Origin of the sequence: Actinoplanes sandaracinus (assembly GCF_030009775.1) — a bacterium.
GTDB lineage: Bacteria > Actinomycetota > Actinomycetes > Mycobacteriales > Micromonosporaceae > Actinoplanes > Actinoplanes sandaracinus.
In genome coordinates this window covers 113,599-155,532 of record NZ_JASCTH010000028.1, presented here as the reverse complement: position 1 = coordinate 155,532, position 41,934 = coordinate 113,599, and the positions used below count along the sequence as shown (strand labels likewise).

General features: G+C 69.8%; 50 protein-coding genes and 1 pseudogene (1 of these 51 only partly in view). 7 read left to right on the top strand and 44 right to left on the bottom strand.

The window, feature by feature from the left end:
- Nucleotides 1-1,108 (top strand): flagellar hook-length control protein FliK (locus QLQ12_RS35630; RefSeq protein WP_282765204.1); only part of this gene is annotated, 1,108 nt, incomplete at its 5' end.
- A gap of 67 nt (nucleotides 1,109-1,175) precedes the next feature.
- Here QLQ12_RS35630 and QLQ12_RS35625 read toward each other — a convergent pair.
- The 25 genes from QLQ12_RS35625 to QLQ12_RS35505 form a co-directional block, all read right to left on the bottom strand.
- Nucleotides 1,176-1,424 carry a hypothetical protein gene (locus QLQ12_RS35625; RefSeq protein ID WP_282765203.1) on the bottom strand — a complete coding sequence of 83 codons (249 nt, stop codon included), beginning with the start codon at nucleotides 1,422-1,424 and terminating at the stop codon, nucleotides 1,176-1,178.
- Nucleotides 1,425-1,438: 14 nt separating this feature from the next.
- Nucleotides 1,439-2,986 (bottom strand): hypothetical protein, encoded by a 1,548-nt coding sequence (locus QLQ12_RS35620; RefSeq protein ID WP_282765202.1) that lies wholly within the window; start codon nucleotides 2,984-2,986, stop codon nucleotides 1,439-1,441.
- Nucleotides 2,964-5,018 carry a flagellar biosynthesis protein FlhA gene (locus QLQ12_RS35615; protein ID WP_282765201.1) on the bottom strand — a complete coding sequence of 685 codons (2,055 nt, stop codon included), beginning with the start codon at nucleotides 5,016-5,018 and terminating at the stop codon, nucleotides 2,964-2,966. The genes QLQ12_RS35620 and QLQ12_RS35615 overlap by 23 nt, the downstream gene beginning before the upstream one ends.
- Nucleotides 5,019-5,188: 170 nt before the next feature.
- Complete coding sequence (locus QLQ12_RS35610) at nucleotides 5,189-6,280, bottom strand: EscU/YscU/HrcU family type III secretion system export apparatus switch protein (RefSeq protein ID WP_282765200.1); 1,092 nt, start codon at nucleotides 6,278-6,280, stop codon at nucleotides 5,189-5,191.
- A gap of 47 nt (nucleotides 6,281-6,327) precedes the next feature.
- Entirely contained in the window at nucleotides 6,328-7,092 is a 765-nt protein-coding gene (gene fliR, locus QLQ12_RS35605; protein WP_282765199.1) for a flagellar biosynthetic protein FliR, read from the bottom strand.
- Nucleotides 7,093-7,096: 4 nt separating this feature from the next.
- Nucleotides 7,097-7,957, bottom strand: coding sequence for a flagellar type III secretion system pore protein FliP (fliP, locus tag QLQ12_RS35600; protein WP_282765198.1), 861 nt, complete (start codon nucleotides 7,955-7,957; stop codon nucleotides 7,097-7,099).
- Between the two features lie 4 nt (nucleotides 7,958-7,961).
- Entirely contained in the window at nucleotides 7,962-8,390 is a 429-nt protein-coding gene (locus tag QLQ12_RS35595) for a flagellar biosynthetic protein FliO (RefSeq protein ID WP_282765197.1), read from the bottom strand.
- 5 nt (nucleotides 8,391-8,395) lie between these two features.
- Nucleotides 8,396-9,151, bottom strand: a complete 756-nt coding sequence (fliN, locus tag QLQ12_RS35590) for a flagellar motor switch protein FliN (protein ID WP_282765196.1) — start codon at nucleotides 9,149-9,151, stop codon at nucleotides 8,396-8,398.
- On the bottom strand, nucleotides 9,148-10,098 hold the full coding sequence (locus tag QLQ12_RS35585; protein WP_282765195.1) for a flagellar motor switch protein FliM: 951 nt from the start codon (nucleotides 10,096-10,098) through the stop codon (nucleotides 9,148-9,150). The genes fliN and QLQ12_RS35585 overlap by 4 nt, the downstream gene beginning before the upstream one ends.
- Before the next feature lie 110 nt (nucleotides 10,099-10,208).
- A complete protein-coding gene (locus QLQ12_RS35580) occupies nucleotides 10,209-10,670 on the bottom strand; it encodes a flagellar basal body-associated FliL family protein (protein WP_282765194.1) in 462 nt (153 codons plus the stop codon).
- A gap of 19 nt (nucleotides 10,671-10,689) precedes the next feature.
- Nucleotides 10,690-11,694: an OmpA/MotB family protein gene (locus QLQ12_RS35575; RefSeq protein ID WP_282765193.1), complete on the bottom strand. Its 1,005-nt coding sequence runs from the start codon at nucleotides 11,692-11,694 to the stop codon at nucleotides 10,690-10,692.
- A gap of 5 nt (nucleotides 11,695-11,699) precedes the next feature.
- Complete coding sequence (locus tag QLQ12_RS35570) at nucleotides 11,700-12,491, bottom strand: flagellar motor protein (RefSeq protein WP_282765192.1); 792 nt, start codon at nucleotides 12,489-12,491, stop codon at nucleotides 11,700-11,702.
- A complete protein-coding gene (locus QLQ12_RS35565) occupies nucleotides 12,491-12,772 on the bottom strand; it encodes a flagellar FlbD family protein (protein WP_282765191.1) in 282 nt (93 codons plus the stop codon). Before QLQ12_RS35565 ends, QLQ12_RS35570 begins: the two co-directional genes overlap by 1 nt.
- A gap of 196 nt (nucleotides 12,773-12,968) precedes the next feature.
- Nucleotides 12,969-14,276 (bottom strand): flagellar hook protein FlgE, encoded by a 1,308-nt coding sequence (locus QLQ12_RS35560; RefSeq protein WP_282765190.1) that lies wholly within the window; start codon nucleotides 14,274-14,276, stop codon nucleotides 12,969-12,971.
- 33 nt (nucleotides 14,277-14,309) lie between these two features.
- Nucleotides 14,310-14,729, bottom strand: coding sequence for a flagellar hook assembly protein FlgD (locus tag QLQ12_RS35555; protein WP_282765189.1), 420 nt, complete (start codon nucleotides 14,727-14,729; stop codon nucleotides 14,310-14,312).
- A gap of 156 nt (nucleotides 14,730-14,885) precedes the next feature.
- Nucleotides 14,886-15,374, bottom strand: a complete 489-nt coding sequence (locus QLQ12_RS35550; RefSeq protein ID WP_282765188.1) for a hypothetical protein — start codon at nucleotides 15,372-15,374, stop codon at nucleotides 14,886-14,888.
- 7 nt (nucleotides 15,375-15,381) lie between these two features.
- On the bottom strand, nucleotides 15,382-15,744 hold the full coding sequence (locus QLQ12_RS35545; RefSeq protein WP_282765187.1) for a response regulator: 363 nt from the start codon (nucleotides 15,742-15,744) through the stop codon (nucleotides 15,382-15,384).
- Nucleotides 15,741-16,226, bottom strand: coding sequence for a chemotaxis protein CheX (locus QLQ12_RS35540; protein WP_282765186.1), 486 nt, complete (start codon nucleotides 16,224-16,226; stop codon nucleotides 15,741-15,743). Before QLQ12_RS35540 ends, QLQ12_RS35545 begins: the two co-directional genes overlap by 4 nt.
- Complete coding sequence (locus tag QLQ12_RS35535) at nucleotides 16,223-16,609, bottom strand: response regulator (RefSeq protein ID WP_173476755.1); 387 nt, start codon at nucleotides 16,607-16,609, stop codon at nucleotides 16,223-16,225. Before QLQ12_RS35535 ends, QLQ12_RS35540 begins: the two co-directional genes overlap by 4 nt.
- A 5-nt stretch (nucleotides 16,610-16,614) precedes the next feature.
- Complete coding sequence (locus QLQ12_RS35530; RefSeq protein WP_282765185.1) at nucleotides 16,615-17,460, bottom strand: CheR family methyltransferase; 846 nt, start codon at nucleotides 17,458-17,460, stop codon at nucleotides 16,615-16,617.
- Nucleotides 17,457-18,623 (bottom strand): protein-glutamate methylesterase/protein-glutamine glutaminase, encoded by a 1,167-nt coding sequence (locus QLQ12_RS35525; protein WP_282765184.1) that lies wholly within the window; start codon nucleotides 18,621-18,623, stop codon nucleotides 17,457-17,459. Before QLQ12_RS35525 ends, QLQ12_RS35530 begins: the two co-directional genes overlap by 4 nt.
- Nucleotides 18,624-18,636: 13 nt before the next feature.
- Nucleotides 18,637-19,509, bottom strand: a complete 873-nt coding sequence (locus tag QLQ12_RS35520; protein ID WP_282765183.1) for a hypothetical protein — start codon at nucleotides 19,507-19,509, stop codon at nucleotides 18,637-18,639.
- A complete protein-coding gene (locus tag QLQ12_RS35515; RefSeq protein WP_282765182.1) occupies nucleotides 19,509-19,946 on the bottom strand; it encodes a chemotaxis protein CheW in 438 nt (145 codons plus the stop codon). Before QLQ12_RS35515 ends, QLQ12_RS35520 begins: the two co-directional genes overlap by 1 nt.
- A gap of 1 nt (nucleotide 19,947) precedes the next feature.
- Nucleotides 19,948-22,311: a chemotaxis protein CheA gene (locus tag QLQ12_RS35510; protein ID WP_282765181.1), complete on the bottom strand. Its 2,364-nt coding sequence runs from the start codon at nucleotides 22,309-22,311 to the stop codon at nucleotides 19,948-19,950.
- 87 nt (nucleotides 22,312-22,398) lie between these two features.
- Nucleotides 22,399-23,097, bottom strand: a complete 699-nt coding sequence (locus tag QLQ12_RS35505) for a response regulator transcription factor (protein ID WP_282765180.1) — start codon at nucleotides 23,095-23,097, stop codon at nucleotides 22,399-22,401.
- 406 nt (nucleotides 23,098-23,503) lie between these two features.
- Between QLQ12_RS35505 and QLQ12_RS35500 the strand changes: the two genes are divergently transcribed.
- Complete coding sequence (locus QLQ12_RS35500) at nucleotides 23,504-24,166, top strand: CAP domain-containing protein (protein WP_282765179.1); 663 nt, start codon at nucleotides 23,504-23,506, stop codon at nucleotides 24,164-24,166.
- A 4-nt stretch (nucleotides 24,167-24,170) separates the two neighbouring features.
- Here QLQ12_RS35500 and QLQ12_RS35495 read toward each other — a convergent pair whose 3' ends face one another.
- Complete coding sequence (locus QLQ12_RS35495; RefSeq protein WP_407651666.1) at nucleotides 24,171-25,220, bottom strand: UDP-N-acetylmuramate dehydrogenase; 1,050 nt, start codon at nucleotides 25,218-25,220, stop codon at nucleotides 24,171-24,173.
- Between the two features lie 59 nt (nucleotides 25,221-25,279).
- Here QLQ12_RS35495 and QLQ12_RS35490 point away from each other — a divergent pair, with 59 nt between their 5' ends.
- The 3 genes from QLQ12_RS35490 (at nucleotide 25,280) to QLQ12_RS35480 (ending at nucleotide 28,539) form a co-directional block, all read left to right on the top strand.
- Entirely contained in the window at nucleotides 25,280-26,041 is a 762-nt protein-coding gene (locus tag QLQ12_RS35490) for a maleylpyruvate isomerase family mycothiol-dependent enzyme (RefSeq protein WP_282765177.1), read from the top strand.
- A gap of 88 nt (nucleotides 26,042-26,129) precedes the next feature.
- The gene (locus tag QLQ12_RS35485) at nucleotides 26,130-27,515 is read left to right on the top strand and encodes a GH1 family beta-glucosidase (RefSeq protein ID WP_282765176.1); all 1,386 of its coding nucleotides are present in this window, start codon (nucleotides 26,130-26,132) and stop codon (nucleotides 27,513-27,515) included.
- A gap of 10 nt (nucleotides 27,516-27,525) precedes the next feature.
- Nucleotides 27,526-28,539: a LacI family DNA-binding transcriptional regulator gene (locus tag QLQ12_RS35480; protein ID WP_282765175.1), complete on the top strand. Its 1,014-nt coding sequence runs from the start codon at nucleotides 27,526-27,528 to the stop codon at nucleotides 28,537-28,539.
- 595 nt (nucleotides 28,540-29,134) lie between these two features.
- On the opposite strand, the gene QLQ12_RS35475 is transcribed toward QLQ12_RS35480, so the two are convergent.
- The 11 genes and pseudogenes from QLQ12_RS35475 to QLQ12_RS35425 all read right to left on the bottom strand — a co-directional run bounded on the left by QLQ12_RS35475 (nucleotide 29,135) and on the right by QLQ12_RS35425 (nucleotide 36,993).
- Nucleotides 29,135-29,647, bottom strand: coding sequence for an O-acetyl-ADP-ribose deacetylase (locus QLQ12_RS35475; protein WP_282765174.1), 513 nt, complete (start codon nucleotides 29,645-29,647; stop codon nucleotides 29,135-29,137).
- Between the two features lie 158 nt (nucleotides 29,648-29,805).
- Entirely contained in the window at nucleotides 29,806-30,624 is an 819-nt protein-coding gene (locus tag QLQ12_RS35470; protein WP_407651665.1) for an EI24 domain-containing protein, read from the bottom strand.
- Nucleotides 30,625-30,775: 151 nt separating this feature from the next.
- Nucleotides 30,776-31,231 carry a hypothetical protein gene (locus QLQ12_RS35465; RefSeq protein WP_282765173.1) on the bottom strand — a complete coding sequence of 152 codons (456 nt, stop codon included), beginning with the start codon at nucleotides 31,229-31,231 and terminating at the stop codon, nucleotides 30,776-30,778.
- A 107-nt stretch (nucleotides 31,232-31,338) separates the two neighbouring features.
- Nucleotides 31,339-32,226, bottom strand: coding sequence for an alpha/beta fold hydrolase (locus tag QLQ12_RS35460; RefSeq protein WP_282765172.1), 888 nt, complete (start codon nucleotides 32,224-32,226; stop codon nucleotides 31,339-31,341).
- 28 nt (nucleotides 32,227-32,254) lie between these two features.
- Nucleotides 32,255-32,572, bottom strand: a complete 318-nt coding sequence (locus tag QLQ12_RS35455) for a DUF2516 family protein (RefSeq protein WP_282765171.1) — start codon at nucleotides 32,570-32,572, stop codon at nucleotides 32,255-32,257.
- Between the two features lie 68 nt (nucleotides 32,573-32,640).
- The gene (locus QLQ12_RS35450) at nucleotides 32,641-33,123 is read right to left on the bottom strand and encodes a hypothetical protein (protein WP_282765170.1); all 483 of its coding nucleotides are present in this window, start codon (nucleotides 33,121-33,123) and stop codon (nucleotides 32,641-32,643) included.
- A 68-nt stretch (nucleotides 33,124-33,191) separates the two neighbouring features.
- Nucleotides 33,192-33,536 (bottom strand): annotated as a pseudogene (locus QLQ12_RS35445) (helix-turn-helix domain-containing protein); the annotation flags it as partial.
- Between the two features lie 68 nt (nucleotides 33,537-33,604).
- On the bottom strand, nucleotides 33,605-34,525 hold the full coding sequence (locus QLQ12_RS35440) for an asparaginase (RefSeq protein ID WP_282765169.1): 921 nt from the start codon (nucleotides 34,523-34,525) through the stop codon (nucleotides 33,605-33,607).
- Nucleotides 34,522-35,355: a BKACE family enzyme gene (locus QLQ12_RS35435; RefSeq protein WP_407651664.1), complete on the bottom strand. Its 834-nt coding sequence runs from the start codon at nucleotides 35,353-35,355 to the stop codon at nucleotides 34,522-34,524. Before QLQ12_RS35435 ends, QLQ12_RS35440 begins: the two co-directional genes overlap by 4 nt.
- 27 nt (nucleotides 35,356-35,382) lie before the next feature.
- The gene (gene ygfZ, locus QLQ12_RS35430) at nucleotides 35,383-36,423 is read right to left on the bottom strand and encodes a CAF17-like 4Fe-4S cluster assembly/insertion protein YgfZ (protein WP_282765167.1); all 1,041 of its coding nucleotides are present in this window, start codon (nucleotides 36,421-36,423) and stop codon (nucleotides 35,383-35,385) included.
- Nucleotides 36,424-36,558: 135 nt separating this feature from the next.
- Nucleotides 36,559-36,993, bottom strand: a complete 435-nt coding sequence (locus tag QLQ12_RS35425; protein WP_282765165.1) for a Fur family transcriptional regulator — start codon at nucleotides 36,991-36,993, stop codon at nucleotides 36,559-36,561.
- 20 nt (nucleotides 36,994-37,013) lie between these two features.
- On the opposite strand from QLQ12_RS35425, the gene QLQ12_RS35420 reads away from it, so the two are divergent.
- The gene (locus QLQ12_RS35420) at nucleotides 37,014-37,760 is read left to right on the top strand and encodes an aminotransferase class IV (RefSeq protein ID WP_282765164.1); all 747 of its coding nucleotides are present in this window, start codon (nucleotides 37,014-37,016) and stop codon (nucleotides 37,758-37,760) included.
- A 10-nt stretch (nucleotides 37,761-37,770) separates the two neighbouring features.
- On the opposite strand, the gene QLQ12_RS35415 is transcribed toward QLQ12_RS35420, so the two are convergent.
- Both QLQ12_RS35415 and mtfM read right to left on the bottom strand, forming a co-directional pair.
- Complete coding sequence (locus tag QLQ12_RS35415) at nucleotides 37,771-38,370, bottom strand: FABP family protein (RefSeq protein WP_282765163.1); 600 nt, start codon at nucleotides 38,368-38,370, stop codon at nucleotides 37,771-37,773.
- Nucleotides 38,367-38,471, bottom strand: a complete 105-nt coding sequence (mtfM, locus tag QLQ12_RS35410; protein WP_282765162.1) for a small membrane protein MtfM — start codon at nucleotides 38,469-38,471, stop codon at nucleotides 38,367-38,369. The genes QLQ12_RS35415 and mtfM overlap by 4 nt, the downstream gene beginning before the upstream one ends.
- 14 nt (nucleotides 38,472-38,485) lie before the next feature.
- Between mtfM and QLQ12_RS35405 the strand changes: the two genes are divergently transcribed.
- Nucleotides 38,486-38,860 carry a DsrE family protein gene (locus tag QLQ12_RS35405; RefSeq protein ID WP_282765161.1) on the top strand — a complete coding sequence of 125 codons (375 nt, stop codon included), beginning with the start codon at nucleotides 38,486-38,488 and terminating at the stop codon, nucleotides 38,858-38,860.
- Nucleotides 38,861-38,879: 19 nt separating this feature from the next.
- On the opposite strand, the gene QLQ12_RS35400 is transcribed toward QLQ12_RS35405, so the two are convergent.
- The 5 genes from QLQ12_RS35400 to QLQ12_RS35380 form a co-directional block, all read right to left on the bottom strand.
- Nucleotides 38,880-39,635: a hypothetical protein gene (locus QLQ12_RS35400; RefSeq protein WP_282765160.1), complete on the bottom strand. Its 756-nt coding sequence runs from the start codon at nucleotides 39,633-39,635 to the stop codon at nucleotides 38,880-38,882.
- Between the two features lie 120 nt (nucleotides 39,636-39,755).
- Entirely contained in the window at nucleotides 39,756-40,058 is a 303-nt protein-coding gene (locus tag QLQ12_RS35395) for a type II toxin-antitoxin system PemK/MazF family toxin (RefSeq protein WP_282765159.1), read from the bottom strand.
- Nucleotides 40,055-40,324: a hypothetical protein gene (locus QLQ12_RS35390; protein ID WP_282765158.1), complete on the bottom strand. Its 270-nt coding sequence runs from the start codon at nucleotides 40,322-40,324 to the stop codon at nucleotides 40,055-40,057. The genes QLQ12_RS35395 and QLQ12_RS35390 overlap by 4 nt, the downstream gene beginning before the upstream one ends.
- A gap of 91 nt (nucleotides 40,325-40,415) precedes the next feature.
- Nucleotides 40,416-40,868 (bottom strand): NUDIX hydrolase, encoded by a 453-nt coding sequence (locus tag QLQ12_RS35385; protein ID WP_282765157.1) that lies wholly within the window; start codon nucleotides 40,866-40,868, stop codon nucleotides 40,416-40,418.
- Between the two features lie 17 nt (nucleotides 40,869-40,885).
- Nucleotides 40,886-41,934: the 3' portion of an ATP-dependent DNA helicase gene (locus QLQ12_RS35380; protein ID WP_282765210.1), read on the bottom strand. The gene runs 862 nt beyond the window's last position; 1,049 of the gene's 1,911 nt are visible here — the last part of the coding sequence; the start codon falls outside the window, past its right edge; its stop codon occupies nucleotides 40,886-40,888.

Here is a 41,934-nt window from a genome sequence, read left to right as displayed (position 1 = left end):
GGCCCCGCAGACCGGCACGGTGCCGGCGGTCCAGCCCGGCAGCGGTGCACCTGCTCAGCCCACGGTCGGCGCCGGGGCGCCGACCGCCACCGGCCAGGCCGCGCAGCCCGGCGCTCCGGCCGCCACCGGCGCTGCGGCCCAGCTCACCACCCCGGGCCAGCCCACCGCGGGCCAGCCCACCGCGGGCCCCACCGCCACAGCTCCGCAGGCCGCAGCCGCCGCTACGCCCGCAGCGGCGCCGCCCACCGGCCCGGAGGCCGCCGCCGTCCTCCGGCCGGAGAGCCTGCGCGCCGCGGAGGCCACCGGGCAGCCCGCCGCACCGGTGGCTCAGGAAGCGACCGCGGCGTCCACCACGACCGCCGTGGACCCCACCGCCGGCGCTGCCCCGGCGGCTGACGTGGCCCCGCCCACCACACCGGACCAGGGGTCCACCGGACAGGGCTCGGCGGGCCAGGGCTCCGCGGGTCAGGGCGGCCAGGCCGGGCAGGGTGACGGCGCCGGTCAGGCCGCACCGGAGACCGCGGCCGGTTTCCCCACGGGTCTGCCCCCGGCCGCGGGAGCCGAGACGGCCGGCGCACCGGCGCCCGCCGCCGGGCTCCCGGGCATGACCGGGCCACAGGCCGCCGCGCCCGCCGCGCCGATCGCCGAGGCGCCGGCGGCCGCCCCACCGGCTCCGTCCACCCCGGCTCCGCCGGCGGCACAGCTCGCCACCCGGATCGTCCCGCTCAAGCTGGACGCGGACGGGGTGCACCGGCTGACCGTGCATCTGCATCCGGTCGACCTCGGCCCGGTGCAGGTGGTGGCGGAGATCCGCAACGGCGACATCACGGTGCAGCTCTCCGGCGCGACCGAGGCCGGCGCCGAGGCGCTGCGGTCGTCACTCGACGAGTTGCGCCAGGAACTGGAGAACGCCGGCTTCAACAACTGCTCGCTCGACCTGCGGCAGGGCAACGCCCAGCAGCAGGCCCGGCAGCAGCAGTTCGCCGACGCGCTGGGCCGCCGATCCGACGGCGGCTCCCGGAACGGCCCGGACGTCGGTGACGAGCCGGCCCCGGTCACCACCCGCCGGGTCGATCCCGGCGCCGGCCGGATCGACGTTCAGGCCTGACGGAACGACCGTCGCCGGCCCTCTCTTTGCGCGGCCCCGCGACGGTGACAGGGCTGGCATCGGCCGGTCAGGACGACCGTCCCGATCCCGACGAGTTGTCGTACGGCTCAGGCGTCACCAGGGTCGCCGGCTCCTCGCCCGCCTTCTGGTATCCGGCGAGGACGAACCGGAGCCCGGCCAGGAGCAGGGCGGCGATCGGCACGGCGATGAGGAACCGGATCAGCACCTGGATCAGCTCGACCTCGTCGAGGAGCAGGCGGTACCACGCCGGCGCGCTGATCAGCAGCGCGAACAGCAGAACCGACGGCTTGATCATCGGCTGGGCACCGGTCAGCGGCGGCCGGAACGGGTGACCCGGCGTGGCATGACCGCCAGCGGCATCACCTCGGCCGCGATCCGCGCGCAGAGCATCGCGGCCCACGCGTGCGGGGTGGCCGGCTTGCCGTCCAGCGAGAAGATCGGCACGTCCAGGCCGAGCACCGACGCCGGGTCCGCGGTCAGTTCCACGCTGTGCACCACGAGCGCCTCGACGTCGCCGAGATTGCGCAGGTGCCGGGCGGTGTCCGCGGTCTTGCGGGTGGCGTCGACGACGGCCCACAGGGCGGTGGCGCCGAGCGCGTCGCACATGTCGTTGACCCAGAACGGATCGGTCCCGCCGACCGGGGCGTCGATCACCACCACCCACGGGTGCTCGGAGCTCTGCAGCTTCTCCGCCCGTGACTCGGCCGAGCCGCGGCTGGAGATGAGCCGGGACGAGTGCAGCCCGGTGCCCGCGGTGGAGGGCGCGGCCAGCAGCAGGTGGGTCTGGTCGACGTGCAACTGTTCCAGGATCTGCTTGGCGACCGGGACGGCGGTGTGCACCTCGCCGGCCAGCACCAGGATCTCCCCGGCGCTGTCCGGGATGCCGGGGGCGGCCGGGCGGGCGGCGAGCACGCTGAGCACCCCCGCGTACGTGTCCCCACCGGTGATCTTGCGGGCCATCTCCTCGGGCATCCCGACCAGCATCAGGTTCCGCTGCACCGGATCCAGTTCGCCGGGGGCCGGTGGAGCCGCGGCGGGAGCCGGAGCCGCGACGGCGGACTCGTCGAGCCCGAACACCTCGGCCGCGGACCGTATCGGCGCCGGGGAGGGGGCCGGGGCGAACGCGGCGCGCGGCGGCGCGGGCGTGGGTTCGCCGGTCCGGAACGGCGCCGGGGAGACCGGCCGGGACGCGGTGGTGGCCGCCCGGATCGGCGTCATGGTCTCCCGGGGTTCCGTCGACTCCCGTTCCCGTGCGGCGGCCGGCCGGTCGGGGAAGCTCGGCACGGTGGGCAGTGCCGCGGGCAGCGGCCGCTGGCCGGCGTTGACCGCCGAGCCGGTGGCGGCCGCCGGGCGGAACGGGCGCACCGTGGGTGGCTCGTCCCGGTCGTCGGGTGGCCGGTTCTCCGGTGGCCTGTTCTCCGGTGGCCGGGAGCGGGCCGGCCGGCCGTGGCTCCCTTCGCCCAGGTGGCCGGCGACGTCCAGTCCCGCCATCAGTTCGGCGAAGGCGGCTCCGGTGTCGCCGATGCCCGCGCTCCGGCTGTCCTGCCGCGCGTGCCGCTCGATGGCCGGCGGCCGGTCGGCGGTCACCCGGTCCTGGGCTTCGGCCTGTTCGAGCAGGCGGTCGAAGTTCTGTGCGCTGTTACCGGCAACGGTCTGTTGCGCCATGTCATCACTGTCCTCGGTAGAATCCGGTACCTCGACGGAGACCTCGTAGTGCTGCTTCGCGAAGAAGCCCCCGATGCCACCACTTCGTACCTTGTCGGCGGAAATGATCCGGACGCTCGAGCCGTACTCGTCACGAACCTGATCCAGCAACGGCTCGATGGCCGGCCCCTCAAGCAGCACCCGCGTAGGCACCGTTCACCACCCCTATCGTCTCGATCTGTGCGGTGGAACCAGAGATTTCGCTGTACGACAGCACCTGAACCCGGCGAGAGCCGGCTCGCAGCAGTCGCATCAGTGGCAGCCGCAGCTGTGGTGAGCAGGCCAGGACCGGGTTCAGGCCCTGCTGCTCGCCGGCTTCGGCAATCCGGCTGGTCTCGCTGACGATCGCCTCGGCACGCATGCCGTCGATCGCCATGAAGGCGCCGGTGTCGCTCGGCCGCAGTGATTCGAGCAGTCCCTGCTCGAGCATCGGGTCAAGCGTGATCACGGTGAGCCGGCCGGCGGTCGCGTACTGGGCGGCGATGGCCGGGCCGAGGGCACTGCGCGCCGCCTCGACCAGGCTGTCGTTGTCGACCGAGACCTTGGCCCGCAGCGATAGCGACTCGAAGATCCGGACCAGGTCGCGGATCGGCACGCCCTCGTCGAGCAGAGCCTGCAGCACCTTCTGGATCTGGCCGAGGCTCAGCAGCGCCGGCGTCAGTTCCTCCACCACCACCGGGTGGGTGCGCTTGACCATCTCGCTGAGGGCGCGGACGTCCTCGCGGCCGAGGAGGCGGCTCGCGTTGGTCCGGACGATCTCGGCCAGGTGCGTGATGATCACCGAGGCCCGGTCGACGACCGTGGCGCCGGAGATCTCGGCCTGGTAGTGCAACTCGGCGGGGACCCACTTGCCGGCCAGCCCGAAGACCGGCTCGACCCCGGCCCGGCCGGGAAGCGCCTGTAGACCCTCGCCGATGGCGAGCACGGTGCCCGGCGGCGCCTGGCCGGCGCCGGCATCGACCCCGGAGATCCGGATCGCGTACGACGAGAGCGGCAGGTCGAGGTCGTCCCGGGTGCGGACCGGCGGCATGATCACACCGAGTTCCATGGCCATCTTGCGGCGCAGAGCGCGGACCCGGTCGAGCAGATCGCCGCTGCCCGGGTCGACGAGGTCGACCAGGTCGGGCGCGAGCGCCAGCTCCAGCGGGTCGATCCGCATCTCGCCGAGCAGTTGTTCCGGCGAGTCCGGCGCCGGCATGTCGACCGCTTCGGCCGCGGCGGCCGCGCCCTTGTCGACGACCTCGGGCACCGGTTCCTTCACCCGTTGCGCGATGAAGAGGACCGCGCCGCCGACGATCAGGAAGGGCAGCTTGGGCAGGCCGGGGATGATGCAGAGGGCGATGGCGGCGCCGCCGCCGATGCGCAGCGCGAGCTTGTTCTGGCTCAACTGGGTGGTGACGGTCTGCCCCATGTCACCGGAGGTGGCCGAGCGGGTGACGATCAGACCGGTGGCGACCGACAGCAGCAGCGCGGGGATCTGCGAGACGAGGCCGTCGCCGATGCTCAGCATGCTGTAGTGGTTCATCGCGTCGGCCGGGGCCATGCCGGCCTGCGCGACGCCGATCGCGAAGCCGCCGACCAGGTTGATGATGGTGATGATGATGGCGGCGATCGCGTCGCCCTTGACGAACTTGGAGCCACCGTCCATGGCGCCGTAGAAGTCGGCCTCGGCGGCCACCTCGGCGCGACGGACCTTCGCCTGGGCGTCGTCGATGAGGCCGGCGTTGAGGTCGGCGTCGATCGCCATCTGCTTGCCGGGCATGGCGTCGAGGGTGAACCGGGCGCCCACTTCGGCGACCCGCTCGGCGCCCTTGGTGACCACGATCATCTGGACGATCACCAGGATCGAGAAGATCACCAGACCGATGACCAGGTTGCCACCGACGACGAAGCTGCCGAACGCGTGGATCACCTTGCCGGCGTCACCGTCACGCAGCACCAGACGGGTCGCGCTGATGTTCAGGGCGAGCCGGAACAGGGTCATCACCAGCAGCAGAGCCGGAAAGACCGCGAAGTCGAGCGGCTTCTGCACGAACATGGAGATCAACAGAACGAGCAGAGCGGCGGTGATGTTGATGGCGATGAACAGGTCGAGGAGGAAGGTCGGCAAGGGGACGACCATCATGAGGATGATGCCGACGACCCCGATGGGTACGGCGAATTTGCCGATGCTCTGCTTCTTCACGGCACCTTCCGAGCGTGGGCAGTCCGATGGCCATCCGAGCCCCGCCGTCGCCTTCCTGGCGTTGTTCTGTTCGGCGATCCTTCGCCGTCACTGAGGCCGCTGTGGCACCGCCACGCACCGATCTTCCCTGCTCTTGCACCGCGATGTGAGGAAATCTCCGGATTTGGTGGTTACGTCATGGCTGGGGTCGGGTTCGGGTTGCGGTGCAAACCGGCCGCCGCACCGCGTGCCTTCAGGCTCATCACGAACGCCAGCACCTTCGCCACCGCGGCGAAGAAGTTCGCCGGGATCTCCTGTCCCACCTCGCAGTCCTTGTTCAGCGCCCGAGCCAGCGGCACGTCCTGAACCATCGGGATCCGGTTCTCGGTGGCGAGATCACGGATCTTCGCGGCCATCGCGCCCTGGCCCTTCGCCACCACCCGCGGCGCGCCCTTCTCCGGCTCGTACCGCAGCGCGACAGCGATGTGCACCGGGTTGACCACCACCACGTCCGCGGTCGGCACGTCGGCCATCTGCCGGTTCCGGGCCATGGCCATCTGCTTGGCCCGGATGTGGGCCTTGACGTGCGGGTCGCCCTCGGTGTTCTTGTACTCCTGCTTGACCTCCTCCTTGCTCATCCGCAGCTGCTTCTGGGTGCGGCGGCGAACCACGAAGTAGTCGGCCGCGGCCATCACGATGCCGGCCGCCGCGGCGGCCCGGATCAGCTGGATCGCGGCGTCGCTGATGGTCCCGAGCAGGGTGACGAGCGGCAGCTGACCGGCGGTCATCAGAACCGGGACGATGTCCTGCATGGTCAGGTAGAGGACCGCGCCCAGCACGGTCGTCTTGATCAGGGCCTTGGCGCCCTCCCAGAGCGCCTGCCCGCCGAACATGCGCTTGAGGCCGGAGAACGGGTTGAGCCGCTTGAACTTGGGGATGAAGAGCTTGGTGGCCACCCGGATGCCACCCTGCGCCCCGGCCGCGACGATGCCGACGGCCATCATGGTCAGCGCGAGCGGCAGCACCGCCCAGGCCGCGCTGAACAGCGCCTCCCGGAAGATGGCCAGCGCCTTGCCAGGGTCCGGATCGACGATCGTCTCGGGGATCTTCTCCATCAGAGTCTGCGCGTGCTCCATGGCCTGCTGCAGGGTCCGTGGCAGCATGACGCTCGCGGCGAGCATGCCGACCCAGGCGCCGATGTCCTGGCTCCGCCCGATCTGGCCCTCTTCCTTGGCCTTCTTGAGCTTTTGTTGAGTCGGTTCCTCAGTCTTCTCGCCGGACATGCCTCACCTCCTCGCGGTCGGCTCCTACCAGGCCCGTTCGGCCCGGGTCAGCCGCCGCTGAGCCGGACCACCACGGTGACCGCCTTGTCGACCAGCGTGTCCAGCACCGACGGCAGCAGCGCGATCGCGGTCCCGGAGAGAGCCACCAGCAGGAAGATCTTGATAGGGAAACCCAGCTGGAACGCGTTCAGCGCGGGCGCCACCCGGTTCAGCAGGCCCAGCGCCACGTCGGCGAGGAACAGCACACCGATCAGCGGCCCGGCGATCTGGACCGCCGACATGAACATCTCGCCGACACCCCTGAGCAGAAGGCGGCTGAACGTCTCCGCCGAGAACGTGGCGTCCAGCGGCAGGGTCCGGAAGCTCTGCAGGAAGCCGCGCAGGATCAACTGATGCCCGTCACTGGCGAAGAGCAGGGTGAGCGCCACCAGGTTGTAGAACCGGCCGAAGATCGAGCTGCTGCTCTGCGAGAACGGGTCGTACGTCGACGCCAGGGTGAAGCCGCTGAACAGGTCGAGCAGGTCGCCCGCCGCCTGCAGGGCGGCGAAGAGCAGCGCGGTGAGGAAGCCGAGCCCGGCGCCGACGAACACCTGGAGAGCGACGCTGAAGATCAGGTCCTTGGTCTCCAGGGACGGGACGGTCTTGGTCAGGTACGGCGCCATCGGCAGCGTCAGGCCGACCGAGAGCAGCGCCTTCACCTGCGCCGGGATGAACCGGGAGTTGAACGGAGGGCAGAGCATCATCCACGCGCCGGTGCGCACCGCTCCCAGCATGATTGCCAGGAACTCCGCGATGGCGATGTCGTGATTCATCGTCTCAGTACGAGCCGACCAGCGCCGTGATGATCAGGCCCCACCCGTTGACCAGCACGAACAGCAGCAGTTTGAACGGCAGGGCGATGGTCACCGGCGGCAGCATCATCATGCCCAGCGACATCAGCGACGCCGACACCACGAGGTCGATGATCAGGAACGGGATGAAGATGACGAACCCGATGATGAACGCGGCCCGCAGCTCGGAGAGGACGAACGCCGGGATCAGCGTGGTCAGCGGGACCTCGTCGATGTTGGCCGGCTTCTCCTGACCCGCCACCTTGGTCAGCAGGGCGACCTCGTCGGGACGGGTCACGCCGGACATGAACTCCCGCAGCGGCTGGACGCCGTCCTTGAACGCCTGCGTCTGGTTCTTGTCGCCCTTCAGATAGGGCTGTACGCCCTGGTCGTTGATGGACGAGAGGGTCGGGCCCATGATGAACATGCTCAGGAACAGCGCCAGGCCGGCGAGCACCTGGTTGGGTGGCATGCTGGTCAGTCCCAGCGCGTTGCGGGTGATGCCGAGGACCATGAAGACCTTGGTGAAACACGTGCAGAGCAGCAGCAGCGCCGGCGCCACCGACAGCATCGTCAGGCCCAGGAGGATCACGAGTGAGGAGGCCGGGCGGCTGCCGTCGGGGTTCGTACCGTTGATCTGGATGTCGATGCTCGGCGGTGAGGGCGGCGCCGGCGCCGCCGCGGCGACCGTCGGCAGCAGCACCAAAGCCAGCCCGGTCACCGCGGGCGCGAGCAGCAACAACAGCGGCAGGTTGCGCCACAGCGCCGTCCCGGCCATCCCCCTGCGGCCCGCACCGGCGAGATCGCTCGTCGGTCGAACTCCGTGCTGTTCGGTGCGGTGGGTCATGGCACTACCGCCTCGTCGTTCGCTCTCGCAGGAAGTCGATCGTCGAGACCCAGGTACGCGGCGAGAGCAACGACCCGTCCAGACGGCCTCCGAGGCTCAGCGGATGCCGGTCCGGAAGCTTCGCGTGCAGTCCGGAGGCGTCCGCCTCGACCTCGAGGTGGTCGCGGTGCTCCTCCGGCTCCGTCTCGAAGGCGTCGATGTCGGCCTCCCCGAGGAGGCTGACCTGCTGTTCGGTGATCCCGAGCACCAGCGCCCGATCCGCCACCCGGACGACGGCCACCGCTGAGCCGCGGCTCAACTGCTGGCGGGTGAGAACCGCCAGCGGCCCGACCCGGCGGGCGGCGTAGGGCCGGCGCACCATCCTGGCGAGCCCCCACATCAACAGCAGGACGATCAGGAGGGCCAAGAAGACGCGGAAGGTGAGCGGGATCAAGACCGTTACTCCACGCCCGGGGAGACGATCTCGGTGATCCGGATACCGAAGTTCTCGTCCACCACGACGACCTCGCCGCGAGCGATCAGCCGGCCGTTGACCAGCAGGTCGGCGGGGCTGCCCGCGGCCCGGTCCAGCTCGACGATGGCGCCGGGGGTGAGCGATAGCAACTCGCGCACGCTCATCCTGGTCCGTCCGAGCTCGGCGGAGACCTCCATCTCGACGTCGTGCAGCATGTCCAGGCCGCCCCGGCCACCGCCGGCCGCGCGGGCCGGCGTCGACCGCTGGGAGACGTTCAGCGCGCCCTGGTCATCGCCCGGCCACTGGCTCAGGGCGAGGCCGACCACGGCCCGCACCGCCACCTCGTCGCGCAGCGGAACCGCGACGGCGCCCTCCTTCGTGGCGAGCGCGCTGAGCGCGACCTCGGGTTCCATCAGCTGGCCGGGGTCGAGCACCACGGGGCCGAAGACCCGGGCGGCGGCCTCCAGCGCCGGACGGACCGCGGCGGTGAGATCCAGCTCGCCGAGCGGGCTCTCCCGGAGGGCGTCCGCCAGATCCTGGCCGACCACCACGACGACCTCACCGGAGGCGGCACCGGTGAACCTCGCCGTGATCGCCTGACCCTCGATCACCGTCCCGGCGTCCGGTACGACCGGGTCGGCTGCCACCAGGGCACGGCTGGTGGGCAGGACGGCCAGCGCGGCCTCGGCGGCGTTCCGGGCGAGCGCGAGCTGAGGCGCGGTCATGGTGGGCGCTGTCATGGGCGGCCAGACTCCTTGGACGAGCTCTCGTTGGGCGACGGCACGACGAGACATGCGAGCCGGGCGCCCTGATTACCGGGCACTGCATGAGCGAAAACGATGTCGTTGACGGTCACCTCGAGCGGCCGGCTGGTCTGATGTCCCAGCGGGACGACGTCACCGGGGCGCAGATCCACGATGTCATCGGTACGCATCCGAATGGGCTGGAATCGCACTGCTACGTCGATCGGAGCGGCGGAAAGTCCGGCGGTCAGGTTCCGCAGGGAGGTGTCCCGCGCCTGCCTCTCGGCCGCGCTCAGCACGATCGCCTCGGTCCGTGACAGCACCGGCAGGATGGTGTTGAACGGCAGGCAGATGGTGGAGACGCACTCCTCGGCGCCGATCTTGGTTTCGAGCGAGGCCACCACCACCGCGTCACCGGGCGCGTGGGCGCGCAGGAACTGGGCGTTGTACTCGATCTCCTTGAGCTTCGGCGTGAGGTCCACCATGCTCTCGAAGCCGTAGCGCAGCTCGCCCAGCATCCGCTCGATCAGGCCGCGCAGCAGCGGCATCTCCACCTCGGTCAGCGGCCGTTCCGGCTGGGTGCCGCCGGGGCCACCGAGCATGTGGTCGATCGCGGTCATCACCGCGGACTGCGCGATCTCCAGCAGGACCGAGCCGGGCAGCGGGTCGAGGGTGACCACCGCGATGATCGTCGGGTTGGCCAGCGCCGCCACGTACTCGTCGTAGTTGAGCTGCTCGATGGAGATCAGTGAGACGTTGCTGACCACCCGGAGCCGGGTGGTCAGCAGGGTCCCGCAGCTGCGCGCGTAGGTCTCGAAGGCGATCTGCAGCGTGCGGACGTGTTCGCGGGAGAGTTTGATGGGGCGACGGAAGTCGTACGGCGCCGGGCCCCCGCCTTGGCCTCGACGTGACATCCTGCCGGGGGATCGCTGAGCGGTGGTCACGTCGTCCTCATCGGCTCGGTTACCGAACCGCTGAGCCCTGGAGCCGTTTTCATCCAGTTCTCGTGCCGATGGGCGGGTCTCCCGTGAGGAGACCCGCCCGGCGCCGTGCCTTACTGGGTGACGAACGAGGTGTAGTAGATGTCCATGACCATCTTCTTGTCGTCCTTGGTGTAAGCCTCGATCAGCTTGGCCACCAGCTGTTCCTTGATCTTCGTGCGGCCCTCCTCGGTGGAGAGTTCGGCGATCGAGCGGCCGGTGTACTCGTCGATCGCCAGCTCGTACGCCTCGCTCAGGTCGACCGCTTCCTCACCGGAGTCCTCGGTCTGCTGGAGGGCGAAGCCGAGCTTCAGGTAGTGGCCTTCGGCCAGGTTCACCGTGAGGGCGTTCTCGGCCGCGGTGATGATGCCCTTGACCGGCGCCTCCTCGGCCGCCGAGGCCGTGTCGCCGCGGAGCATGAAGAACGCTCCGGCCCCGCCGCCGCCCAGCACCACCAGCGAGAGGGCGATGATGATCATCAGCATCTTGTTCGACTTCTTCGGCGCCTCGGCAGCCGTGTCCTTCTCATCAGCCATCAGAAAATCCCCCTCAGTATCAGTTGTGTGTGGTGGTGGTGGTGGTGGGTGTCGCGGTCGCGGCCTTGATCTCGGCCTCGTGCTGGGCCGTGGTCTGGCCGGTGTGCAGCTTGCTGTCCGCGCCGGCCGCCGAAGGCAGCAGCGCCGCCTGCTCAGCGGTGAGCTGGGTCAGGACGACCACGTCCACCCGGCGGTTCTGGGTGATCGAGCGCGGGTCCTTCGGGTCGATCAGCGGCTTGGTGTCGGAGAACCCGACCGCACTGAGCCGCTTCTTCGGGATGCCCTGGTCGGTGAAGTACCGGACCGTGGTCGAGGCCCGGGCCGCGGACAGTTCCCAGCCGCTCGGGTAGTACGTCGTCTTCGCCTTGAGCTGGTTGGTGTGACCGTCGACCTCGATGCTGTTCGGCAGTGCCGCCAGCGTCGGGGAGATCGCGCTCAGGATCTTCTCGCCGCCCTGCTGCAGCTCCGCCCGGTTGCCGGCGAAGACCACCTCGTTGGTCACGATGGTGACCACCAGGCCGCGCTGGTCGATCGTGAACCGGGCGCTGTCGAGCAGCTTCTGCGCCGCCAGCGCGTCGGCGATCTTCCGCTCGATGGCCTTCAGGTCCTCGGCCTCCTTGGCCGCCTTCTCCGCGTTGGCCGAAGCCTTCTTGCGGTCCTCGGCCTGGATCGCCCGCTCGACCGCTTCCTTCTGCTTCTGGTTGAGGCCCTCGGTGCCCGAGCTGCCGTCGCCGGGGTTGGAGCCCGGGTCGATCTGCACCACCTGAGCGTTGTTGGACGCACCGTCCAGTGGCGCCGTCTGCCCCTGGAAGACGGCGGTCGGAGCGCCGAACCCGGCCGAGAGACCGGCGGCCAACTGGGCGAACTTCTTCTGGTTCACGTCACTCATCGAGAAGAGCACGACGAAGAGAACGAACAGCAGGGTCAGCATGTCGGCGTACGACACGAGCCAGCGCTCGTGATTGACGTGCTCCTCGTGCTCCTCGTGCTTCTGTTTACGCTTGCCGCCCCCGCCAGAACTCATCTAGATCAAGCCGCCTTCTTGTTCGTCGCGGCCGATTCGGCCTTCTTCAACTCGTCCGGCGGAAGCAGGCTGCGGAGCTTCTGGGCGACCAGACGCGGGTTCGAGCCCGCCTGGATGGCCAGGACACCGTCGATGACCAGCTCCATCTCCTCGGCCTCGATGGCGCTGAGCCGGCCGAGCCGGGCCGCCATCGGCAGGAAGATGATGTTCGCGCTGAGCACGCCCCAGAGGGTCGCGACGAACGCGGCGGCGATCGAGTGGCCGAGCGTCTCGGGCTGGTCCAGGTTCTCGAGGACGTGAACCAGGCCCATGACCGTGCCGATGATGCCGATCGTCGGGGCGTAGCCACCCATGTTCTCGAAGAACTTCATGCCGGCCTTGTCGGCCTTCTTCTTGGCGGCGACCTCGGCGTGCAGGATGTCGTGCAGCTCGTCCGGGTCGGTGCCGTCGATGGCGAGCTGCAGGCCCCGCTTGAGGAAGGGGTGCTCGACCGTCTTGACCGCGTCCTCAAGAGCCAGCAGACCCTCGCGGCGGGCCCGCTCGGCCAGCTTCACCACGCTGTCGAGGAGCTGGGCCGGCGGGGTGACCTTGCTGGTGAAGGCCTTCTTGAGCTGGGTGACGAAGCCGCCGGAGTCCTTCATGACACCGCCGGCCATCGCGGCGCAGAAGGCGCCGCCGAACACCAGGAGCATCGAGGGAAGCAGGATGATGGAGGCGGGTGAGCCGCCCTCCAGGATCTGGACGGTGAAGACGATTACCAGGCCGGCGAGAACACCGATGATGCTAGCGAGGTCCATCAGTGTTCCTTCCGGTGCAGCGGGAGCACCTTGGCGTCGAGTTCGTCATCGGAAGAGGACGAGGAGTGGGCTGCGGGCTCCGACTCCAGGCGGCTGGCCTGAGCGATCAGAGAGGCGCGGTAGTGGCGCACCGAGTCGATGAACTCGGGCACGGACTCGGCGATGATGTATTTGGTGCCGTCCACCAGGGTGACGACCGTGTCGGGCGTGCAGTCGACGCGCTCGACCAGGTCCGGGTTCAGAGCGAACACGGCGCCATTGATGCGGGTTACGAGGATCACGACATCCGTCCTTGGTACGTCTTTTGGCTGGTGAAGGCCCTCCCTGGCCCGTCACTTGATACTTCGGCCGACTGCCGGTTGCCGATGAGATCCAGACGGTCGCTATCCGGGTGCGAAGCGAACTTTGTCAGGCGCTCACAGAAACGGCCGGGACGGGCACAAGGCCCATCCCGGCCGTTCACGCTCGGGAACTGGATCAGCGCTTCAGGTTGACGAGTTCCTGGAGGATCTCGTCTGAGGTGGTGATGATCTTTGAGTTCGCCTGGAACCCGCGCTGAGCCACGACGAGGTTCGTGAACTCCTGCGCCAGGTCGACGTTCGACATCTCCAGCGCGCCGGAGATGACCTGACCCATGCCGGCACTGCCGGGTTCGCCGACCTGCGCGTACCCGGAGTTGACCGTGGTGCGGTACTGCGAGTTTCCGACCTTCTCCAAGCCGGCGACGTTCTTGAAGGTGGCCATCGCGACCTGGCCCAGCGTTTCCTTCAAGCCGTTGCTGTAGACGCCGATGATCTCACCGCTGTCGGACACGGTGTAGGAGAGCGAGGTCAGCGCGCCGGCCGTCTGACCGTTGGTGTCGAACACCCTGGCATCGGTGTTGCCCGAGTACGACGTCATGTCCCCGACGTCGACGGTGTAGTCGCCGAGAGTGATCGCCTGCTTCGGCGTGACGCCGTCGGCCTCGTACATCTTACCGTTGGTGAAGGTGACCCCGGCTTGCGTAGCGATCGGTGTGGCCGTGTTGATGTCGGCGCCCTCGGCGAACAACTCCATCTTCCACGTGGAGGTCGGCTTGGCGGGCGCGACCGGAGCATTGTCGTTCGCGGTCCGCGTGAACTTCGCCGTGACCGTGTGCGTGCCGCCCTGCGCGTCGTACACCTTGACCGGAATCGTGGTTATGTAACCCTTGTTGCCGACCGGCGTGCCTTCGACCCCGTAGTTCTTCGCGTTGTTCATGTCCGGGATGTCATCGCTGCTCAGGTTGCCCTTGAGAGTGATCTTCGTGGTGGCTTCCGGTGGGATGGTGCCGCCCAGCGGCATCCTGATGTCACCCGGCTTCGCCGCCGAGTTGACGACGCCGTCCTTCGCGGTCCAGCCCTGCACCGGCTCACCGGTGGAGGTGGCCAGCACCCCGTTCGCGTCGAAGAAGAACGAGCCGGCCCGGGTGTAGAGCTGCTCGCCTCCGCTGCGGGTGATGAAGAAGCCGTCACCCTGGATCATCATGTCGCCCGACTTACCCGTGGTCTGCGCCGAACCCTGGCTGAAGTTGGCGGTGATGCCGCCGACCCGCACACCGAGGCCGACCTGAGCCGGGTTGGTGCCGGCCATGCCCTCCTGGGGTGAGCCCGCCGCGCCCATCATCTGGCTCATGGTGTCGTTGAACTGGACCTGCGACGCCTTGTAGCCGGTGGTGTTGACGTTCGCGATGTTGTTACCGGTGACGTCGATCATCTTCTGATGAGCGTTGAGGCCGCTGATGCCGGAGTAGAGAGAACGCAGCATGTAGACAATCCTTCGCGTTGAGAGGGAGACGGATCACGCGGTCTTGGAGTCGGTGGTTATCTCCATGACCTTGGACAGCTGCACATCCGTGTTCCCGACCTTGAGCGTCGGTTCGCTGTCTCCATTGAGCTTCGCTGAGGTGATCACGCCGGACTGCGGTGTACCGAGTTCGTCCATGTACGTGACCGTCTTGCCGACCAGCGAGCTGGCACCGATCATCCGCTGCGACTGCAGCATGCCGATCATGTCTTCGAGCTTCTCGACCTGCGTGAACTGGGCGGTCTGCGCCAGGAACGCGGTCGAGTCGGCCGGTTTCGTGGGGTCCTGGTATTTCAACTGCGCGACCAGGAGCTTCATGAACGTGTCCTTGTCGCCGAGCGATTTGCTCTTGGCTTCAGCGGCCTTCGCGGCGGCCACCGATTTGGCGGCGTCAGCGCCGGTCGGTCCGGACATCGGTGAGGTCATCGACTTCTCCTGTCCCGTAGCAGGCTCTAATTAAGCTTCGGCGCGCTTGAGGTTTTGCTTAGGAACAAATTTGCGGGCCCGCCGGATGGCGGGCCCGCAATGTCGGGATCTTCAATGTGGTGCGCCTTGGGTCATCGGGAAGGGTCAGGGTGCGAGCGACAGGCTGAGCTTCCCCTTGCCGTACCGGTTGACCTCGACCGCGAGGTCCAGCCGGCGGCCGAGGGCGAGCAGGACCGCGCGGGCGTCGCCCGGCAGTTCCTGGTTCGGGTAGATCACCTGGTAGAGCTTCACGTGCGGGGCACCCTCCTTGTTGAGGAGACTGGTGAACACGTTGCACAGCTCGAAGACGTTCTCCGCCAGGTTGGGGAAGAGTTGCTTCTCGTCGATGCTGTCCTCGGCCGCGCCGGCCGGCAGCAGGCCGAGCGCGGCCCCCGCGTTGGCCGCGAGGCTGAGGTTCATGCCCATCACCGCGTAGATCTTCTGACCGGAGTCGGTGAAGATCGCGACCGTCGAGAGGGGCACCTCGGGAGCGCCGAGCGGCTCCCCGGGACTGACGGTCACCTCTCGACCGAGAAGGTCCTCGAACAGGTTGCGTACGGCTAGAGAGCCGGGAAGAACCGAGACGTCTGACATGTCTTAATCATCCCAAGATAGGAGCGAAAACCTCATCGAATCGCTCAGCGGTGAAGGGTTTGACGATGAAGAACGCCGCTCCGGCGCCTTCGGCGGCCGACTTCATCTCCGGAGTGCACTCCGAGGTGACGAAGCCGAACTTGACGTTGTTGCCGGCGGCACGGAGATTGCGCAGCACCTCGATGCCGGTCAGGTGCGGCATGTTCCAGTCGGAGATGACCAGATCGGGGTTCTCCGCGACGGCCTTGTCGAGGGCTTCCTGGCCGTCCGCCGCCTCGATCAGGTCGTGGTCTCCGAACCCGGCCTGCCGCAAAGTCCGGACGACGATCTGCCGCATCACCCGGCTGTCATCGGCGATGAGGATCTTCATGCACCCTCCTCCTTGTTGTCGGTGCTGACCTGCCACATCGAAATGGACACCGGTTCCCCTTCCCACATCCCGTACACGCCACTGATGCGCTGGGCATTCGGGTAACGCGCCGAGGACTCCGACGCGAGCACTACCTGCGGGAGCGACAACTGCGCCCCGGGCGGCAACATGGCTTTGACGTTGCCACCGACGATGTTGGCCAATTCTCCGAGCGTGTCGGACATGTCCTCCTCGCTGACCTCCTCGAGCTCCATGGCGAGGAAGGCGGCCGCGGCACGCTTGGCGGCGGCACGGGAGGACGCGTAGACGACGTGCCCGGTCCAGGACCCGGTGATGGAGACCGAGGAGTGCACCTCGGACGGCTGATTCTCGTCGTACGTCGGGATCAGAGGGCTGACGCCCTCGGGATCCAGGTACGACTCCCATACCTGTTCCACCATCTCGGCGAGGTCGCTCTCATCGACCTCGACTTCGACGCTCATGAGTTCGCTCCGGTCGGGACGAGGCCCAGCAGGGCCAGTTTTTCGATCATGGCACCCTCCGTGAAGGGCTTGATCACGTATTCGTGGGCGCCCGCGGCGAGCGCTCGCACGATCTGGCTCTGTTCGCTCTCGGTGGTGACCATGACGAGAGTCATCTCCCGCAGCCGTGGATCGGCCCGGACCTTGGTGACGAACTCGAGCCCGTTCATGTTGGGCATGTTCCAGTCGATGAGGGCCAGTTCCGGCACCTCGGTCATATCAGCCAGAAGGTCCATCGCCTCCTTACCGTCCCCCGCCTCCACCGCCTCGAAGTTGAGCTTGGTGACAATGCGCTTGAGGATCATGCGCATCGCGCGCGAGTCGTCGATCACCATGGCGCGCATCGGCGTCATCCCCTTCTCGCGGCACCGGCGGGCGCCGCAGTACGAGTCCGGTAGGCAGAGGTGCGGCCGGCGGCCACCCGCTCGTAGTTGTCGTCGATCCCGATCGTGGTCTCGGCGGCCCCGAGGAACAGCAGACCGTCCGGGCGCAGGATCTTGGCGGCGTTCTGCAACACCTGACGCTTCGTGGCCACGTCGAAGTAGATGAGAACGTTGCGCAGAAAGATCACGTCGAAGGGCTGCATCGGCGGGAACGGCGCGGTGAGGCTCATGTGCTTGAACGAGACGTTCTTGCGCAGGGCCGGGATGATCCGCCAGTGCGCGCCCGCCCGCTCGAAGTACTGCACGAGCTGGGTGGCCGCCAGACCGCGGTTCACCTCGACCTGGCTGTACTCGGCCTTCTGCGCACGCTCGACCATCGCGGTGGAGATGTCGGTGCCGACGATCTCGAACGACCATCCCGCCGGCAGCGTCTCCTGCAGCGTGATGGCCAGGCTGTAGGCCTCCTGGCCGCTGGAGCTTGCCGCCGACCAGAAGCGCAGCTTGCGTACGCTCGCCCGGGATTTGATCAGCTCGGGCAGCACCACGTCGGTGAGCGCGGCGAACGGCTCGCGGTCCCGGAAGAAGGACGTCTCGTTGGTGGTGAGCGCGTCGATGATCTTTCGCTGATACGCCGGGTTGGGGCGCTTCTGCAGATCGCCGATGAAGTCGTTGACATTGGCCGCGCCGACGGCCCTGGCGACCGGGATGAGCCGGGCCTCGACCAGGTACTCCTTACCGGCCGCGAGCACGATCGACGCCTCGCGGCGCACCAGGTTGGCGACGAAGGTGAACTCCGCTTGCGACAGGGTCATCGGGCCACCGCCGGCGACCGACCCACCCGGACACGGTTGAGCAGGGCTCCCGCGATCCGGTCCAGTGGCAGGACTTCGTCGGCCAGTCCGGCGCCGACCACGGCGCCGGGCATTCCCCAGACCACCGAACTCGCCTCGTCCTGTGCCAGTACCTCGGCGCCCGCGTCTCGCAGCACTTTAGCACCACTCCGTCCGTCTTGTCCCATTCCGGTGAGGATGGCCGCGAAACACGACCCGCCGTACAGAGCCGCCACCGACCGGAACATCACGTCCACGGCCGGGCGGCACGAGTTCTCCTGCGGTGCGCCGCTGAGCTGGGTCACCGTCGCCGTACCCCGGCGCTGGAAGATGAGGTGGCGATCCCCGGGGGCGATGTAGACCGTGCCGGCCGTGAGTTCCATGCCCTCACCGGCCTCCACGACCTTCAGAGACGTGCTCCGGTCCAGCCGCTCGGCGAACATCTTGGTGAAGACCGGTGGCATGTGCTGCGTGATCACGATCGGGACGGGCAGATCGGTCGGCAGCCCGAGAAGCACCTTGGTGAGCGCGTCCGGTCCACCCGTGGAGGAGCCGATCGCCAGAATGTCGATCTTTCCGCCCGGGCCGCGCCGAACGGCGGTCGCGGCGGGCCGGACCGGGGCGGGGCCGGACAGGGGCGGGCGTCCCGGCGCGGCCGGCGGAGCGCCGGGGCGCAGCGGCGCGGCCCCGGGACGCAGCCCGGCCGGCGCCGGCGGGCGGCTGGGCGGTCCGGCCGGCGGGCGGCGGCGTCCACCGAGCGCCTGGATCCTCGGTACGAGCTGCTCGCGCACCGCCGCGATCGACTCCTGCACCGAGCCGACGTTGCTCGGCTTGGTGACGTAGTCGGTGGCGCCGGCGGCGAGCGCCTCCAGCGTCGCGGTGGCGCCCGCGGCCGAGAGCGTGCTGAACATGATCACCGGCGTGCTGTGCCGTTTGCGCAGCTCGCGGACTGCCTCGATACCGTCCATCTGCGGCATCTCGATGTCCATGGTGATCACGTCAGGTTTGAGCTGATCGATCTTCGCCTGTGCGAGCAGGCCGTTCGCGGCGGTGCCGACGACCTGGATGCCCGGCGCCTCGCCGAGAGCATCGACGATCAGCCGACGGACCACCACGGAATCATCGACGACGAGAACCGAGATCATTCGACCACTCCCTTCAACCGAGCCAGGCCGGGCCGAGCGCCGCGACCACCGGTGCGAGCAGGCGGTGGGCCGTGGCCGTGTCCAGCAAGTCGCGCACCACCAGCGCCTGAACGGCGCCGCTGAGCATGTTCCAGACCCCTCCGGCACGGTCTGCCAGCGGAATCCCGGCCGTATCCACCGCCTGCACCAGCAACATCTGTGCGGCGGCCGCGGTACGGACCCGATCCGAGAGGTACGCCGCCCACGACGCCGAATGCACGGCGGGCGACCAGCCGGCGGTGTTCCGCCGAGCATCGTCGGCTGCGGAGGAGACCCGTTGCCGGTCTTCCGGCCGGAGTGTGCGCAGCCGGTCGAGCAGGGTCGACACCGTGTAGTGGTGCGGTCCCAGGTCGATCGGGGCGCCGGCCGGCAGTTTGCGTACCGCCGCCACCCATCCCGCGCCGAGCCGGCGGCGGGTGTCCTCGTCCAGCACCTCACGGAGATAGCTGGCGACCGCGGCGTCACAGAGCAGCGCGGTCGCGGAGGCCGCGTCCTCGCTCTGCCGGGCGTCGCGGCCCTTGCCCTCCCAGGTCCACGACATCACGTCGTAGCGCAGGCAGGTGAGCAGCGCGTCGACCGACCCGATCGGCGCGCGTTCGACCAGAGCGAGGTTTCCGGCGGGATCGTCCTTGGACATCCCCTTGAGGGTGGGCATCCGCCGGGCGGCGCTCTCCACCTCCACCCACAGCGGCCCCCGGACGTTCTCGTCGGGCAGCCGCTCGGCGAGGACCGGCAGGTCCCCGCTCTGCAGACGCAGCGCACGCAGCAACACCTCGGCTGCGGCCGGCCCGCCCTCCAGGCGGGTCAGGTCGAAGCCCAGCACGGGGGCGCTGACCAGGCTGTACATCAGTTGGTGGCGCGGTATGTGTCGACGGCCTGGTTGACGTCGAGAGCCAGCATCAGCCGCCCGTCCAGCTTGAACGTGCCCACCACCAGCTCCCGGGTGGGCCCGCTCAGCGTGTCCGGTGGCGGCTCGAACGTCTCGTCGTCGAGATCGACCACCTCGCCGATCTTGTCCACCAGGAGGGACACCGGCTCCCCGTCACCCCGAAGGATGACGTTCATGACCGGGCCGGTGAGCGCCTGCCGTGCCAGCCCGAGCTGTACCCGGAGATCCACCGCGGCGATCACCTGACCACGCAGGTTGAAGAGGCCGCCAACCGCGGGCGGCGCCAGCGGCACCGGGGTGTACTCGTTGTACGAGAGCACCTCCTGCACCGTATCCACCTCCACCCCGAAGAGCTGGCCGGCCACCTCGAAGGTGGCGAACTGACGACTCGCCATGTCAGGCCTCCACCAACATGTCGTCCATCGCATCGCTGTAGAAGTTCGGGTCCGCGGCGAGGATCGCCCGGCGCACGTCGAGCAGCTCGGTCACCCGCTGCTGGATCACGGCGGTGCCGACCAGGCCGTCCTCCTCCGCGTCGCGGCGTGCGGTGGTCGAGTTCTCGGCGATGTCCACGATCCGGTCCACCACCAGTGCCACGCTCTTTCCGCCCTCGCTGTAGACGACTACCGAAACGGTGTCGCCCTCGGGTTCCTCGCCGTACGCCCCGAGCAGGTGGGACAGGCGCACCAGCGGCAGGATCTGGCCCCGGTACTGGACGACCTCCCGCGAACCGGCGTGTTCGATCCGGTCCTTGGGGAACTCCTCGAGCCGGGTGACCGTGTCCAGCGGGATCGCCACTCGGCGTTCCCCGACCGCGGTGACCAGCAGACGCTGCATCTTGCCCTCGCCGGAGGCCTTCGAGTTGGAGACGACGTTCTCGCGCTCCGAGTCGACGGCCAGGTGCGAGCGACGGGCCAGGGACGACACGTCCAGGATCAGACCGACTTTGCCATCGCCGAGGATCGTCGCCCCGGCGTACAGGCCGATGTCCTTGAACCGGGTGTTCAGGGCCTTGACCACGACTTCCTCGGTATTCAGCACCCGGTCCACGACCATCCCGAACCGGCGCCCGTCGGCCTGCAACACCATGATGTAGACGCCCTGGTCGCCACCGACGTCCAGGCCGAGCGCGCGGTCCAGCCGGATCAGCGGCAGCAGCTTGCCACGCAGGCGATAGACCGGCGCACCCGAGGCGTACTCGATCTTGGTGGACTGACCGTCGATGAAGACCAGCTCCAGCACCGCGACCTGGGGCACGACATAGCGATGCTCACCGCAGTCGACGGTGAGCGCCTGGATGATGGCGAGGGTCAGCGGGATGGTGAGCCGCCAGACCGTGCCTTCGCCGGGCGTGGAGTCGACGCTGACCGCACCACCGATGTTCTCGATGTTGGTCTTCACCACGTCCATGCCGACGCCTCGACCGGAGACGTTGGTGACCTTCGCGGCGGTGGAGAAGCCGGGCTGGAAGACCATCGCCATGATGTCTCGCCGGTCCATGTTCGCAACCTGATCCGGGCGGAGCAGCCCCTTCTCCACGGCCTTCGCCGCGATCCGGTCGACGTCCAGGCCGGCGCCGTCGTCCGCGACCTCGACCGCAACGTGGCCACCCTCGTGGTACGCGCGGAGCGTCAGGGTGCCCTCGGCCCCTTTGCCCGCGGCGGTCCGGCGGTCCGGGTCCTCGATGCCGTGGTCGACCGCGTTGCGCACGAGGTGGGTCAGCGGGTCCTTGACCGCCTCCAGCAGGCTCCGGTCGAGTTCGGTGTCCTTGCCCTGCATCACCAGCTGGACCTGTTTGCCGAGCGAGTTGCTCAGGTCCCGGACGACTCGGGGCAGCTTCGACCAGATGTGCTCGATGGGCTGCATCCGGGTCTTCATGATGCCCGCCTGCAGCTCACTGGTGATCATGCCGAGCCGCTGGGCGCTGCGGACCAGGGTGGTGTCGCCGATCTCCATGACTCCGCGGACCAGCTGGTTACGGGCCAGCACCAGCTCGCCCACCATGTTGAGCAGGGTGTCGAGCAGGTCGACGTCCACCCGGATCGCGCTGTCCGCGATGCTCCGCTTCGGGGCGGCCTGGGACTGCAGCGCCTCGTTGACCGCGGCCGGCTGCGTCTTGCCCTCCTCCAGCAGGATCGTGCCGAGCTTGCGTTCGTCGCCCTCGATCTGCTGCTGGAGCGCGGAGGAGACGTCGGAGGGCTGGGCCGCCCCGGCGTCGACCAGGATCTGCCCGAGCGGCTGGCGCTGGTCGGCGACCGGATCCGGCGCCGGGCGCGCCGGAGTCTCCTCCAGCGGAACCGGAGCCTCCGTCTCGGCGGCCGGGGCGGCTTCGGCAGCCGGGGCCGTCTCGGCGGCCGGCGCTCCGGCCGCGGCCGGGGCGTTCATCTGCGCGTTGACCTTGACGATGATGCTGTCGATGTCGACCTCGGCCTCGGACCCGTTCTCCTCGATGGAGGCGAGGATGGACCGGACGCCGTCGATGGTCACGAGCAGCACCGTGATGGTTTCGGGTGTGACCGGCTGTACGCCGTCCCGCAGGCGGGACAGCAGCGACTCGCCGGCGTGCGCCAGCTTCTCCAACCGCGAGAATGCGAGGAACCCGCTGGTGCCCTTGATGGTGTGGATCGCCCGGAAGATGCGGGAGATCAGGTCACGCGAGTCCGGTTCCTGCTCGAGGCTGACGAGATCCCGGTCGATCTGGTCCAGGTTCTCATGGCTCTCCATGAGGAATTCGCCGACGATCTCGCCAAGGTCTTCCACGTCTTGCTACCTCCTGCTCGGCTTCACTGCCCTCATCGGCCCCGCGGGACGCCAACTGAGAAGACTCGCCCGGTACGACGGTTTGTTCTAGGACTCTCCGCCCGGGCGGCGGTAGCGATAGCCGAAGCCGCGAACCGACTCGATGGGCGATTCATCCGGATCGGACCATCCGAGCTTGCGCCGCAACCGCAGCACCGCGAACTTGACCCGCTCCTGGCCGATACCGGTCGGGTCATCCCACGCCTGGGTCAGCAGCTGGTTCGGGCTGAGCACCGCGCCGGCATGCCGGACCAGGGCGTTGAGCAGGCGGAACTCGGTCGGGGTGAGACGCTTCTCGTCACCCTTGACGTAGACCCGGCGCTTGGTCGGATCAAGGTGCACCAACCCGTCGTCATAGACCTGACTGGCCCAGTTGTTCTGTCCCGCAGACGATCGCCGCAACAGCGCCTCCACCCGGGCCAGCAGTTCGTTGTTGGCGAACGGCTTGGTCAGGTAGTCGTCGGCGCCACCGCGCAGTCCGCGCACCTTCTCCGCCTCCTGGCCATGGGCGGTGAGGACCAGCACCGGCACGTCCGAGACGTCCCGCAGCCGTTCCAGCACCTGCCAGCCGTCCATCTCCGGCAGACCGACGTCCAGCACCACCAGATCGGGATGCTCGGCGTAGGCCTCCTTCAAGCCGGACCGGCCGTCCGCGGCATGCGCCACCTCATACCCTGCCCGGCTGAACAGCAGCCGGAGAGCGAGTGCGATGTCCGGGTCGTCCTCAACCACGAGAAGGCGACTCATCGTTTGCTCACCCTGCCCTTAACCCGCGCTCGCGCCCGCTCGGGCACGGCCGTTCTCCTCCGCACGCGGGCGCACACAGGGAATCGGCTTCTTGCTGGCACCGCTCGCGCGACCGCGAACGGGAGATAGTCCTTCGACGCGAAACCACCAAATAGCGTGATGTCACCGTCTATTTACGGACAGTGACAGTCTAGCGCCGGGTGCCGGAGTCGGAGCCCGTCCGCGAGGATCCGCCTGACCGGCCCTGCCGCGGCGCCCGGTCGGGTAGCCCGGGCAATCCCTACAGCCTGACATTTCTCGTACGGCTTATCGCCCGTTCCGCGAAAGATGTGACACGCCGCGTACAACGGGGTGCGATAGCCGAGACGGGCGATCCGCGCCCGTTTCTGCGATCCGGGAGGCACCCGTGTTCGACCTGGTGGTAAGACGTGTCGCCGCGCTCGCGGCGGCGCCTGCGCTGTTCGTCCTCTCCGCCCCGGCGATGGCCACCGGGCCGATCGTCCCCGCGCGCCCGCAGGTCTCACCACCGCCGATCGCCACTCACGCACCGACCGCCTCGAGGCCGGCCACCCCGGCCCCCACCGCACCGGCGCCCGCGCCCGTCACGTCGGCACCGCGACCGCCGGCGCCCGCGGCGAGCGCCCCGCCCGCACCCCGCACCACGGCCGACCCGGCGGAGGTCCGGGCCCGCAGCGCGATGGTCCAGGTGCTCCGGCTGACCAACACGGAACGCCGCACCGCCGGCTGCCCGGACCTGACGGTCGACGGCCAGTTGGTCACCGCCTCCCTGCGGCAGAGCAACTACATGGCCCGGACCAGGCTGTTCAGTCACGTGTGGCGGGACGGGTCGACGTTCATCGACCGCAGTGAGGCCGCCGGTTACGAGCAGCCCGCGGGAGAGAACATCGCCTGGGGCTACCGCAGCGCGCCCGAGGCGATGAACGCGTGGATGGCCAGCCCGGGACACCGGAAGAACATCCTCAACTGCAAGGCCCGGTCGATGGGCGCGGGCGTGGCCTACGCCGCCGACGGCACTCCGTATTACACCCAGGTCTTCGGCTGGAAGTAACCGCTCAGATCGCGCAATCGATCAGAACCGGTTCGGGGTGCAGTTCGACCCCGAACCGCGCATGAACCCCGTCACGGATGGTGCGGGCCAGGTCCAGCAGCGCGGACGTGGTGCCCGCGCCACGGTTGGTCAGCGCCAGCGTGTGCTTACCGGAGATGGCGACCCCGTCTCCGGCGAAGCCCTTCGGGAAGCCGGCGTGCTCGATCAGCCAGGCCGCCGGGATCTTCACCGAGCCGTCGGCGCCCGGCCAGTGCGGCATCTCGCCGAGGGTGGCGAAGAACGCGGCCGGGACGACCGGGTTGGTGAAGAACGAGCCGACCGACCAGGTGTCCCGGTCCTCCGGATCGAGCACCATGCCCTTGCCCGCGCGCAGCTTCAGGACAGTGTCCCGGGCGTGTCCCAGCGGCACCCGGTCGCCGGCCGAGCCGCCCAGTTCACGAGCCAGTTCGGCGTACCGGATGGGTGCCGACTCGTGCGCGCGGGCCAGCCGGAAGTCGACCGCGGTGACCAGATAGCGATCGTCGTGCTTGAAGACGCTGGTGCGGTACCCGAACCGGCACTCGGCGGGAGTCATCACCCGGATCTCGTCGGCCCGCCGGTCGTAGGCGTGCACCGCCTCGATGGTGTGCGCGACCTCCTGGCCGTACGCCCCGACGTTCTGGATCGGGGTGGAACCGGCCGCGCCGGGGATGCCGGACAGGCACTCCACCCCGGAGAGGCCGTTCGTCACCGCGTAGGAGACGAAATCGTCCCAGGGTTCGCCGGCCGCGACCCGGACCAGGACGCCGGAGTCGTCCTCACCGGCCACCTCGATCCCCCGGGTGCGCAGCAGCAGCACCTCACCGTCGAAGCCGTCGTCACCGATCACCACGTTGCTGCCCCCGGCCAGCACCAGCAACCGGCGCCCCGCCGCGGTGGCCGCCCGCACCGCCGCGACCGCCTCGTCCGTATGCACCGCCGTGGTCAGTGTGCCGGCGGGCCCACCAAGGCGTAGCGTCGTGTACGCCGCCAGTGATATCTCCGGAGCCGGTGGGGTATGAGTCACGTCGCTCACCCTAAGCTCACCATGCGGAGGGTTTCACCGGCGGTCCAGCCGAGCGGGAGACGACTGCGATGAACAGGTTGCACGCGACGAAGGATTTCTGGCTTGCGGCGTTACGTGCCGACGGGCCGGCACTGCGCGACGCCGTCGCCGAGAGCGGGCCGGATGCCGCGGTGCCCGCGTGCCCCGGCTGGACGGTCACCGATCTCGCGCATCACGTCACGGGCCTGCTGCACTGGGTCCGGTCCACGGTCGCCCGCGGGATCACCGACCGCCCGGAGGCCGGGGCCGAGCCGGAGCGCAGCGCCGACTGGACCGAGACGCTCGACCATCTGCGCCGTGAGCTGACCGGCACGATCGAGACCCTGGAGGCGCTCGACCCGGACTTCCCGGCATGGAACTGGGCGCCCCAGCCGAAACGGGCGAGCTTCTGGCAGCGGCGGATGGCACACGAGATCTCGATGCGCCGGTGGGACGCCGAGTCGGCCGCCGGGCGGGCCACCCCGATCGAGACGAAACTCGCCACCGACGGGGTCAGCGAGATCCTCGACACCTGGCTGCCGGCCGGCCGGCGGAGCGGCCCGACGGACCTGCACGGAGTGGTCCACCTGGTCGGCACGGACGCCGGGCAGGAGTGGTTCGTCCGGTTGCGCGGCACCGGGATCGCGCTGCTCGACACCGGCACGATCCTGGACAGCGACGATCACCACGCCCGGGCGAAGGCGATCGGCAGCGTGAGCGACCTGCAACTGGCGCTGACGGGCCGCAAACGGGCCGATCAACTCGCGCTGACAGGCGACCCTCGGCTCGTCCAAGCTCTGCGTACGGGCTGAAGTCCACCCAGAGTGACGTTGTCAGGCAGTCGTCAAGCCGTAAGATGAACCGGTTAAGTTCAGCGGATCATCAGGAAGCGGAGAAGACATGACGGCAACCGTCACGTCCACGTCGGCGCAGCCGGCCCCCGCGGGGATCACCTTCCCCGAGGGCTTCGTCTGGGGTGTGGCCACGGCCTCGTACCAGATCGAGGGCGCCGCGAGGGAGGACGGCCGCGGCCCGTCCATCTGGGACACCTTCAGCCGAACGCCGGGCAAGGTCCACGCCGGGCACACCGGCGACATCGCGTGCGACCACTACCACCGGTACGCCGAGGACGTCGCGCTCATGGCCGACCTCGGTCTGGCGTCGTACCGCTTCTCGATCGCCTGGCCGCGCATCCGCCCGGACGGCACCGGCCCGGTGAACACCCGCGGCCTGGACTTCTACGACCGGCTCACCGACGAACTGCTCGGCAAGGGCATCGACCCGGTGGTCACGCTCTACCACTGGGACCTTCCCCAGACGCTGGAGGACCGGGGCGGCTGGACCGTCCGGGAGACCGCCGAGGCCTTCGCCGAGTACGCCCAGGTCGTCTTCGGCCGCCTCGGTGACCGGGTCGGCACCTGGACCACGCTGAACGAGCCGTGGTGCGCCGCCTACCTCGGGTACGGCAACGGCATCCACGCCCCGGGCCGGCAGGACCCGGCCGGCTCGCTCGCCGCCGTGCACCACCTCAACCTCGCCCACGGCCTGGCCGCCCGGGCACTGCGCTCGGCCGGCGCCCGCAACATCAGCATCACGCTGAACCCGTGCGAGGTCTCCCCGCTCGACCCGCTGAACCCGGCCGACGTCGACGCCGCCCGGGTGATCGACGGCGTCGCCAACCGGATCTTCCTGGACCCACTGCTGCGCGGCGCGTACCCGGCTGACGTGCTGGAGCACATCTCCCGGATCGCCGACCTGTCCTTCATCAAGGACGGCGACGAGGCGATCATCAACGCGCCGATCGACGTGCTGGGCATCAACTTCTACACCCCGTCGTATGTCTCGGCGAAGCCCGGCCACCCCGGCGCCCTGGACTACCCGGGCAGCGACGGCATCGCCTTCCGCAAGCCGGTCGGCCCGGTCACCGACATGGGCTGGCAGATCGAGCCGGCCTCGCTGACCCGTCTGCTCACCCGCATCCACCGGGACTACCCCGGCACCCCGCTGATGATCACCGAGAACGGGGCGGCCTACCCGGAGGGCGTCCACGACCCGCTCCGCATCGAGTACGTCGACGCTCACCTGCGCGCCTGCCACGACGCTCTGGCGGCCGGAGTGGATCTGCGGGGATACTTCGCGTGGTCATTGATGGACAACTTCGAATGGGCCGAGGGGTACGCGAAGCGCTTCGGTATCGTGCACGTCGACTACACCACGCAGCAGCGAGTGCTCAAGGACAGCGCGAAGTGGTACCGCGAGGTGATCCGGCGCAACGGCCTGGACTAGGAGCTTTTTTGTGACGACGCGGGAACGGCCGACGCTGGAAGCGGTTGCCCGGCGGGCCGGAGTCTCCCGCGCCACCGTGTCCCGCGTCGTCAACGGCTCGACCACGGTCGCCGTCACCATCCGTGAGGCCGTCAACCGGGCCGTCGAGGAACTCGGCTATGTGCCGAACCAGGCAGCCCGCAGCCTCGTCACCCGGCAGACCGACTCGATCGCGCTGATCCTGCCGGAAACCGCGAACCGGGTCTTCTCCGACGACCTCTTCTTCCCGGCCATCATCCGCGGCGTGGGCTCCGAACTGGAGGCCGCCGACAAGCAGCTCGTACTGATGATGGCCGGTTCGGCCGCCGGTTACCACCGGGTCGAGCGCTACGCCGTCGCCGGCCACGTCGACGGCGTCATGTTCGCCTCGATCCACGGCGCCGACCCGCTGCCCGGCCTGCTGGCCCGGCGCGGCATCCCGGTCATCTGCAGCGGCCGCCCGATGCTCGCCGAACCGCCGGTCCCCTACGTCGACGTCGACCACGCCGGCGGGGTCGCCGCGGCTCTCCACCACCTGATCACTTCCGGACGACGGCGGATCGCCACCATCACCGGCCCGCAAGACATGGTCGCCGGCCTGGAGCGCCTCACCGGCTACCGCGACACCCTCCGCACCGCCGGCCTGCCCGCGCTGGTGGCCGGCGGAGACTTCACCCGCGACTCCGGCGTCGCCGCGATGCGCGAGCTTCTGGACCGCGACCCCACGCTCGACGCCGTCTTCGCCGCCTCCGACCTGATGGCCCACGGCGCCCTCCAGGCCTTGCGGGACGCGGGACGCCGCGTCCCCGAGGACGTCGCGGTGATCGGCTTCGACGACTTCGACATCAGCCGGTACAGCGATCCGCCGCTCACCACCGTCCGGCAGCCGATCGGCGAGGCCGGGCGGACGATGGCGCGCCAGATGCTCCGGCTCATCGGCGGAGATCCCGACGTCGAGCCCTCGCTCATTCTGCCCACCGAACTGATCGTCCGCTCCTCCGCCTGACCCTCCCAGCACCCGCCCCGCCGTCACCCCTCTCCCGGCCCCGCCGTCACCCCTCTCTCAGGCCCCGCCGTCGCCCTCTCCCCGGCCTGCCCGTCACCGCCCCGGGCAGCGGCGCCGCCTCACTTTCTTTGGCCACGCCGCGCCGCAGCTCACCCCTTCCCGACGCCCGGGCCGTGCCCTCACGAGATCATTTCCGGACGCCACGGTCAGCTTGCTGCAACCGGTCCGCTTCTCCGGACGCATCCAAGACCTTCGTGATACGGCTACCGAAGCACCGTGACAGTCCCAGCGACGTCCGCTTCGATCCCGCTCCCAGCGCCTCTTTCGGGCAGATCCGTGGCCACCCGTCTGGAGTCGGGCGCGCTTCGCGCCCCACTCCACACCACCCGCCGCCCACCACACGCCACCCGCCGCCTGCGCCTCGCCCCGCGACCCGCCCCGCCGGACCCCAGAAGCCCTACGCCGCCCCGGAAACACGCCCGAGCTACGGCTCACCCGCCCAGCCGGAGCTGTGAGCGCCTCGGCAACGGTGTACACGCGACAGCACCGCCCGCCGCCGGGCGCCTTTCGGGTGAGTTACCTCCGCGGCGCGACCTCAGGTGGTGGCTACGGCGCGGGCGATGGCGGCGGTCTCGGCGCCGTAGAGGACCAGAGTCGCTGTCCGGAGGGTGGCCGGGGTGGCCGCGCGGAGCACGGTGAGCGCCTGCCGGACGGCGTCCTCGACCGGCCAGCGGTAGATGCCCGCCGAGATCAGGGGGAACGCGACCGATGCGGCGCCGAGTTCGTCGGCGACTCGCAGCGAGTTGATGTAGCAGGCGCGCAGCAACTCCGACCGGTCCTCGGTGGCGCTGAAGACCGGGCCCACGGTGTGCACCACCCAGTGGGCCGGCAACCGCCCCGCCGTGGTCGCGACGGCTTGGCCGACGGGTAGGCCCCGGCCGTACTTGGCGGCCCGCAGTTTCCGGGTCTCGGCCAGGATGTCCGGACCGCCCTTGCGGTGGATCGCACCGTCCACACCGCCGCCGCCGAGCAGTGACGAGTTGGCCGCGTTGACGATCGCATCGACGCTCTGGGCGGTGATGTCTCCCTCGATAAGCTCAATTTCCACCACACGACCGTAGTCGCGATCCGGCGCTCCGCTCGCCTCGAGGAACCGGGACGAGCCGGCAGGCAGTGAACGGCTCGACCCGACAAGCGAGCCGGACCGTAAGCGGCTCACCGCGAGAAGCGGACCCCGGCTCACCTGTCGTGGGACCGGGGTGTGGGCTACAGGGACGGCGTACTGGTGATGGCGATGGGTTTGCCGAGGGAACGGCGGGCGAGCAGCGTCCCGCCGGCGACGGCGGCGGGCATCATGAAGATCGCGCCGAGCGGGATCAGGAACGTCACGAAGACGGCGGCGCCGAAGCCCAGGGTCAGCGGCTTGTGCTCGGCCAGGATCACCCGGCGGTGGCGTAGCCGCCGGCCGCGCCGCTGGAACGGGACCCCGGTCAGTTCGAGAGCGAGCAGCCAGCCGCCGGCCGCGCCGGCGAGGACCGGGATCACCGTCTGGCCGACGAACGGCAGGAATCCGAGCAGGAACAGCGGGATGCCGACCAGGATGGAGACGCCGACCAGTTTCAGCGAGTCGGTCAGGCTGCGGCGCAGGGCGCGCCAGAAGCCGATGTCCACAGCGTCCGGGACGCCGCCGAAACGGTCCTCCACCAGCTCGGAGATCTTCTCGTAGAACGGATCGCCGATCAGGAGCGTGACCGCGGTGAAGGTGAGGACCGAGAGCAGCAGCCCCACTCCGAGCACGGCTATCCCGCCGAGAACCCGGGTGGTGCCGCGGATCCCGCCGGACCAGTCGTCGGCGAACCAGGTGACCCGCGCGGCGAGGTCGGGCAGGAAGCGGACCAGCAGGACCAGCGCGACGATGTAGACGATGCCGGCGAGCAATGCGGGCACGAGACCGAGCAGCAACAGCCGTGGACTGCGCAGGACCAGGCCGAGTCCGCGACCGAGCAGCCCGGCTCCGGTCGCGAACTCACGGAAGGCCGTCACCGGCCGGCTCTGGTCGCCGCTCTGAATTCGATCACCGCTCACGTTCGGGGAGCTTAGGGCCCGGACGCCGGACCGGATCGCGCGAGGGTCACCGGACGACAACGGATCGCCCCCGAGCGAGGCGCCGAACGGCCCCGATCGCCCAGAAGCGGGCAGAGGGACAGAGCCGGCGTCATCCCCGCGCGGGCCGGGGTCAACCCCAGAGCCAGCGACGGGATTCGCCGACCGGGCCGAAGCCGGGTGGGAACGACGAGGCCGGGCTGCCGGTGGCGCTCGGCGCGGGCGGCGTCTCGGTCGGGCCGGGCGGCTCGGTGACGAAGGTGGGCGTGGGCACCGGGGGCAGCGTGAGCAGTGGCGGGTCGGTGGTTCGGGTGGGTGAGGGGGCCGTCGCGGACGCCACCACCGTCACGGTCGATGTGACCGTGCTGGGCCCGGTGGCGGGGACGGGCTGGGACGAGGCCGGGTCGGCGGTGGCCCGGGGCGGCCGCGCCGTGTAACCCGCGGTGTCCCGGGGCCGAGCGGCTTCCTGTGGGGCCGAGCCGAGGCCGCCGTCGCCGAGGACACCGTCGAGGCTGTCGGTGGCGCCGAGCGTGGCCGGATGTGCGGCTGGAGCGCCCAACGCCCAGCCGGCCACTACCGCGAACGGCAATCCGACAACCACTAGAGCGAAAAAAACGGATTTAGGGGACAAGCGCACGTAGAACTCACCGGTCTGCGGCCGGAAAAGTTACGGCTTTCGGGCATAAGCGCCTGAAGTTACCGGTTCAGGAACTCCGAGATCCGGTCCCGCAGCGCCGCCCGGCTGTTCCAGAGGATGGCCGGGCGGTCGAAGATCTCGAGCTCGGCGCCGGGCAGCAGACCGGCGATCCGCTCCGCCCAGCCCACCGGGTGCACCTCGTCGGAGAGGCAGCCGATCACCAAGGACCGGCCACGGAACTCTTTGAGCAGCCACTCGTCGGCCAGTGCCGGCTCCGGCCACAGCGAATCGACCTCCGGTGCGAGCCCGTCGCGTTGCAGTTGCTCCACCCGCTGCCGCAGGAAACTCCAGCCGGCCGGGGTGTTACGCACCGACGGGGGCATCTCCTGCTCGACCGCGTCAGCGATCATCGCGGCCTCGCCCGACTCGACCGAGGCCAGCAACCGTTGCAGGCGCTGCGCCGAGGCGGCCGCACGGGTGCCGTCGAGGGGCGCGGGAAGGTAGAGGACGACCCGTTCGAACCTGTCCGGAGTGGCGGCGACGAGCCGGCAGAGCGCGGCCGCGCCCATGCTGACGCCCACCGCCCGGGTCGCTCCGGCCAGGTCGGCGACCGCGCGCACCTCGTCGGCCAGGTCGCCGAACGACCAGGGGCCGGGCGGTGCGCCGGACCGGCCGTGTCCGCGGAAGTGGAAGAACACCCGGCGGCCGGCGACGGCGCTGCCGAGCGGGCGGGTGCCGGCGATGTCCCCGGCGAGGCCGTGCGCGAAGACCGTGACCGGGTCACCGACTCCGGAGACGAGTTGCTCCAGGCGTACGCCGGAAGGAAGGGTGACCAGCTCGGTCGCTGGACCCGGCAGCGTGGGGCGGCCCGTGCGCGGCCCTGTCCGGTCGACGCGCTGCAGGCGCGGGCCGCCGTCCGGAGGAGGCGGCCCGAAACGGCCCCTCAACCCCGCACCCGGAGCCGGCGCGCCCGGGTCACCAGAAGCCCTTGCCGTCCGAGAGATCTTTCAGGCCTGGGCGAACGTCGAGCATGTAGATCAGGGCCGCGGCGATACCGATCATGCTGATGATGATGAGGCTGCCCCTGGTGAGCAGGGTGAGTGCCAGGCAGACGCCGATGATGCCGGCCCACGCGCCTTTCGGCAGAGTGCCGATGGCCTGGAACCCGGGGCCGCGCTGGGTCAGGCAGTGGATCAGCGCGACCGCCTGCACCGCCAGAGCGAAGAGCAGGACCGCGAAGTTGAGGTAACTGACGACGAGGTCGAAGAAGATCGGCGCCGCTGCTATTGCCATGAGGGAGAGTCTATGCCGAGGGCCCCAGCAGCGCCGGGGCCCTCGGATCGTGTCGGTTTATCGAGTGGTCACTCGGCCGGCTTGTCGGTGGACGCGGCCGGCTTCACCCGCTTGCGCGGCTTCGGAGCGGCCTCGACGGCCTTGGCCTCCGCGACCGCGGACTCGACGGCCTTCGGCTGCTCGGTGGTCTCGATGTCGGAGTTGACCACGTCGGCGGCCTCGATCACACCGGTGCCGACCACGCGCTCGCCGCGGGCGACCAGCTCGTTGTAGACGGCGAGGGCGCGCTCCTGGGCGACCTGGGCGAAGGTCGAGGCGGCGCTGGTCGCGTTCTCGCGCAGGGCGACGAAGTCCGCTTCCTGCGCCTTGCCGCGCAGCTCGGCGGCCTTGGTGCCGGCCTGCTCGTTGTAAGCCTTCAGCGAGGCGGTGGCGCGGTCGCTCAGCTCGGTCAGCACGGCCGGCAGCTTGCGGAGCTGCTCGTAGGCGATGTCACCAGCGCCTGCGGCGGCGTACAGCGGGGCGGGGATCTTGGTCTTGGTCTGCTCGGTCATGACTTCTCCTCGGCGATCGGGGTGGTCCGGGGCGCGCCGTTCTCGGGGTCGGAAGGCTGCGCGTTGTTGCGCGCGTTCTCGTTGCGGAACGTTTCGTAGATCTGCGACAGGGACTGCTTCTGCGCGATCGTGAGCTCCGGGTCGACCGCGATGGCGGCCAGCACGCCTTGCTGGCCCTCACCATCGAGTAGTCCGGCCCGCAGGTACATCGCGGGGGTCGACACTCGTAGGGCGCTGGCTATCTGCTGCAGCACCTCGGCGCTCGGCTTACGGAGGCCACGCTCGATCTGACTCAGGTAGGGGTTGCTCACCCCCGCCTTGTCGGCGAGTTGCCGGAGCGAGATCTTCGCGGTCTGCCTGAGGTCTCGGATGAAGGTTCCGATGTCCTCGGGCAGATCCTTGGGTGTGGCCATGGCTCAAAGCTAGCCAGGAGTGCTAGCTATTGCAAGCGAAACGCTTGCAATAGCTAGCGTGAACCGAGTCACCCCGCTATCTGGAATACCGCACGAACCTCACCGACCGGGCGGCCGCCACCGAGAACGGGCTCGGGCAGATCGGGAACCTCCAGGCCGAGACCGCGCAAGGCCGCGATGAGCACGGGTACGCGAGCCCGAGCCGAGCCGTCCGATATCTTGAGCGCCACCGCACCGGCCCCGGCCATGGCAGCCGCGGCCACCCCGTCGGCGCCCTTCTTCACGAGCAGGCCCGGCACCGCGTCCATCAACACGGTGTCCTCGGCGCCGGTGCCCGCCACCAGCGCGGGATGCGCCCGCATCGCGTCGGCCACCCGGCGCTCCGGGGTGCCCGGCTCCGCCTCGACCAGTCGCTGGAAGGCCCGCGCCAGGCCGATCGGCGAGATCGCGAAGATCGGCGCGCCGCACCCGTCCACCCCGAGCGCCGCGATCGGCTCACCGGACAGGCGGCTCACCGCATCGGCGAGAGCCTTCTGGAGCGGATGATCGACCGCGAGGTACGAGTCCAGCGGCCAGCCGTTGATCACGCAGGTGGCGAGCATGCCGGCGTGCTTGCCGGAGCAGTTCATCAGGATCGGCTCGGCCTCGCCTCCACCGCGCAGCCAGGCCCGCCGCGGGGTCTCGCCCAGCGGCAGGTCGGCCGGACAGCGCAGAGACTCCGGCCCCAGCCCGGCCGCGACGAGCATGGCCCCGACACGTTCCACGTGGAACGGTTCGCCGTCGTGACTGCCGCTGATCAGGGCGAGGTCGGCCTCCTCCCGTGGGACCAGGCCGGACTCCAGCAGGGCGACGGTCTGCAGTGGCTTGTTGGACGACCGCGGGAAGAACGGGCTCGCGACGTCCCCGAAGCTCTCCCCGCCGACGACGGCGACCACACCGTGGTGGACGCTCTCCACGAAACCCGAACGGACGACTTCAGCGACGATCATCGGGCGGGGATTCCGAGCAGCTCACGGGCTTGCGCCGGAGTCAGCGGCGGGCGCTGGGCGAGCTGGGCGAAACCGACGGCACGGGCTACGAGCTGCATGTTCGACTCGACGGGGCGGCCCTTCGCGTACGTCAGGGTGTCCTCCATGCCGACGCGCAGGTGACCGCCGGCCGCCAGCGACGTCAGCATCACCGGCAGGGCGCCGCGGCCGATGCCGGTCGCCGAGAACGTGGTGCCCGCCGGCAGGTCACGGATCACCCGCTCGCACGCGACCAGTGCGGCCGCCGTCCCGGGCATCCCGCCCGGAACGCCCATCACCAGGTCGAGGTGGACGTGCCCGCCGGCCGGCAGGCCGTGCCGGTCGAGCAGCCGCTGCAGGGTGGTGAGCTGCCCCAGGTCGAAGATCTCGTACTCCGGCACGATCCCGCGCTCCTGCATGCGGGTGTGCAGGCCGACGATGAACTCCCAACGGTTCAGGAACACGTCGTCGCCGAAGTTGACCGTGCCCATCGTGCAGGAGGCCATCTCGGGGGCGGCGTCGAGCACCGCCAGCCGGTCCGCCTCCGGATCGTGCACCGATCCGCCCGACGAGAGCTGCACGATCAGGCCGGTGGCCTCCCGCAGTGCGGCGACGGTGGCCCGCAGGCGGCCCTGGTCCAGGGTCGGGCGGGCGTCATCGTCGCGGATATGGACGTGGATGATCGAGGCGCCGAGCGCCTCACACTCCTTGGCGGTGACGACCAGCTCGTCCAGGGTCACTGGCAGAGCCGGCACGTCCGCCTTGCTGCTCTCCGCGCCGGTCGGGGCGACGGTGATCAAAGTCCCGGTCATGCCGGTCATCCTGCCACGCGCAACGACTCACTCAGGGTCGATGGCGGCGGCCGACTCCCCCACGCTCAACCGGGCGTCGTCAGCGACGTTGCGCTTGACCACGGCCAGGGCGATCATGCCGAGTTCGTGGTGGCGCACGGCGGTGCCGACGAAGCCGACGGCTCGGCCGTCCAGCTCGACCGCGGAGCCCTGAGCCGGCGGATGGTCGGTGGCCACCCCGTCCAGGTGCAGCAGGACCAGCCGGCGCGGCGGACGGCCCAGGTGATGCACTCGGGCGACCGTCTCCTGTCCCCGGTAACAGCCCTTGTCCAGGTGCACGCCGGCGGCCAGGAAACCGGCCTCGGCCGGCAGGGTCCGGTGGTCGGTCTCCCAGCCCAGCCGTGGCAGCCGGCGGGCCACCCGGATCGCCTCGTAAGCCCAGAGCCCGGCCCGTGCCACGCCGAGCCGCTCGGTCACGGCCGGCGCATCGGACCGTGGCACCAGCAGGTCCACCCCGAGCGGAACCCGCCTGGCCAGGCCGCCTTCGAAGGCCCGTACGGCATAGCGGCTCGTCGCCTGGGCAGGGACCGACCCGGCGGCGAACTTGGCGCCCGGCACCGCGCCCACCCGGGGTTCCGCGAGGTCGGGGAAGAGCTCGGCCGCGCCCGGGCCGACCAGCGAGAGGACCGCCATCTCGGCACTCGCGTCCCGGGGCTCGACCTGGGTGAAGAACCGCATCATCTCCAGGTACCGCAGCAGGCCCGCGCCCGCGCCCGGCTCGGTGTCGAGCCACGCGGTCGTCCCGTCCTCGGCGATGAGGGCGTGCTGCTCGATGTGCCCGTTGGGTGAGAGGACGAGCAGCTCACTGCCCTCACCGGCGCTCAGGCCGGACAGGTGCTGGGTGGTCAGCGTGTGCAGCCAGCTCGCCCGTTCCACGCCGGGAACCGCGATCACCGCACGGTTCGACCGGTCGACCAGGCCGACGCCGGTCTCCAGCAGGCGCTGCTCACGCATCGGGTCGCCGAAGTGGGCGGGCACCCCGGCGTCGGGCGAACCCGGCTCCAGGTCCTCAATCGTGACGACGGTCACTGGACGCCTCCTGATAGTCGCCAGTGCCCACGAGGGCTCCTGGCAGTAGCCGGTCGCCGATGCCCGCGAGGGCTCCCGGCGACAGCCGGTCGCCGGGGCGCACAGGGGCTCCCGGAAGTAGCCGGTCGCCGGGGCTCACGGGGTGTCCTTGCAATCGCCGCAGAGGCCGAACAGCGAGACGTGACCCACGTCGACCCGGAAGTCCCGCTCGCGCAGGAGCAGGCCGGTGACCGGGTCCATCACCGCGGGGTCCACCTCGGCGATCGAACCGCACGACCGGCACACCAGATGGACGTGCTGGTCGTCACCCGCCGGGTGATAGGTCGGCGAGCCATGCGATAGATGGGTGTGGTTGACCAGGCCGAGTTCCTCAAGCAGCTCCAGGGTCCGGTAGACCGTGGTGATGTTGACGCCGGCGGCCCGCTCACGGACCGCGGTGTGCACCGACTCGGGGGTCGCATGACCGAGTTCGTGCACCGCCTCGAGGATCAGCTGACGCTGGGGAGTGAGTCGCAGGCCCCGCTCGCGGAGCATGGCGGCTAGCGATGTGGCGGACACGTGACGAAGCATAGTTCGCTAGATTCGCAACGGTGACGGAGCGCATCCTGGTGACACCGGCCGACCTTCTCGGCGACGGCGTCTTCGAGACCGTGGATCTCCGGCCGTCCGGCCCGTGGCTGCTCGAACAGCACCTTTCCCGGCTCGTCCGGTCCGCCGCGATCCTCGGCCTTCCCGAGCCGGATCTCTCTCCCGTGCGGAACCGCGTTTTCGAGAGCACGGGGGCCCTGCGGATCATCTATACCCGCGGCCTGCTGAACATGTCCGTCTCCCCGATCCCCGACGGGCTGCTCCGCGAGCGGCGGGAGGGGGTGCGGACGATCAGCGCCGACCTCGGCGTCTCGATCCGGCGGCGTCCGCCGTGGTCGATCTCGGCGGCCAAGTCGCTGTCCTACGCGAGCAATTTCGCCGCGCGCCGCTGGGCGGCGCGGCAGGGCGCCGACGACATGATCTGGCTTTCCACCGAGGGGTACGTGCTGGAGGCGCCCACCGCATCCGTGGTCTGGCTGGCGGGCGGCGAGCTGTGCACGGTCTCGCCCGCCGAGGCCGGCATCCTGCCCGGGATCACCGCGCTGCACCTGCTGTCGCTCGCCGGGCCGGCGGGCCTGCGCGCCTCGGAGCGGATGGTCACACTGGACGAATTGGCCGCGGCCGAGGCGATCTGGCTGGCCTCGTCACTGCGCGGGCTCGCCGAGGTGACGAGTCTGGACGGGGTGCCCCGGGCACGTTCGCCCTGGACACCCCGGTTGCTGGAATTACTGGGTTTCCCGGTCGACTGATCGACCGCGGTCAGCCGCCGATGCGCAACAGACGCGCGGACATGTGCGGCTTGAGACCGCTCTGGTCGACCGCGATCTCGTGGGCGTAGAGCAGCGCGCCCTCGACGATCCCGAAGAGCCGGTGCCCACCGGTCACCGGCAGGCCCGACGGCGTGTAGGCGACCGCGTCCGCCGCCATCTCCAGCCGGGTCGTGGCCGCCTTGCCCAGATAGAGCTCGGCCACCCCGTCCGGCCGGATCATCGTCGCCTCCATCTCGTCGCCCGGACGGCCGTCGACCAGCACCGGCCGCCAGAACCCGGACTCGACCAGCGCCTTCCCGATCGGCGTCGACTCGTCGTCGAGCAGCCAGGCCCGCGACTCGTAGCGCAGGAAGGACCGGCCGTCGTGGCTGATCCGCACCTCCTGCGCGAAGTTGTAGTCGTCCTCGTTCGGGAACCCACCCTGGCCGCGGCCCCGCCACAGCCCGACGAACGGCAGCAGGCCGAGCAGCGACGGGTGCAGGTCCGGGCCGGACCGCAGGTCGTGGGTGTCCTCATAGGGGTAGGGGCCGACCGGAGGCGCGTTGAGCCACGGCGGCGGTCCCAATGGGTTTTCCGTCTCGTTGCTCACCAGCGTCCCCTCGAAATGCGCAATGCCAGATAGCCGAACCCGCCGGCCAGCCCGCCCAGGGCGGCCACCAGCAGGCTCACGAACCCGATCTCCGTAACCATGACCGGCCCATCTTATGCTGGCCGGTATGGCACGTTTGCTGGTCGTCAAGGCCACCGCCGGAGCGGACGCTCCGGAGCGCTGTTCCCAGGCGTTCACCGTGGCGGCCACCGCCGTCACCGCCGGAGCCGAGGTGTCGTTCTGGCTCACCGGGGAATCCGCCTGGTTCGCCCTGCCGGGCCGGGCCTCCGAGTTCGGGCTGCCACACGCCGCGCCCCTGCCTGACCTGCTCACGGTGCTGTTGGAGGCCGGCCGGGTCACCCTCTGCACCCAGTGCGCGGGCCGCCGCGGCATCGGCCCCGACGACGTCATCCCGGGCATCCGCATCGCCGGCGCCGCGGTCTTCGTGGAGGAGATCATGTCCGACGGAGCCCAGGCCCTCGTCTACTGACGCGTCTCACGGCGGGCTCTCAGCCCGCGCGGCAGCCTGTGGTCACGCTCACCCGCAACCGCTCACCCACACTGGTGACGACGACCGATTCGGACCCGGCCCGGTACGCCCAGCCGCCCGCTTCCACCCACACCGGTTCTGTCCCATCCGGGACACCGCGGGGTCCACTCTCCGGCCCGGCCGGTCCCGCGTCGGCCTCGAAGGTCGACAGCGTCCCGCCGCCCGGGCAGACGACCGCCCGGCTCGCCGGCACACCCGTGCCGCCGCCCGCCCCGATTCCGGCGACAGTGGCATCGAGAAGCGCCGGCACCGCTCCGACCGCCGGATCCGCCCGGTCCAGCTCGCTCCCGGACGGCCGGCACCCGGTGAAGATCTGCACGGTCAGCACCTGGTCGGCGGCGTGCGCCTCCGCCTCGACCCCGACGTGCTCTCCCGCGTCCGCGAAGAGTGACAGCAGGGTGGCCCCACGGCTGGCGAGCACCCCGGCCCGGTAGTCAGCCGGCAGCCCGTCGGCGATCGCGTCGAGCGCGGCCCGGGCGTCGCCTTCCGGCACGTAGAGCGTCACATCACGGGTGGCTTCCTGCCCGTCGCGCACCGGGGTGATCGCACAGTCGTCGACTCGCAGCTCACCGAGACGCAGCACCCACCGCTCCGCCTGAGCGGCCGCGACCACCGCACCGGACGCCGCACGCAGCCCGGACAGCGCCTGCCCGATGTCACGCTGCTCAGGAACGGTCGGCGGATCGTGACGCACCGACCAGAACACGCCGGCCATCAGCACGACGACCCAGCCGGCAACCGCGACCCACGTCCACCGACGCCGCCGCCCATCCCGAACCGGCGGCGGATACCCATACCCCGGCCCCGTCACGGCAGCCATGGTGACACGCACCGCTCAAAGATCGAGCGCCGCCCGGAGCGCGATATCGACGTCTTCCTGACTCGCGGGAGCAAGAACCGCGGTGCGCGACGTGAGGTAAGCCTTGTCGACCTGGCCGACATGATGCGCGAGAAACGTCCCCAGCGGCTTTCCCCCGCTGTCGGCTACAGCCGGCATGGTCAGGTCAGGCTCGTGAACGTCCGACAGCGGGACGACGAGCACTCCTGCGTGACGGTGGTTGATCGCATCGTTTCCGACGATGACGACGCTGCGCTCATGACCGAGGCGAACCGCGGTCCAGACGTCGCCGCGCCTCACGCCGCATCCAGGCCGAAGATGCGATCCATGGTCGCCTCCGCCCAGCCTGGCGGCTCGTCGGGATGAAGGTCGTATTGCTCCGCGCTTGTCTCCGCAGCCTCTTCGATGGCCTTGTCCCAGGCCACTCGGGACAACCACTCGGAGAGGGAGACGCCTTTGGCTTCGGCCGCCGCGCGTGCGACGAACAGCGCCTTACGCTGGAGGTCCACAGTCACCGGCTCGAATTCCCGAGCGTGGCGTGATGCCTCGCTCTCAGCACTGGGCATGTGACCAGCGTATGCCGGAACGTCTGCGAAAGCACTGGTCACGCCTGGGCAATTGCTATCTCCACCTGTCATGGAGCTAGCTTACAAGCGACTAGGGATAGGGGCGAGGGCCACGAGTCTCACCATTCGAAGAACGGACAAGGGACGCATATTCCGGGGAGACGAGAAACCGCTCGATCATCTCGGCGCTTCCGGGAGTGAAAGGCCGGCCCAGGACCTCCGCTGCCGGCACGAAGATCATCGCGGCGCCCTCGCCGAGAACCACGTCCTCCTGCCTTGCCGAGGTCGACCCGTAGAAATAGTTCTTGACCCGCCGCTGCTCGGGCAGCTCCTGCCGGGCGAAAAGCCGCAAGGCGCCGTCAGGCCGCAGCCGGGTCTCCTCCCATAGCTCCCGGCTGGCGCCCTCCTCGGGAGTCTCGCCGTCTTCCACAGCACCGCCCGGAAGACCCCACACGTTCGGAAAGAACGGCGCCTTGTCGTCCCGCAACTGCAACAGCAACGCTCCGTCCCGATCCACCAGGAACGTGCACGCGATCAAGAGCACAGCGAACCCCTCAGCTCTCAGCTCTGGGCCAGGCGGCGCAGGGCGCCCTCGGCGACGTCGGGACGGGTCGTGTACCAGAAGGGGGGCAGCGACTTACGCAGGAAGGCGCCGTAACCGCGGGCCGTCTCCAGGCGGGAGTCGAGGACGGCGACCACGCCCTTGTCGCCGGTCGAGCGGATCAGCCGGCCGACGCCCTGTGCCAGGCGGACCGCCGCGATCGGAACGCTGACCGCGGAGAACCCCGAGCCGCCGGACGCGTCGACCGAGGCCGCGCGGGCGGCGGCGAGCGGCTCGTCGGGGCGGGGGAACGGCAGGCGGTCGATGACGACCAGCTGGCAGGCGTCGCCGGGCACGTCCACGCCCTGCCAGAGCGACATCACCCCGAACAGGCAGCTCGCCTTGTCCTCCTTGAACTTGCGGACCAGGATCGGCAGCGTCTCCTCGCCCTGCAGAAGGATCGGCAGATCGGTCTTGGCCCGCAGCAACTCGGCGGCCTGTGTCGCGGCCTTGCGGGAGGAGAAGAGCCCGAGGGTCCGCCCGCCGAGCGCCTCGACCAGCCGGAGCAGTTCGGCTCCGGCCGCGTCCGGCAGGCCGGAGGCGGCGGGGCGGGGCAGGTGGGCCGCGACGTAGAGGATGCCCTGTTTCGGATAGTCGAACGGCGACCCGACGTCGAGCGAGGTCCAGCCGTCTTTCTCGGGGGCGCTCCCGTCCGCCCCGGGGGCTGACGCGGGCAGCCCGAGCGACCGGGCGACCGTGTCGAACCGCCCGCCCAGGGTCAGGGTGGCCGAGGTGACCACGACGGTGCGGTCCGCGTACAGGTTCTGGCCGAGGGTGCCGGCGACCGAGAGCGGCGCGACCACCAGGGCCCGCCGGCCGCTGCCGAGGTCGGATTTCTCCACCCAGGCGACGTCGTGGTCGTCCTCTTCCAGCAGGCGCTGGGCGGTGTCGGACAGCTCGTCGAGGACCGCCTTGGCCTGCTGCTTGCCGACCGGGTCGGAGTCGTCGGACTTGATCTCGCCGATGGCGCTGAGACCGGCCCGGGTGGCCGACTCCAGCATGGTGACGG

Bases quoted from the DNA above. Each gene is read 5' to 3' on its own strand.
- QLQ12_RS35625 (WP_282765203.1), bottom strand. From the start codon at position 1,424: ATGATCAAGCCGTCGGTTCTGCTGTTCGCGCTGCTGATCAGCGCGCCG.
- QLQ12_RS35610 (WP_282765200.1), bottom strand. From the start codon at position 6,280: ATGTCCGGCGAGAAGACTGAGGAACCGACTCAACAAAAGCTCAAGAAG.
- fliR (WP_282765199.1), bottom strand. From the start codon at position 7,092: ATGAATCACGACATCGCCATCGCGGAGTTCCTGGCAATCATGCTGGGA.
- fliP (WP_282765198.1), bottom strand. From the start codon at position 7,957: ATGACCCACCGCACCGAACAGCACGGAGTTCGACCGACGAGCGATCTC.
- fliN (WP_282765196.1), bottom strand. From the start codon at position 9,151: ATGACAGCGCCCACCATGACCGCGCCTCAGCTCGCGCTCGCCCGGAAC.
- QLQ12_RS35580 (WP_282765194.1), bottom strand. From the start codon at position 10,670: ATGGCTGATGAGAAGGACACGGCTGCCGAGGCGCCGAAGAAGTCGAAC.
- QLQ12_RS35575 (WP_282765193.1), bottom strand. From the start codon at position 11,694: ATGAGTTCTGGCGGGGGCGGCAAGCGTAAACAGAAGCACGAGGAGCAC.
- QLQ12_RS35570 (WP_282765192.1), bottom strand. From the start codon at position 12,491: ATGGACCTCGCTAGCATCATCGGTGTTCTCGCCGGCCTGGTAATCGTC.
- QLQ12_RS35560 (WP_282765190.1), bottom strand. From the start codon at position 14,276: ATGCTGCGTTCTCTCTACTCCGGCATCAGCGGCCTCAACGCTCATCAG.
- QLQ12_RS35555 (WP_282765189.1), bottom strand. From the start codon at position 14,729: ATGTCCGGACCGACCGGCGCTGACGCCGCCAAATCGGTGGCCGCCGCG.
- QLQ12_RS35550 (WP_282765188.1), bottom strand. From the start codon at position 15,374: ATGTCAGACGTCTCGGTTCTTCCCGGCTCTCTAGCCGTACGCAACCTG.
- QLQ12_RS35545 (WP_282765187.1), bottom strand. From the start codon at position 15,744: ATGAAGATCCTCATCGCCGATGACAGCCGGGTGATGCGGCAGATCGTC.
- QLQ12_RS35540 (WP_282765186.1), bottom strand. From the start codon at position 16,226: ATGAGCGTCGAAGTCGAGGTCGATGAGAGCGACCTCGCCGAGATGGTG.
- QLQ12_RS35535 (WP_173476755.1), bottom strand. From the start codon at position 16,609: ATGCGCGCCATGGTGATCGACGACTCGCGCGCGATGCGCATGATCCTC.
- QLQ12_RS35530 (WP_282765185.1), bottom strand. From the start codon at position 17,460: ATGACCCTGTCGCAAGCGGAGTTCACCTTCGTCGCCAACCTGGTGCGC.
- QLQ12_RS35525 (WP_282765184.1), bottom strand. From the start codon at position 18,623: ATGATCTCGGTTCTCGTCGTCGATGATTCCGTGGTGGTCCGTCGGCTG.
- QLQ12_RS35520 (WP_282765183.1), bottom strand. From the start codon at position 19,509: ATGTACAGCCTGGTCAGCGCCCCCGTGCTGGGCTTCGACCTGACCCGC.
- QLQ12_RS35515 (WP_282765182.1), bottom strand. From the start codon at position 19,946: ATGGCGAGTCGTCAGTTCGCCACCTTCGAGGTGGCCGGCCAGCTCTTC.
- QLQ12_RS35505 (WP_282765180.1), bottom strand. From the start codon at position 23,097: ATGAGTCGCCTTCTCGTGGTTGAGGACGACCCGGACATCGCACTCGCT.
- QLQ12_RS35490 (WP_282765177.1), top strand. From the start codon at position 25,280: ATGAACAGGTTGCACGCGACGAAGGATTTCTGGCTTGCGGCGTTACGT.
- QLQ12_RS35485 (WP_282765176.1), top strand. From the start codon at position 26,130: ATGACGGCAACCGTCACGTCCACGTCGGCGCAGCCGGCCCCCGCGGGG.
- QLQ12_RS35455 (WP_282765171.1), bottom strand. From the start codon at position 32,572: ATGGCAATAGCAGCGGCGCCGATCTTCTTCGACCTCGTCGTCAGTTAC.
- QLQ12_RS35450 (WP_282765170.1), bottom strand. From the start codon at position 33,123: ATGACCGAGCAGACCAAGACCAAGATCCCCGCCCCGCTGTACGCCGCC.
- QLQ12_RS35440 (WP_282765169.1), bottom strand. From the start codon at position 34,525: ATGATCGTCGCTGAAGTCGTCCGTTCGGGTTTCGTGGAGAGCGTCCAC.
- QLQ12_RS35435 (WP_407651664.1), bottom strand. From the start codon at position 35,355: ATGACCGGGACTTTGATCACCGTCGCCCCGACCGGCGCGGAGAGCAGC.
- QLQ12_RS35425 (WP_282765165.1), bottom strand. From the start codon at position 36,993: ATGCTTCGTCACGTGTCCGCCACATCGCTAGCCGCCATGCTCCGCGAG.
- mtfM (WP_282765162.1), bottom strand. From the start codon at position 38,471: ATGGTTACGGAGATCGGGTTCGTGAGCCTGCTGGTGGCCGCCCTGGGC.
- QLQ12_RS35405 (WP_282765161.1), top strand. From the start codon at position 38,486: ATGCTGGCCGGTATGGCACGTTTGCTGGTCGTCAAGGCCACCGCCGGA.
- QLQ12_RS35400 (WP_282765160.1), bottom strand. From the start codon at position 39,635: ATGGCCGGCGTGTTCTGGTCGGTGCGTCACGATCCGCCGACCGTTCCT.
- QLQ12_RS35390 (WP_282765158.1), bottom strand. From the start codon at position 40,324: ATGCCCAGTGCTGAGAGCGAGGCATCACGCCACGCTCGGGAATTCGAG.